Here is a 57,671-nt window from a genome sequence, read left to right as displayed (position 1 = left end):
CCCGCAGGCCTTCGGCGGCACGCCCGGCAAGGGCGAGTGGAAGGCGTTGCAGGACTTCCTGAAGAACCCGAAGGACATCGCGGGCACGCAGCAGCGGCTGGAGGCGGACGCGGCCGCCGCCTACGGAGGCTGACGCGATGGCGTCGGCCACGGCGGCAGGAGCCTCCCGGGGCCCTGCCGCCCCCAAGTCACCCAAGTCGCGCAAGAGCGTGACCGGCACCCGCAGGACCGTGGCGGCCCTGTTCCTGCTGCCCGCCCTGGTGCTGCTCGGCGCGCTCGTGGTCTACCCGATCGGGTACTCGCTGATCCGCAGCTTCTACGACCAGTCCGGCGACTCCTTCGCCGGATTCGACAACTACCAGGCGCTGTTCACCGACGACGGCATCCGCACCGCCCTGAAGAACAACGTCATCTGGGTGGTGTTCGCCCCGACGGTCGCCACCGCGCTCGGCCTGATCTTCGCGGTGCTGACCGAACGGGTGCGCTGGGGAACGGCGTTCAAGCTGGTCGTCTTCATGCCGATGGCCATCTCGATGCTGGCCGCCGGGATCATCTTCCGGCTGGTGTACGACCAGGACCCGGACAAGGGCGTCGCGAACGCGGTGTGGGTCGGGGTGCACGACACGTTCGCCGAGTCGTCCGCGTTCCCGAAGGCGCACCCGGGCCGCGAGTCGCCGCTGGAGCCGGCCGGCGGCGGCGCGTTCATCACCAGGCAGCCGGTGAGCGCGGGCGAGCCGGTCGTCCTCCCCCTCGTCGGCGTCGCCCCGGACCTGATGCCGGACGGCGCGGAGAAGGCCGTACCCGCCGAGCCCGAGGACGGCAGGATCACCGGCACCACCTGGCAGGACTTCACCCGCGGCAAGGGCGTCGGGAAACTCAACGGCGTCGACGCCGCCGAACTGGGCTACGCCGGGATGAAGATCGAGGCGGTGAAGGACGGCAAGGTCGTCGCGGAGACGACAGCGGCCGGCGACGGCACGTTCACGCTGCCCGCGGCGGCCGACGGGGCGCAACTCCGGCTCCCCGCCGACAACTTCAAGGAGCCGTACAACGGCCTGGACTGGCTCGGCCCGTCCCTGGTCACCCCGGCCATCATCGGGTCGTACGTGTGGATGTGGGCGGGCTTCGCGATGGTGCTGATCGCGGCGGGGCTGGCGGGAGTGCCCCGGGAACTCCTCGAAGCGGCCCGGGTCGACGGCGCGAACGAGTGGCAGGTCTTCAGACGGGTCACGGTCCCGCTGCTGGCGCCGGTCCTCGCGGTCGTCGTCGTCACCCTGATGATCAACGTGCTGAAGGTCTTCGACCTGGTCTTCATCATCGCGCCCGGTTCCTCCCAGGACGACGCGAACGTGCTCGCCCTGGAGCTGTACCGCAAGGGCTTCGCCTCGGACCAGCCCGGCATCGCCAGTGCCATCGCGGTGTTCCTGCTGCTCCTGGTCATCCCGGTGATGTGGTTCAACGTACGGCGGCTCAGGCGGGAGGTCAGGCGATGACACCGCGTCCGCCGTATGACGGCTGGGGGTCCGGGGGTCGCCCCCCGGGTGGGTGCAGTGACGTACGGCTGATCGGGCGGGAGGTGCGGCGATGACCACGGACGCGGGCTCCCTCACGAAGACGGCGCCGGCACCGCCCGGGACGGCCCGGAAGGCGAAACGGTCGCTGGGCTCACGGCTCGCCGAGGGCGTCAGCGGCGGGCTGGTCCGGGTGTTCCTGATCGTCGTGGGCCTGTTCTGGCTGGTCCCCACGATCGGCCTGCTGCTGTCGTCGCTGCGCACGCCCCGGGACATGGCGGCGAGCGGCTGGTGGGAGGTCTTCACCAAGCCGTCCCAGCTCACCTTCCAGAGCTACGAGGAACTGCTGAGGAACGGCGACATCACCTCCTCCCTCCTCAACACCGTGATGATCACGGTCCCGGCGACGGTCCTGGTCGTGGTCATCGGGTCGCTGGCGGGCTACGCCTTCGCGTGGATGGAGTTCCCGGGCCGTGACTGGTGGTTCCTGGCCGTGGTCGGGCTGCTCGTCGTACCCGTCCAGGTCGCGCTGATCCCGATCGCCGAACTCTTCGGCAAGATCGGCCTGTTCGGGTCCGTCGTCGGCGTGATCCTGTTCCACGTCGGCTTCGGTCTGCCCTTCGCGGTGTTCCTGCTGCGGAACTTCTTCGCGGAGATCCCGAGAGAGCTGCTGGAGGCGGCACGGCTGGACGGCGCGGGTGAACTGCGGCTGTTCGTCCGGGTCGTGATGCCGCTGGGCGGGCCCGCGATCGCGAGCCTCGGCATCTTCCAGTTCCTGTGGGTGTGGAACGACATGCTGGTCGCGCTGATCTTCTCGGACTCCGGGAGCCAGCCGATCACGGTCGCCCTGCAGACGCAGGTACGGCAGTTCGGCAACAACATCGACGTACTGGCGCCGGGAGCGTTCATCTCCATGGTGATCCCGCTGGCCGTGTTCTTCGCGTTCCAGCGGCAGTTCGTCTCCGGCGTGATGGCGGGCGCCGTCAAGTAACCGACGGGGCGACACTCTTGAGGGGCGGACCGGACACCGGTCCGCCCCTTCACGCGTACCGGGCTTCTCCCCGCGCGCGGGTCCCCCGAATGCCGCAGGGAACGTAACCAAGTCACTCCACCGGCCGTTCCCGGGCCGAACGCCCGCGCCGACTCCGCCGGCCCCGCCGACCCATGGATGCCCCGTGCCCAGGTTCAGTGTCATCGTCCCCGCGTACCGGGTCCAGGCGTATCTGCACGCGTGCCTGGAGTCGGTGCTGTCCCAGTCGTATCCGGACCTCGAACTGATCGTCGTCGACGACTGCTCCCCCGACGCCTGCGGCGCGATCGCCGACGAGTTCGCGGCCCGCGACCCGCGCGTACGCGCCGTGCACCTGCCCGAGAACCAGGGCCTGGGAGCCGCCCGCAACGCCGGGATGGAGCGGGCGAACGGCGACTACCTGGTCTTCCTCGACGGCGACGACACCCTCACCCCCGACGCGCTCAGGGCCGTCGCCGACCGGGTGAAGGAGACCGGCGAGCCGGACGTCCTGGTCTACGACTACGCGCGTACGCACTGGTCGGGCGAGACGGTCCGCAACCAGGCCGCCGCGCACCTCACCGAAGAGGGCCCGGCACCGTTCCGGCTCACCGACCGGCCGGGGCTGCTGAAGCTGCTGATGGTGGCCTGGAACAAGACGGTGCGGCGGGAGTTCGCCGAGCGCGCGGGCTTCACCTTCCCGCCCGGCTACTACGAGGACACCCCGTGGACGTACCCGGTCCTGATGACGGCCCGGTCCATCGCCACCCTGGACCGGGTCTGCGTCCACTACCGGCAGCGCCGGCGGGGCAGCATCCTGGGCACACCGAGCGCACGGCACCTCGACGTCTTCGCGCAGTACGACCGCGTCTTCGCGTTCCTGGAGTCGGCCCCGGAACTGGAGCACTGGCGGCCGGTGCTGTTCCGCCGCATGGCCGACCACCTGACGACGGTGTTCACCCGCCCCGACCGCATCCCCCGCTCCCTGCGCGGCGAGTTCCTGCGCCGGGCCCGCGTCCACTGCCGCCGCTACCGGGTCCCCGGCGCCCCCGCCCCGCTGCCGGTGCGCCTGCGCCACGCCCTGCTCCGGCTCGGCCTGCGCCGCACCTACGAGACCCTGCGGCTGGCGTCGGCCCTGCGCCACCGGACGGTGAAGGGCACCGCCAAGCTGCTGCGCACCGCGCGGGCCGTCGCCCTCCGCCTGCACTACCGCGTCCAGCGCCGCCTCCCCCTGCGCGCCGACCGCGCCGTCTTCGCCGGCGACGGGGACCGGGGGCACGGCTGCAACCCGGGCGCGCTGGAGGAGGCGTTCCGCAGCTTCGCGCCGCACGTGCGCACGGCGTGGGCCGCCGACCCCGCTCACCACCACACGATCCCGCCCGGCACGCGCCGCCTGGCCCCCGGCACGGCCGCCTACTGGACGGCCCTGGCCCGCTCCCGCTACCTGGTGCACCACACCGGCTTCGACGCCGGCCTGGTCAAACGCCGGGGCCAGATCCTGATCCAGACGCAGGCCGGAACGCCCCTCAAGCACATGGGCCTGGACCTCCAGGAACGCCCGGCCGCCGCGGCCGGCACCGACTTCGCCCGGCTGCTGCGCGACGTCGACTCCTGGGACTACGTCGTCTCCGCCAACCGCCACTCCACCCTGACCTGGGAACGCGTCCACCCCGGCGGCTACACCACGCTGGAGTGCGGCCAGCCCCGCACCGACGTCCTCCAGCGGGCGACGGCCGCGGACGTGGCGCGGCTGCGCGAGAGCCTCGGCATCCCCGAGGGCACCGTCGCGATCCTGTACGCGCCCACCCACCGCGACTACCGCCGCACCCAGCGCGTCGCCCTGGACCTGGAGCGCGTCGTCACCCGTCTCGGTCCCCGCTTCATGGTGCTGGCCCGCGCCCACCCCCGGCACGGCGGTCCGCTCGCCGCGTCCGGGGGCCGCGTCCTCGACGTCAGCGGCCATCCGCGGGTGGAATCGCTCTGCCTGGCCTCGGACGCCCTCGTCACCGACTACTCGGCGCTGATGTTCGACTACGCGGGCCTGGACCGGCCGATCGTGATCCACGCCGACGAGCCGGAGGCGTACGAGGCGGCCCGCGGCACCTACTTCGACCTGCGCTCCTTCCCGCCGGGCGCGATCGCGCGGGACGAGGACGAGCTGATCGACGTCTTCGCCGAAGGCCACTGGTGCGGCCCCCGGTCCGACCGGCTCAGGGCCGCCTTCCGCGAGCGGTTCTGCCCGTACGACGACGGCCGCGCCGCGGAGCGCGTCGTACGCCGGGTGGTGCTCGGGGAGACGGACCTGCCGCCCGTCGTGCCGCTCGCCGAACGCCGGCCGGCGCCCTCCTCCCCCACTCTCGGCCTCGCCCGGGCGGGAGGAGCCCCGTCCGCGGCGCTCACCCGCACCCCGCTGGCGACCGTGCCGAAACCCGCCGGGCTCCGCACCGTCACCGACAGCCTCTGACCGCCGTTTGTCCTCTGGGAGTCCGCATGCCCCGCACCTCGTCGCGGCCCACTCCGACCCGGCCGCCCACCTGGCGGCCGACGGGACGGCCGGGCCGCCGGACGGGCAGCTCCCGTCGGACGGACGGCTCCCGTGCGACCAGGCGAACGAGAGAAAGAGCAGCATGCCCCGCTTCAGCATCATCGTCCCGTCCCATGGGGTCGCGGGGCGGCTGTCCCAGGCGCTGGACTCGGTCCTCGCCCAGTCCTTCGGCGACTTCGAGCTGATCCCCGTCCACGACGCCCCGGACCGCGCCGAGGCGGACGTCGTGGCGGAGCGCGCCGAGCGGGACTCCCGGGTGGCGCCCGTGCACTCGCCGCCGTCGGCCGGGCTGGCCGGGGCGCGCAACACCGGGATGCGGGCGGCGACCGGCGCGTACCTGCTGTTCCTCGACGGCGACGACGTCCTCACCCCGGGCGCGCTGGCGGCGCTGGACGCGCGGCTGGCGGACACCGGCGGCGTCGACGTGCTGTACGTCGAACACGAGCGGGTGCCCTGGTGGGAGGGCGAGGCGACCAATCCGGCCGCCCCGCTGCTGGCCAAGGCCCCGGACGGGGTGTTCGCCCCGGGCCGCGCCCCGCACCTCACCGGCGTGCGGCTGCCCGCGTGGAGCGCGGTGTACCGCCGTACCTTCCTCACCGAGCGGCGACTGGCCTTCCCCGACGGGCACTTCACGGACATCGGCTTCGGCGCCCTCGTCGCGGCGCGCGCCGAGCGGGTGGCGGTGCTGCGCTCCGTGGTCGTACGGCATCTGGTGCGGCGGCAGGGCAGCCGGCTGAACCTGCCCGGCGAGCACCACGCCGACCTCCTCGACCAGGCCGAACTGGCGCTCGCGCACGCCACCGAACGGGGGCTGTCGGCCGAGCGGCGCGGTCCGCTGTTCGAGGAGCTCTTCGCCGCGATCCTGAAGACCGCCACGCACCCCCGGCGTCTGACGCGCCGGGGACGCCGCGCCTTCTTCCGCCGGGCGAGCCACCTCTACCGGCGCCACCGCCCCGCCGGTTTCCGGCCCCCGGGCGGCCGGCTCGGCGTGCAGCACCGGCTGCTGGCGTCCGGGTCGTACGCCGGGTTCCGTGCCCTGCGCGCCGCGAACCGGGCGGCGGCCGGCGTCCTGCGTCACCTGCCGCGCCCGCACGGACTGCGCACCCGCCTGCGCTACCGCCGCCGGCTGCGCCGCCCGCTCGACCCCCACCTCGTCGTGTACTGCGCCTACTGGGGCCGCGGCTACGCCTGCAACCCGGCGGCGATCCACGCCAAGGCCCGCGAACTCGCGCCGCACCTGCGGTCGGTGTTCCTGGTCGAGCCGGACCAGGCGCACACGGTCCCCGAGGACGTCGACCACGCCGTCATCGGCAGCCCGCGCTACTGGGACGTGCTCGCCCGCGCCAAGTACCTGGTCAACAACGCCAACTTCGCCGACGACGTCGTCAAGCGGCCCGGCAGCGTGCACCTGCAGACGCAGCACGGCACCCCGCTGAAGACGATGGGCGTCGACCAGTCGACGTACCCCGTGGTGGCCGCGGCCAGCGGCAGCTTCGCCAGACTGCTGGCCCGCGTGGACCGCTGGGACTACAACCTGTCCTCCAACCGCCACTCCACCCAGACGTGGGAGCGCGCCTTCCCCGGCTCCTACGAGCACCTGGAATACGGCTATCCGCGCAACGACGTCTACTGCACGGCGACCGCCGACGACGTCGCCCGCGTCCGGCGCGAGCTGGGCGTCCCCGAGGGGGCGACGGCCGTGCTGTACGCGCCCACGCACCGGGACTACGAGGCCGGTTTCGGCACTGGCGGCCTGGACCTGGAGGCGTTCTGCGAGGCGGCCGGCGAGGACGTGGTGGTGCTGCTGCGCGCCCACTACTTCTACGACCGGGGCGGTGCGCGGAGCACCGGCCGGGTCATCGACGTCACCGCGCACCGCTCCTCCGAGGACGTGTGCCTGGCCGCCGACGCGCTGGTCACCGACTACTCGTCGATCATGTTCGACTACGCCAACCTGGACCGGCCGATCGTCGTGTACGCCGAGGACTGGGACGTCTACCGGGAGACCCGCGGCGTCTACTTCGACCTGATGGCGGCGCCGCCCGGCCCGGTGGTGCGCACGCCCGAGGAACTGGCCCGCGTCTTCCGCGACGGCTCGTACGCGGGGCCGGAGCCGGCGGCGCTGCGGGCGGCGTTCCGGGAGCGGTTCTGCGAGTTCGACGACGGCCGGGCCGCCGAGCGCGTCGTGCGCCGGGTGCTGCTCGGCGAGCCGCCCGAGGCGCTGCCGCCCGTGATCCCGCTCGCGGAGCGCGTCCCCGCCCCCGCCGCCGCCACCTTCGCAAGGAGCTGATTCCGCAGTGCCCCGCTTCAGCGTCATCATCCCCTGCTTCAAGGTGCAGGGCTTCCTGCGCGAGTGCCTCGACTCGGTCCTGGACCAGTCCTACCGGGACATCGAGGTCGTCGCCGTCGACGACTGCTCGCCGGACGGCTCGGGCGCGATCCTCGACGAGTACGCCGCCCGCGACGAGCGGGTGCGCGTGCTGCACCTGGAGGAGAACGCCGGCCTCGGCCGGGCCCGCAACGCCGGGATGCCGCACGCCACCGGCGACTACCTCTTCTTCCTCGACAGCGACGACACGCTCACCCCGGGCGCCCTGCGCGCGATGGCCGACCGCCTCGCGGAGACGGCCGACCCGGACGTCCTGGTCTTCGACTACGCGCGCACCTACTGGTGGGGAGGCACCCGGCGCAACGTGCTGGCCGGGGTGCTGGCGGAGGCCGGCGACGGCACCTTCACCGCGGCCGAGCACCCCGGGATCCTCGACCTGCTGATGGTGGTGTGGAACAAGGTCTACCGGCGCGACTTCGTGGAGCGGGAGGGCTTCACCTTCCCGCCGGGCTACTACGAGGACACGCCCTGGACCTTCCCGGTCATGTTCAGCGCCGGGCGGATCGCCACGCTGGACCGCATCTGCCTGAACTACCGGCAGCGCCGCCAGGGCAACATCCTGTCCACCACCAGCCGCAAGCACTTCGACGTCCACGCGCAGTACGAGCGGGTCTTCGCGTTCCTCGACGCCCGCCCGCAGCTGGCCCGGTGGCGGCCGTTCCTGCACGCCAAGATGGGCGAGCACTGCCTGGACATCCTGTCCAAGCCGGACCGGCTGCCCCCGGGCGACAAGGCCGAGTTCTTCCGCCGCACCGCCGAGATGTTCCGCGCGTACCGGCCGGAGGGCGCCGAGGTCCCGGCCGAACTGCGCGTCCTGGACGGCGGGGCCCTCGGGTACGCGGCCTACCGGCTGCGGCGGCAGTCCGGGAGGGCGGGCCGGGAACTGGCGCGGCGGGCGCGGCAGGCGCAGGGGGCGGTCGGCGGGGGTCTGGGGCGGGTACGCGGCGCGGTGCACACCCGCCGCCCGCTGGACCCCGGCCTCGTCGTCTACTCGGCCTTCTCCCACCGGGGTGTGCTCGGCGACCCCGCGGCGATCCACCGCAAGGCGCGCGAGATCGCCCCGCACCTGCGCGGGGTGTGGGTGGTGCGCGACGAGGAGTGCGCGGCGGACCGGGCCGTGCTGCCGCCGGACACCGAACACGTGGTCCTCGGCAGCGCGGCCTACCGCCGGGTCACCGAGCGGGCCACGTACTTCGTCAACAACGTCAACTGGCCCGGTGCCGTGGCCAAGCGGCCGGGCAGCGTCCACATCCACACCCACCAGGGCACCCCGCTCAAGTACATGGGCGCCGACCTGCTGGGCAGGCCCGGCGCCCGGCACGGCCTGGACGTGCCGCAGATGCTGCGCCGGGCCGACCGCTGGGACTACAGCCTGGTCGCGAGCCGGTACGCGGAGCGGGTGTGGGAGCGGGCGTATTCGTGCCACTTCACGTCGGTGCGCACCGGCAGTCCGCGCAACGACGTGCTGGTGGGCGCCGCCCCGGAGGACGGCCGCGCGGTCCGCGAGCGGCTCGGCGTCCCCGACGGCCACACCGTCGTGCTGTACGCGCCGACCCGCCGTGAGTACCGGCGCGGCGGGCACGTCGACCGGATCGACCTGGCCCGTCTCGCCGCCGACCTCGGGGACGGCCACACCCTGGTGGTCCGGCTCCATCCGTCCCTCGCCACCGGGCCGGCGCGCGGCATGGGCCTCTCGGAGCTGCACCGGCGGGGCGTGCTGGTCGACGCGACCGACGAACCGCACGTCGAGGACCTGATGCTCGCCTCCGACCTGCTGATCACCGACTACTCCGCCCTGATGTTCGACTACGCCCTCCTGGACCGGCCGATCGTGATCCACGCCGACGACTGGGCCGCCTACGCGGCGAGCCGCGGCGCCTACTTCGACATCACCGCCGAGGCGCCGGGCCACGTGTCCCGCTCCTACCGGGAGCTGGCGTGGCTGCTGGACTCCGGTGCGTGGCGGGACGAGGAGGCGGCACGGCTGCGGTCCGCGTTCCGGGCGCGGTTCTGCGAGTACGACGACGGGCGGGCCGCCGAGCGGGTGGTCCGGACGCTGATGCTGGGCGAGGCGATGTCCGCCCCGGAGTCCCGGGGCATCCCCGGCGCCCGCGCCGTGCCGGGCGGCCGCGATGTGCTGACCTCCCCGTGAGGCCGCGTACCTGGGTGCTCGCCCTGGCCGCGGTGTTCGCCCTGCTCCAGCTCGCGAACGTCACCGGCCGGGCCACGCCCGACTCCAAGAACTACCTGTCGTACGCGCTGAGCCTCGGCGGCGGGAGCGAGCGCGAGGTGGCGGCGGCCACCATCGACTACGCGTGCGCGAGCGAGGCGTCGACGGCCCGCCGCGACCAGAGCGTGCACGTGGTCCGTTTCCACCGCCCCGACCCCACCGGACCGGTCATGGCCGAGTGCCGGGAGCGGGAGTGGCGTGCGGTGGAGCCGCGGCTGGCGGCCGGGACGGCCGGCGGGCACACCACGCCGTTCATGCCGGAGCGCTTCATGCGGATCTTCGAGGTGCGGCCCGGATACCCGGTGTTCCTGGTGCCGTTCGTCACGGCCTTCGGGGTGACGTGGGGCCTGTGGGCGGCGGGCGTCGTCATCGCGTGCGCGGGCGGCGTCCTCGCCTTCCTGGTGCTGCGCACGCTGTCCGTGCCGGTACCGCTCGCGCTGACCGGGCAGGCGCTGTACTACGTGCTGCCGTGCGGGACGACGGCCCTACGCCCGATGGCCGAGGGGCTGCTGATGGCACTGACCCTGGCGGCGGTGTGGGGCTGTGCGCTGGTGCTGCGGGCGGGGCGCGCGCGGGCCGGGCTCGCCCTGGTCGCCGGTTCGCTGCTCGCGCTGTTCACGGTCAAGCACTCGCAGGCGCTGTTCCTCGGGCTGTGCCTGGCGGCGGCGGGCGCGCTGACCGCCCTGCGGCGGCACCGGCGGGGCCGGCCGCCGGGCCGGGAGGTGCTGTCGCTCACGGCGATCGGCCTGGCCGGCGTCGTCGTCACGCTGGCCCTGGCGCGGCTGCTGCACTACCCCTCCGAGACCGACAGCCTGCAGGACCTGCTCACCGACCACTTCGCCCGGCCCGACCGGGAGCGGCCGTGGGCGGAGTTCTGGCAGCTGCAGGGCAACTTCTGGGTGGAGTGGCTGCGCCGGCAGGCGCGGGAGCCGCTGTTCGTCGCGGCCCTGGCCGCCGGGGCGTGGGGTGCGCTGCGGCGCGGGGGCGCGGCCGGCGGCTTCCTGGCCGCGGCCGCGTTCACCGGGATCCTCACCCAGGCGGGGCATCCGGACATCAACATCTGGGGTGAGCGGCTGATCGTGCTGGCGTGGCTGCTGCCGGTGGTGGGGGTGCCGCTGCTGCTGGAGCCGGTGGTGCGGGGCCGGGTGGCGCTGCCCGCGCAGGGGCATGCCGACCGGGCTCGCGCGCCCAGGTGATCCGCGCTCCGGGCGTCACTCGGTTCCGCGCTCCGGGTGTCACTCGGTTCCGGGCTCCGGGCGTCACTCGATGAGGTGAACCGGGGTCATTTCACCGACTCCAACGGGAACATACGGCAAATGCCCCGAATGTCCCACTTTTCACCCCTTCCGTGAGTGCCGGCGTCGTCGTCCGGCGGCCCGTGCGCGGCGCGACGGCGCTGCGCGGCGGCCGCGCCTGGCGCCCCACCCCGTACCAGGCCGTCGGCTTCCTGTTCTTCCTGCTGATGTCACTGGCGTACTGGGCGGTGCCGTTGTGCTGCGACGCCGGCCAGCACGCGGCCGTCGTGGAGCGCCTGAAGGCCGATCTCCTGGACCCCCGCCACCCGATGGCCGACCTGCCCGGCGCGGGAAGCGCCTACTACTCGCCGTACGCGGTGGCGCAGGGCCTGTTCGCCCGGCTGACCGGGCTGGGCGGCTGGGAGGTGGTGCGGCTCGCCGGGCCGGTGAACCTGCTGGTGCTGCTGACCGGCCTGGGCCGCTTCGTACGGGTGCTGACCCCGCGGCCGTGGGCGCCGGTGCTGGCGCTGGGCGCGATGACGCTGCTGTGGGGTACCGAGCGGGCCTGGTGGAGCGGCTATCTCGGGCTGATGTCGATGACGGGCAACCTCGGCTACCCGTCGGCGTGCGCGATCGGGCTGACGTTCTGGGCCTGGGCGCTGACCGGGGCGCGGGCACGGGACGCGCGCCAGGTGCGGTACGTGGGGCCGGGCGGGCTGCGCGGCCTGCCCGGGTACGCGGCGCTCGGCCTCCTCTACGGCCTGGTCCTCCTCGTCCACCCGATCACGGCGGTGGCGGCCGCGCTCGGCGCGGTGGCGCTGGTGACCGGATGGCAGCGGGGGTGGCGCGGGGCGGTCGCCGGACGGTGGGCGCTGACGGGCGGCGCGGCGGTGGCGTCGGCGGCGGCGTGGCCGTACTTCGACGTGTTCGCGCTGGCCGGCGACGACAGCGTGGACGGGATGCACCGGATCCTGTACCTGCACCTGCCCGGGGAGTTCTGGCTGGCGCTGCTCGGGCTGCCGGCGCTGTGGCTGCGCGGGCGCCGGTCGCCGCTGGATCCGCTGGTACTGATGTTCGCGCTGGACTGCGCGGTGGTGGCGTACGGCTGGTTCAGCGGCCACTACACCTACGGCCGCATCCTCGGGCTCACGCTGGTGCCGCTCCAGTTCGCCCTGGCGGTGGAGCTGGCGGCGCCCCGGCCGTGGGGGCGGTGGCGCGCGGCGCTGGGCCGGACCGCGGCCGCGGGGGCGCTGCTGGGGTTCCTCACGGTCCACGCCGGGGCGGTCGTGCCGCGCGCGCTGGATCCGGTCGGCTTCGAGCAGCCGCCGCACTGGCCGACGTACGAGTGGGCGGCCCGGCACATCGGCCCCGGCGAGGTCGTGATCACCGACGGCTACTACGCCGGGCACGCCATCGCCGGGTACGGGCCGAACCTCGCGGCGCCCGCCTGGCCGGATCCGTCGCTGGACGAGGCGGAACGCCGGCGGCGGGTGGCCGACGTCGAGGCCTACCTCGCGCCCGGCTCGACCCGCGCCGAGCGCGCCGCCGTCGTCCGCCGCCACCACGTCCGCTGGCTGCTGCTGACCCGCTGGCAGCCGGTGCCCGAGGAGGCGGTGGTGGTGGCGTGGAGCGAGCGGACGGGAGAGGTGCTGGCGCGGGTCGGGGGCCGGGGCTGACTACTCGATGACGAGGTCGACCGGGATGTTGCCGCGGGTGGCGTTGGAGTAGGGGCAGACCTGGTGGGCCTGCTCGACCAGCTTGCGGCCGGTCTCCTCGTCCACGCCCTCGGGCAGCTCGACCCGGAGGGTGACGGCGAGCGCGAAGCCCTCGCCCTGCTTGCCGATGCCGACCTCGGCGGTCACCGCGGCGTCGCTGACGTCGACCTTCGCCTGCCGGCCGACGAGGCCGAGGGCGCTGCCGAAACAGGCGGCGTACCCGGCGGCGAACAGCTGCTCGGGGTTGGTGCCCTGCCCGTTGCCGCCCAGCTCCACGGGGGCAGCGAGCGCGAGGTCGAGCTTGCCGTCGGAGCTGACGGCGCGGCCGTCGCGGCCGTGGGTGGCGGTGGCGGCGGCGGTGTAGAGCGCGTCCATGGGAAAACCGTCCCTCTTGAGGAGTTGCGGAGTTGCGGAGTCGGGAAGAGGTTCCGACGACGCCAAGTAGAGCACACAATTCAGTTGCGCACAATTCAATGACGGGCAAGGACCGTCGGTTACGCTGAAGTCATGACCACGCCCGCCACGGACTGGCTCCGCCTCGACCAGCAGATCTGCTTCTCCCTCAACGCGGCCTCGCGCGCCTTCAACGGCGTCTACCGCGTGGTCCTCAGGGAACTGGGCCTCACCTACCCGCAGTACCTGGTGATGCTGGTGCTGTGGGAGCACGGGGAGCTGCCGGTGAAGAAGCTCGGCGAGCACCTGCGGCTCGACTCCGGCACCCTCTCGCCCCTGCTCAAGCGGCTGGAGACGGCCGGTCTGGTCCGGCGGGAGCGCAGCGCGCGGGACGAACGGTCGGTGGAGGTGCGGCCGACCGCGGAGGGCGTGGCGCTGCGCGAGCGGGCCCTCGAGGTCCCGCGCCGGATCGCCGCGGCGACCGGCCTGGACCTCGCGGAGATCCAGGAACTGCGCTCGCGTCTCGACCGGCTCACGACCTCCCTGGACGCGTACGTCCTGGAGCCCCCCTCCGCCCCGTCCTGACGGGTACGGTGCCCACCGGGCGCCGGATGCCGGATCATGGCTACCGACGACCACTGACGAGGGGACGGCCGCACATGACCTGGCTGATCACCGGCGGCGCCGGTTACATCGGGGCGCACGTCGTACGGGCGATGACCGAGGCGGGCGAGAAGGCGGTCGTGTACGACGACCTGTCCACCGGCATCGCCGAGCGCGTGCCCGACGGCGTCCCCCTGGTGGTGGGCTCGGTCCTCGACGGCGAACGGGTCGCGCGCGCCCTCACCGGCCACTCCGTCACCGGCGTCGTACACCTCGCGGCGAAGAAGCAGGTCGGCGAGTCGGTGGACCTGCCGCTGCACTACTACCGGGAGAACGTCGAGGGCCTGCGCGTCCTGCTGGAGGCGGTCACCGCGGCCGGCGTGCCGTCCTTCGTCCTCTCCTCCTCCGCGGCCGTGTACGGCATGCCCGACGTCGACCTGGTGACGGAGGACACGCCGTGCCTGCCCATGTCGCCGTACGGCGAGACCAAGCTGGCCGGTGAGTGGCTGGTCCGTGCCACCGGCCGGGCGACGGGCCTGTCCACGGCGGCGCTGCGCTACTTCAACGTGGCGGGGGCGGCGAGCCCGGAACTCGCCGACACCGGCGTCTACAACCTCGTCCCGATGGTCTTCGAGAAGCTGACGGAGGGCGCCGCCCCGCGCGTCTTCGGCGACGACTACGCGACGCCGGACGGCACCTGCGTCCGCGACTACATCCACGTGGTCGACGTGGCCGAGGCCCACGTCGCCGCGGCCCGCGCCCTGACGGCCTCCCCCGGGCGCGCCCTCACCCTCAACATCGGCCGGGGCGAGGGCGTCTCCGTCCGCGAGATGATCGACCGCATCAGCACCGTCACCGGCCACGACCACCCGGCGACGGTCACTCCCCGCCGCCCCGGCGACCCGGCCCGCGTGGTCGCCTCGGCCGACCGGGCCGCCGCGGAACTGGGCTGGAAGGCCAAGTACGACGTCGACGACATGATCGCGTCCGCGTGGGCGGGCTGGGTCCGGCTGCATCCGGGGGCGGCGCGGGACTGAGACGTCACGTCGATGAACCCATCCCGCTCCGAACGCGCCCTCGGGGCCGTCATCGGGTCGGCCGTGGGGGACGCCCTGGGCGCGCCCTTCGAGTTCGGACCGGAGGGCGCCTTCTCCGACCGCTTTCCCCTCCCCGGGCAGGGCGGCGAGATGTGCGGGGGCGGCGGCTGGGACCCGGGTGAAGCCACGGACGACACCCAAATGGCGGTCCTGGTCGCCGAGTCCCTGCTGGAGTGCGGCGGTCTCGACCTGCCGGATGTCTTCGGGCGGTTCCGGCGCTGGGCCGCCGCCGACCCGAAGGACATCGGCCTGCAGACCGAGGCCGTACTGAGCTCCGGCGACCCCTGGGACACGGCCGCCGCCCTGCACTTCCAGACCAACGGGCGGGGCGCCGGCAACGGCGCCCTGATGCGGGCCGCACCGTCCGCCGTCCACTTCGCTCCCCGGGGCCGGGACACCACTATGGACGCCGCCCGCCGCCTCGCCGCGCTCACCCACGGGGACCGTGCGGCGTGGGAGGGCACGGCGGTCTTCCACGAGCTGGTGCGGGTCGCCCTGGCAAGCGACGACCCGCTCGCCGCCCTGCCCGCCACCCTGCACGCGGTTCATCCCGGCCACCGCGCCCGCTACGCCACCGTCCTCGCCCCCGACTGGCACCCCGACCTGGCGACCGAGTTCAACGGCGCCGTCTGGCCCTGCCTCGGCTCCGCCGTCTGGGCGCTGCGTACGACCTCCTCCTACGAGAACGCCGTGCGCGCCGCGATCGACCTCGGTGGCGACACCGACACCGTGGCCGCCGTCACCGGCGCACTGGCCGGGGCCGTGCACGGCATCGCGGCCGTCCCCGCCCGCTGGACCGAGGCCCTGCGCGTACCGCTGCCGGGGTTCGGCGGACGGGTGCTGCGCACGGCGGAACTGGCCGCCCTCACTCGGGGGTTGGGCGGCTGACCCATGACAGTGGGGCCCGTTCACCCGCAGGCCACCAACGTTCTACGGGCCGGGCTGGTCCGCCTCGACGCCAAACCGGCGTAACGAGAAGCCCCCGGCTTCAGCCGGCGGAGGAGTTCCCGGAAGGCTTCGGACTGATCGACGATGCGTCCTGAGCAGTGGAGCCGCCGACGACCAACTCCGACACTCACACCGACCGATCCACTCTGCCGGGGGACGGGATTCGCCGGTGCCCCGCGCAGCCGACCGCGGGTACTGTTCTGGTGTCGAAGCAGAACAGGAGCCAGTATGCACGCTCTGCCTCAAGACCACACCGGCGTCCGAATCGCACGCCTTCGCCGGGAGCGCCACCTCACCCAGAGAGCCCTTTCCGACCTCGCAGGGGTCCCCTACAGCACCCTGACGAAGACGGAACAGGGAGTCCTGCCCGCCACTCCGCACATCGTCGCCGCGTGCGCGCGAGCCATGCGGGTAGAAGTCTCGACGATCATGGGCCAGCCCTACGTGAGTGAGCTGCGTGCGGACGAACTCGACGTCCTGATAAGGCCGATCCGGGAAGCCCTGGACGTCTACGACCTCGGCCCCGATCCGGACATTCGCCCCCGTCGTCCCGAGGAGTTGCTGGACGATGCGGAGGCGCTGTGCGCCGCCGTCCGCGCCGGTGAGATCAAGCGGGCCGCGAGCGACGTTGCCGGGCTCATCGAGGAGGCAACGACCGCGGCTCACGCCAACGGCACCACAGAGGGCTGGCTCACCCTCGCCTCCTTCTACCGGACGGCATACGACGTCGCCGCTAAACTGGGCTTTCCAGACCTGGCGCAGCTGTCCCTGACCCGCGTGGACTGGGCCGCGCAGCGCGGGTCCGATGGTGTCCTCGGCGGCATGTACCAGTACCTTCGCGCCCTCACCTACTTGCGAGAGGGCAAGTACCGCACTGGTCAACGGCTCGTGTCACTGGGCCTGTCCACGCTGCGGCAGGCGGAGGAGTCCCGGGCGCGGCAGGTCGTCACGGGGCAGTTGCACCTCGGCGCGGCGGTCATGGCCGGCCGGGCGCACAACGAGCACCAGGCTCTCGAGCACCTGGGCGAAGCCGAACGCATCGCCGCCGGGACGGGAGAGTCGGTGCAGGTGCACTGGCTCGCCTTCGGACCGACGAACGTGAAGGTCCACCGCGTCTCGGTCCTGACCGAACTGGACAAGTACGGCGAAGCCGTCGAGGCAACGGATGGTCTGTCCATCCCTGGCGACTGGCCCAAGTCTCGGACCAGCCACCACTTCGCCGAAGTCGCCCGCGCCCAGATGTGGACGGGCAAGCTCGACGCATCGTTCAAGAGTCTGCTCATGGCCAGGAAAACGGCTCCGCAACAGGCCAAGTACCACCCGACTGTGCGAGAGACCTACGCAGGCCTGGAAGCCGCTCACCGTCGGCTCCCCGAGAGCTTCCTCTCGTACGGTGCTTGGCTCGGATCTCCGACGTCACACTGAGCAGTCTCACAACTTACCGTCAGCCTTTGGCCCCGACTATCACCAACTTGTGATAGTTGGAGCCTAGTTGTGTCAGCACTATGTCGTCACTGCCCACTTCGACATGGAGCCGACCATGACGACGACACCTGGGGTGACCCAGGAGCGCACCTGCCGACGCGCTCTTGTGGACGCCACCCCCAAGCAGCGATTCATCACGAACTACCGCCCGGGCGAGGAGGTGATGAACGAGCGATTCGAGGTGGCCCCCCGTCGCGGTGCCGAACCACCCCGTCGTGAGGACGCGTGCCGGGTGGGTGCCATGCGCCGAATCGCCGCCGCCCGGCTGAGGTACTGCGGGCTCCAGGCCATGACGAACGACGTCGTGGTCATCGTCTCGGAGCTGCTGACCAACGCACTACTGCACAGCGGTGCCTCGGAGATCAGGCTGACCGTCACTACCGCCAACGACTCACTGCGCATCGCAGTGCACGACGGCGTACCCGGACAGGCCACACCGAAAGCCGTGAACCACAACACCGACGTGTCCGGGCGTGGCCTGGTTCTCGTCGACGCTCTGGCGAGGGAAAGCGGCGGCGAGTGGGGGACCAGCGACGCCGGCGCGGAGACCTGGTGCCGCCTCCCCGTGTCCACCGAGGAGCAGTCGTGACCACTGTGGCCACCCTGCTCCGGACCCGGTTCGCCCTGCCCTGGACCTTCGTCAATGCATGAAGGAGCCAGCGTGATCGTACCGCTGCTCCCGTACAGCCCGTTCGGAGGACGAGAGAGAAGCATCCGTCCCTCCACACCTCGTCCGAATACGGCCTGGTCCCCTTCATCACGCAGCGGAAAGGCGAGGAAGAGGCACCGGACGGAGTCTGTCGACCTTCCTCGCGTCGCAGGTGCTCCGTCGCCTCGGAACGTTCCAAGTCGTCGACCTGCGACAACTGCTCCGCAATCTGAGATCGGTCGGCTAGTCACCGTCCGAGGGGCGGAGCGTCGCACGTCTCGAAGCTCCGCCCGAACCAGCAGCTCGGCACCTGCCTGGCCGAGCTGTGCCACTCACCTCACACACAACCCACCCCAGGAGTCATTGTGACGACCGCTGCTGCGCAACTCACTCCCGTTCGCCCATGGGGAACCGGCCGTCTGACGCCGTACCCGACCACCGTCCGCCGCCCGCACGCCACAGTCGTCATCGACCCGGCCACGCAGCTCGGGGTCTTCCGCGACCGCTGTGGACATGTGGTCGAGATGGGCAAGCACGGCACCAGCTCCGGCACCGAGACCTCCACGACCACGAACTCGGACTCGGCGAACGACCAGGGCCACGACCAGGACAGCCAGCAGGACTGATGAACCTGACCGAGAAGGGACCCGTTCTGGTGGCCACCGAAGCGGACGACATCACCGCTGACATGGTGATCACCGAGCTCAACCGGCGGAACGTCCCAGTGGTCAGGTTGAACCCCGCCGACATCGGCGTGGACCTGACGGTCTCGGCCCGGTTCGGCACCTGCCCGGCCCCCGTGGTCGGGCAGGTGCGCACCCGGTCGCGAACCGCCGACCTGACCCAGGTGCGAGCGGTGTACTGGCGCCGCCCCACGTGGCCCGTTTTCACCTATTACGGCGACGACGACGCGCGGTACGCGGCTGCCCAGGTCCGATACGGGCTGGGCGGCACGCTCTACTCCCTTGAGGGGCCGCTGTGGGTCAACCACCCACTTCGCAACACCGCCGCCGACTACAAGCCCGCTCAACTCGCCGCCGCGCAACGGTTTGGTCTCCGCGTGCCGCCAACGATCGTCACCAACGATCCGGGCGAGGCCCGACAGTTCATCACCAGCCACGGCGAGGTGATCCACAAGACGCTGCGGTGGACCCCGTACCAGCGAGACGGCGTGCCCGTGACCACGTGGGCGGAACCGGTCACCGCTGCCGAGATCGACGACAGTGTGAGCGTGACACCGCATCTGTTCCAGGCCCGTGTGAACAAGGTCGCCGACATACGGGTGTTGGTCGTCGGCTCGCGGGTGTTCGCCGTACGGATCGACTCCGGCCTGCTGGACTGGCGCAAGGACTACTCCGCTCTCTCCTACACCGTGGTAGACCTGCCCGACCACGTGGACAAGGCGCTGCGCGCATACCTGGACCACTTCGGGTTGGTGTCCGGGAGTTTCGACCTGGCGGTGGACCGGACGGGTGACCACTGGTGGCTGGAACTGAACCCGAACGGCCAATGGGCCTGGCTGGAGGAGAAGACCGGCCTGGGCATGTCCGCCGCATTCGCCGACCTGCTGACACGAGGAGAAGCTCCATGACCGACACCGCGCCCGAGCGTCGTGCCCTCGCCGACCGGCTGGTGAAGACCGGCATCCTCAGAACCCCCCAGTGGCGGGACGCGGTGGAGGCCGTGCCGCGAGAGCTATTCCTCCACCCCGGCGTGTTCCTGCCTGTGGACGGTGGCCGATGGCGGCCGGTCAGCGCGGTCGGAGCCGATCCGACGGAATGGACACGCATCGCCTGTCGCGACGAGTCCCTGGCCACACAGCTCGACGGACACCTGACCGCTGACCAGGCCAGTGGTCCGGTGTCGGGCGTGCCCACCTCGTCTTCCACCACCCCGGTCACCGTGGTCGGCATGCTCGAGGAGCTGGACGTGGAGGAGGGGCATCACGTGCTGGAGATCGGCACGGGCACCGGGTACTCCTCGGCGCTGATGTGCCACCGCCTCGGCGAGGACAACGTGACGACCGTCGAGGTGGATCCGGGCGTGGCCGCCCGTGCGGACGCCGCGCTGGAGACGGCTGGATACTCGACGTGGACCGTGACGGGGGACGGGCTCCTCGGTCACCCACGCCGTGCCCCGTACGACCGCGTCATCGCCACCTGTGCCGTCCGTCGCATCCCCCACACCTGGATCAGGCAGACCAGGCCGGGCGGGACCATCCTGGCCACCCTCGGCTCCTGGCCCTACGGCACCGGCCTGGCCAAGGTCACCGTGGGCGAGGGCGGCATCGCCGAGGGACGGATTGTCTGCCGCTCTTCGTTCATGCAGGCGCGCTCGCAGTTCACCGCACCGGTGTCCGGCGATCTGTCCGCGCGGACGGCCTACGCCGACAGCGAGCGGGAGACGAAACTACCGCCCACGATGCTGGAGGAGTGGATGCCCGCTTTCCTCACCCAGCTCGCCGCTCCCGGGGCACAGCTCACCCGCGCGACGACGAACGACGGCAGACCGCTCCTGTACCTCTTCGACCCGGCCCGCGAGTCCTTCGCCGAGTTCGTCGAGAACAACACCAGGTGGGCTGTCCGCCAAGGCGGTCCCGTGACCCTGTGGGACGACATCGAGCAGACGATCATCGCGTGGCAGGACGCGGGGAGCCCCGACATCAGCGCCGTGCGGCTTCATATCACCGACAGGTCCCACACGTACTGGATCGGCGACCAGCCGACGCTGCGCTGGCAGCACCGCATCGCCTGACAGCCGTTCGTCTGCGAGCTTGGCGACCCGGACTCGTCCGCATTCCCTGTGGCGGGCGGTCCGGGCTCTTTCCTTTGGTGTGGTCAACCTTGCCTACGGCGGCACCGACGGCCGCCGGGGGCCGCCGTACTACAGTGCGACGCCCGGTCGTCTCGGCCGCACCATCGTCCGAGCACCACGCCGGGGAAGCTGTCGGGCCTGCAGAGTTCCGCTGTCAGCCCCCGGCCCGCCTCACAACGCCTTGAGCCCCTCCGCCGTGGCCCGCGCCAGCGCCCCCAGGTAGCCCTTCGGCGGCTTCGGGCCGCGGACGACCACCGAGCGCCAGTACAGCGGGCCCGAGATCAGGTCCAGGGCCAGGTCGGTGTCGAGGCCGGCGGCGATCTCCCCGCGCTGTTCGGCCGCCGCCAGGATCCTGCTGGCGACGCCGTCCTGCCCCTCCCGCAACGTCTTCCGCAGGGCTTCCGCGATGTCGGGATTGCGGGCCGCCTCCGCCTGGAGGTCGGGGATGACCTGCGAGGCCACCGGGTGGCGCAGGGCGCGGGACGTCACCTCGTACAGCAGCCTCAGGTCGCCCTCCAGGGACCCGGTGTCGGGCGCGGGCAGGCCCTGCACGGCGAGTGCGGAGACGATGTCGAGCACCAGGTGCAGCTTGGAGCGCCAGCGCCGGTAGACGGCCGTCTTGCCGACGCCCGCACGGCGGGCGATCCCCTCGATGGACATCCGCGCGTAACCGACCGCCACGAGCTCCTCGAAGACCGCCGCCCGGATGGCCTCCGTCACGTCCTCGCGGAGCACGGCCGCCCCGGCGGGGGCCCGGCGGCGCGGGCGCGGCTGCGGCTCGTCGGCGTTGGTCGTCATGCGAGCCAAGCATAGGGGCGTGACGACGAAACGGTTGCGTTCCGACGTCGTCACGCCCTACGCTCACGTGACGACGATACGGTCCCGTCCCGACGTAAGTGAACACACGAGGTCACCCAGGTGAACAGCACGCGAGTCACCCGGGTGGACGACGGGCGCCTACCCCTCCCCCCTCCCCCCGAGCTGAAAGCAGCGGATGTGAGTCAGGCCCTCCACACACCGCCCCCGACAGCGGCCCCGGCCGCCCCCGCCGCCGACCACGACCTCGCGGCCCTCGCCGCCCGCCACGGTCTGTCGGTCAGCGGCGCCCGCCCCTCCCTGCCCGCGTACGTCCGCCAGCTGTGGGCGCGCCGGCACTTCATCACCGCCTTCGCCACCGCCAAGCTCACCGCCCAGTACAGCCAGGCCAAACTGGGCCAGGTCTGGCAGGTGATGACGCCCCTGCTCAACGCGGCGGTGTACTACTTCATCTTCGGCATGCTGATGAACACCAGCCGGGGAGTGGAGGACTTCGTCCCGTTCCTGGTCACCGGCGTGTTCGTGTGGACGTTCACGCAGAGCTCGATCATGGCGGGCACCAAGGCCATCTCCGGCAACCTCGGCCTCGTGCGCGCCCTGCACTTCCCGCGCGCCGCGCTGCCGGTCTCCTTCTGCCTCCAGCAGCTCCAGCAGCTGCTGTTCTCGATGGCCGCGCTGCTCGTGATCCTGCTCGCCTTCGGCGTGCCGCCCGCCGCCTCCTGGGTGCTGGCGGTCCCGGCCCTGGTCCTGCAGTTCACGTTCAACACCGGCGTGTCGCTGCTCATGGCCCGGGTCGGCTCCAAGATCCCCGACGCCGCCCAGCTGATGCCGTTCCTGCTGCGCACCTGGATGTACGCCTCCGGCGTCATGTTCAGCATCGACCACATGACCGGCCCCGACAGCGGCCTGCCGTCCTGGGTCGGCACCGCGCTCCAGCTCAACCCCGCCGTCGTCTACATCGACCTGATGCGCTTCGCCCTGATCGACACCTTCGACGGGAGCCACCTGCCGCCCCACGTGTGGGCGCTCGCGGTGGGCTGGGCGCTGGCCGCCGGGATCGGCGGCTTCATCTACTTCTGGAAGGCCGAGGAGACGTACGGTCGTGGCTGACAACACCCACAGCAACCAGGCGGACGAACGCGTCCCCACCGTCGTCGCCGACGGCGTCGACATCGTCTACCGGGTCAACGGCACCGGCGCCGGCCGCGGCTCCGCGACCGCCGCCCTCCACCGCATCCTGCGCCGCGGGAAGGCCGAGAAGGCGGCGGGCGTACGCCGGGTGCACGCCGTGAAGAACGTGTCCTTCGTGGCGTACCGGGGCGAGGCCATCGGCCTGATCGGCACCAACGGCTCCGGCAAGTCGACCCTCCTCAAGGCGGTCGCCGGCCTCCTCCCGGTGGAGAACGGCCGCATCTACACCGACGGCCAGCCCTCCCTCCTCGGCGTCAACGCGGCCCTGATGAACGACCTCACCGGCGAGCGCAACGTGCACCTCGGCGGCCTGGCGATGGGCATGTCCCGGTCGCAGATCAAGGAGCGCTACCAGGAGATCGTCGACTTCTCCGGGATCAACGACAAGGGCGACTTCATCACCCTGCCGATGCGCACGTACTCCTCCGGCATGGCGGCCCGGCTGCGCTTCTCCATCGCCGCCGCCAAGGACCACGACGTCCTCCTCGTCGACGAGGCGCTGGCCACCGGCGACCGCTCCTTCCAGAAGCGCTCCGAGGAACGCATCCGGGAGCTGCGCAAGCACGCCGGCACGGTGTTCCTGGTCAGCCACAGCAACAAGTCCATCCGCGACACCTGCGACCGGGTGCTGTGGCTGGAGCGCGGCGAGCTGCGCATGGACGGACCCACGGAGGAGGTCCTGAGGGAGTACGAGAAGTTCACCAACACCCCGGACAAGGGGGCGAAGCCCAGGCCCGCCCCCGCACCCGGGGCGAAGACGGCCGCTTGAACACGGCGGCCCCGGCCGCCGTCCCCCGTCCGGACACCCCTCCGTCGGCCGCCGCCCCCGTCCGGACACCCCCGCGCCGGACTCCTTCGCCCGGACGACGTACTCACGGTTAACCCTTTTGCCCGTTTGATGCCATTATGGCCGGACGGACCGAGCAGGAGCACCGGGAGCGACGACGGCGAAGGAGTCCCCGCGATGTCCGAGACCTTGCCCGAGCCCCCCGAGCTCAGCGTCATCGTCCACGGCCCCAACGTCCAGGACCACCTGCCCGCGCTCCTCGACTCCCTGGCCGCCCGCCCCCTCCCCGGCGTGGAGGTGATCGTCGCCGCCGTCGGGGACTGGGCCCGGGAGACCGCCGAGCGGCACACCCCCGCGTTCACCGTGCTGCCCCTGCCGGACGGGGCCCGCGACTCGGCGGCCCGCTCGGCCGGGGCGGCGCGGGCGTCGGGCCGGTGGCTGCACTTCGTCCACGCCAAGGACGGGCTGCCCGCCGGCGCTCCGCGCACGGTCGCCGAGCACGCCGCGGGCCTGGCCGACACCGTGGACGTCCTGCTCTTCGACCACGTCCGCAGCACCTGGCGCGCCTGCGGCCTGCCCTCCCCCGACGGCCCCCGCCTCGCCCGCGCGGGCCGTGCCGTCCTCGCCCCCGACGACCACACGGCACTGCTCGGACTGACCCCGCTGCTCGGCAACCGGGCCGTGCGCGCCGGCTTCTGGCGGGCCCACGAACGCCTCCTCACCACCGACGACGAGCCCTTCGCCGCGTACGCCGCCCTGCTGCTCGCCGACCGCGTCGCCTGCCTGCCCCACCCGGCGTACGAGGACCGCCGGCTGCGCCCCGAAAGCCTCCCGCCGCTCACCCCGGAACGGCGGTACGCCCTGGTCGAGCGCTACGAGGCGCTCCTCGGCCTGGCCGCCGGCCGCCCGGCCGCCCACGCCGCCCTGTACGAGCTGATGGTCGGCGACTGCCTCCGCGCCTTCGCCCGCTCCGGGATGCCGGACGACGTCGCGCGGGAGTTCTTCCGCCGCGCCTCCCTGGCCGCCCGGCGCCACCGCCCCGACGGCCACCGGCACCCGGCCGGCCTCGAGGGCGTACGCCGGTCCCTGCTGGAGCGGGACGCCTGCACCGAGTACCGCGCCCTGCGGACCGCCAACCGGACGCGCCGCAGGACGCGGTCGGCGGTGCGCACCGGGAGGCACCGGGCCGGGACGCTGCTGCGCACCCTCCAGTACCGCCGGGCCCTTGCCGGGCCGGTCGATCCCCACCTCGCCGTCTTCTCGGCGTACTGGGCCCGCGGCGTGGCCTGCAACCCCGCCGCGATCGCCGCCAGGCTCGCCGAACTCGCGCCGAGCGTCCACCCGGTGTGGGTGGTCACCGCGGCGGGCGCGGCCCTGCTGCCGCCCGGCACCGACCACGTCGTCCCCGGCACCCGCCGCTACTGGGAGGTGCTGGCCCGCGCCAAGTACCTCGTCAACAACGTCAACTTCCCGGACTCGGTCGTCAAACGCCCCGGCACCGTCCACCTCCAGACCCACCACGGCACCCCGCTCAAGCGGATGGGGCTGGACCAGATGCCGTACCCCGCGGCAGCCCGGGGCCTCGACTTCCAGGCGCTGCTGGAGCGGGTGGACCGGTGGGACTTCAGCGTCAGCGCCAACAGCCACTCCACGCGCATGTGGCAGCGGGCGTACCCGTCCCGCCACGTCTCCCTCGACCACGGCTATCCGCGCAACGACGTCTTCTACACGGCCGGCGCCGCCGACGTCCGCGCGGTCCGCGAGCGCCTCGGCATCGCGCCCGGCCACCGCGCGGTCCTGTACGCGCCGACCCACCGCGACTACGAGGCCGGCTGGACCCCGCGCCTGGACCTCGCCGCCCTCGCCGACGCCCTCGGCGAGGAAACGATTCTCCTGGTGCGCGCCCACTACTTCTACGAGGGCACGGCCGCCCCGCACGCCTCCCCGCCGGCCGGGCTGCGCCGCACCGGCCGGATCATCGACGTCTCCTCCTACGACCCGGTCGAGGAGCTGTGCCTGGCCGCCGACGCGCTGGTCACCGACTACTCGTCGATCATGTTCGACTACGCCAACCTCGACCGCCCGATCGTGATCCACGCCGACGACTGGGAGACGTACCGCACCACCCGCGGCGTCTACTTCGACCTGATGGCCGAGGCGCCGGGCCCGGTCGCCCGCGAGCAGGCGGAGCTGACGGAGATCCTCACCACGGACGCCTGGCGCGACGAACGAGCGGCGAAGGCGCGGGCCGCCTTCCGGCGCCGGTTCTGCGAGTACGACGACGGCCGCGCCGCCGAACGCGTCGTACGCCGGGTCTTCCTCGGCGAGGACGAACGGACGCTGCCCCCCGTACTGCCGATCGAGGAGCGCACTCCCTCGCCGAGCCCCGAGGAGGCGACCAGGTCATGAGCACGTCCACGGACTCCCCGGCGGACGCCCCCGACGTCACCGTCACGGTCATCGTCCACAACGACGCCGGACGCCTCCCCCGCGCGGTCGCCTCCGTCCTGCGCCAGACCCACGCGAACCTCGAGATCGTCATCAGCGACGACCACTCGACGGACGCGACCGAGGACGTGGCCCGCCGGCTCGCGGCCCGCGACCCCCGCGTCGTGTACCTCCGCCTGCCCGAGAACAGCGGCGGCTGCAGCGCACCGCGCAACCGCGCCCTGGAGATCGCGCGGGCGCCGTACCTGATGTTCCTGGACAGCGACGACGAACTGCCCGAGCGCGCCGTGGAGGTCCTGCTCGCCGCCCACCGCGCACGCGACCTCGACTTCGCGATGGGCGCGGTGCACCGGATACGCGTGGACGGCGGACGCCGCACCACCTGGATGCCGCACCTGGTCGCCGGACACCGCACGCTCGACGGCATCGAGGCCGACCCGCGGCTGTTCTTCGAGCACCTGGCGACCAGCAAGATGTACGCCCGCGCCTTCCTCGACCGGCACGGCCTGCGCTTCCCCGAGGGCATCCACTACGAGGACCAGCTCTTCTCGGCGCAGGCGTACTGCCTGGCCAAGACGTTCACCGTCGTCCCGGAGCCCGTCTACCGCTGGTACGTCGCCCCGTACGCCGCCTCCGACGCGGCCTCCATCTCCAACCAGCGGTACAAGCTGACCAACGTCCGCGACCGCGTCCACGTCCAGCGCCTCATCGACGCGTTCCTGGCCGAGAGCGGGCACGAGTCGCTGCGCGAGGACAAGGACTTCAAGTTCCTCAAGCACGACTTCCGGATGTACGCGGGCGACCTGCCGTACCGGGACGACGCGTGGCTCGCGTCCTTCGCGGACCTCGTGAACCCGTACCTCGACACGCTGACCCCGGGTGCCTTCGCCCGCCTCCCCCGCCCCGAACGGGTCGTGCTCCAGCTGGTCCGCGACCGCCGGCTGTCCGACGTACGGGAGGCGGCCCGCGGCCTCGGGCACGACGTGGCGCCCCGCCGGACCACGACGGACCCGGCGGACGGCCGCACGTACTGGGGCGAGGAGCTCCCGCACTCCGCACAGGCCCGCCGCGAACTGGACCTGACGGACCTGGACCTGGACACCCGCCCGTTCTCCAGCGCCGGGCTCCGCCACGAGATCACGGGGATCGCGCGGGGTCCCGGCGCCTGTGTCGAGCTGACCGTGCGCACCTACGACCCGGCCCTGCGCCTCCCGGTCGGCCCCCGGCGCGCCACCCTCCTCCTCTCCCCCGGCCGTCGTCGCCTGTCCGTCCCCTTCCGCCTCTCCCCCGTCCGCCCCGGCACCTTCGAGGGCCACGTGCGCCTGGACCTGGCCTCGGCCCCCCTGCCCTTCCACGGCTTCGAGGGCGTCCGCCACCCCGTGCTCCGCCTCCACCACCAGGGCCAGACCCACACGGGCATCGTCCTGGCCCCGCTGTCCTTCCCGGCGCTGGCCGCCCGCGTCCCCTACCGCGCCGGCGCGACCCCGCACCGGGTCACCGTGGAACCGGAGGGCCACAACCCGGGGCGCCTCCAGCTCCGCTGGCAGCCGGTGGGCACCACGGCGACGCTGATCCGCCCCGCCGTACGCCGCCTGGCCACGCCCCGGGTGAAGCGAGCGGCCCGCCTGGCGGCCGGCCTCCTCCACTGACGCCGCCGGCGCGTCCCGCGGGCAGCGGCGGCGGCATCGGTAGCGCCGGCACCCGTTCCCCCCGCCACCCACGTTCACCCCACCACCCCGTTCACCCCACCACCGCGTACAGCACCTCCCCGCCCGGTCCCCGAGCCACCTCCCGCAAGCCCTCGGCCCCCCGGAGCGCCGCGCCCCGGTCCACCACCCACCGCACCCCGTACTCCCGCACGATCCCCCGCCGCACACTCCCCGCCGCTCCCTGCGCGAAGTACGTCCGCGACGCCGCGACCCGCGCCCCCTCGTCGGGCAGGAAGAAGTCGGGATATCCGGGAGCCACGGTGTACGCCCCGTACGCCGGGATCTGCCGCGAGGGGAACTCCCGCGCCATGACCACGTCCCCGTACCCCACCCACGGCGTGATCCAGTGGTACCCCGCCCACGGCTCCCGGTACTTCGCCTCGACCACCCCCGGCAGCACCCCCCGCCCGACCACGTACCCGAGCACCCCCGCCTGCCCCCACGCCCCCGCCACCAGCGCCGCGCCCAGCACGCACGCCCACCCGGCCCGCACCACCCGGCGCCCGGACTCCGCCGCCTCCAGCGCCACCGCGAGCTGGGCCGGAATCAGCGCGGCCGGCAGCACCCGCCCCCACGACCAGTGCCCGCTCAGCCCACCCGCCACGAACACCACCGCCCCCAGCACGAAGAACAGCACCAGCGCGTCCCGCTCCTCCCGCCACCAGCGCACCCCCAGTGCCACCACCCCCACCAGCACCAGCCAGTACCGTCCGAGCAGGTCCCGGTAGAGCGAGCGGTGCACCGCGTCCATCCCGTCCCCGGCACCGAGCAGCGCGAAGAAGTCGTAGTACGGCCAGGCCCACAGCACCACCGTCCCCAGCACCAGCCCCGCCCCGAACCGCGCCCACCCGCGCCGCCCGGGCCGCGCCGCGATCACGACGGCGAGCGCGCCCAGCGAGGCGACGACCCCGGAGAACTGGTGGACGAGCAGGATCACCGCCCACAGCACTCCGCACCCGAGCCAGGTCGCCCATCCGGCCGGCCGCGCCAGCCACGCCCACAGGTGAAACGCGAGACCGAGCGCGAGCACGCTGGGATAGGCCACCGTCAGCGCCAGCGAGTGGAGCCCGAGGAAGCCGCTCCAGCCGAACTCCGCCGTGCCCCACAGCAGCACCAGGCACAGCAACGCGAGCGGGGGCGCCGCCGGACGCGCACTCAGCACCCGTACGTACCGCCACACGCCCGTCACCAGCAGTCCGAGCGCCACCAGTGCCCCGATCCGCAGCACGACGAAGACGGAGAGCCCGGTCACCCTGGCCACGCAGCCGAGCAGCACCGTCCACGGCGAGTAGTAGGGGCTGGGCGTGTCCGCGTCGACCAGCGGATTGCCGGGGTCGAGCAGGCTGTGCCGCAGACGTTCGACGGTGGCCGCGTGGATGCCCAGGTCACCGGCCCAGGGCAGCCGGACGACCACCAGGAACAGCAGCAGGAAGAGGAGGGGGAGGAGCAGGAGGGGGACGAGCGCGGCGACGCGTGCCGTCCGGAGGCGCCCGGTCACGCGGCCACCTTATACGGCACATTCGGGCAACTCGGACATGAAGGCGCCCCGGGCCCGCACAGGCCCGGGGCGCCTCATCCGGCTACGCCGCTACGGCGTCACGCCGTCAGCCGTCACGCATGCGTGCGCAGCAGCGTCCGCATCGTCCGCATCGCCACCGACAGGTTGGCCAGGTCGAAGGCGTCCGAACCGCGGATCTCCTCCAGCGTGGTGCGGGCCCGGCCGAGGATCGCCGCGTTCTTCTGCTCCCACGCCTTGAACCGCTGCTCGGGCGTCGACGTGCCGTTGCCCGCCGCCAGGACGTCGGCGGTGAGCGACGCGTGCGCCGCGTACAGGTCCTCGCGGATCGCCGCGCGGGCCATGGACTGCCAGCGGTCGGTGCGGGGCAGGTCGCTGATCCGGTCCATCAGCTGGGTGACGCTGAGGCGGTAGGCGAGGTCGTAGTACACCTCGGCGACGTCCAGCGGCTCCTTGCCCATGCGGTCGGCCACCGACACGATGTCCAGCGTCGGGAAGGCCGACGAGAACCCGGCCACCCGCGTGGCCGGCTCGTCCGGGACTCCGGCGGCGGTCAGCTCGTCGTAGATGTGCTGGTACCACTCCGCGTCCGCGCCGCGCAGCAGCTTGGGCAGCTGCGACCAGACCTGCTCGACGCGCTCGGCGAAGAAGTCGACGGTCTCGGCGAGCTCCAGCGGCTGCGGCCGGTTGTTGAGCAGCCAGCGCGTGCCGCGCTCGACCAGGCGCCGCGAGTGCAGCCGGATGCGGGTCTGCACGGCGGCCTCGACCTTGGTGTCCAGGGCCTCCACCGCGTCCCACACCGGTGCGGCACGGAAGATCGCCCGGGCCGCGGTCTGCGCCCGCACGATCTCCTCCAGCGACGCGCCGGTCTCCTCGCGCATCCGGTGCAGATACGTCGTACCGCCCGTGTTGACCGTGTCGTTGACCAGGACGGTCGTCGTGATCTCGCGGCGCAGCGGGTGGCCGTCGATCCGGTCCAGGAACTGCTCGCGCAGCGCCGTCGGGAAGTAGGCGTGCAGCAGGCCCTTGAGGTACGGGTCGTCGGGCAGCGAGGTGTGCAGCAGCTCCTCGGCGACCGTGATCTTCGTGTACGCCAGCAGCACGGCGGTCTCCGGGCCGGTCAGGCCCTGCCCGGTGCCGAGGCGCTCGCGGATCTGGCGGTCGGTGGGCAGGAACTCCAGGGCCCGGTTGAGGTGCCCCTCCCTGACCAGGTGGCGCATGAAGCGCTGCTGGGCGTGGAGCATGTCCTTGGACTGGGCCAGCGCGTTGGCGATCGCGGTGTTCTGCGCGTAGTTGTTGCGCAGGACGAGCGCGCCGACCTCGTCGGTCATCTCGGCGAGCAGCTTGTTGCGCTGCTTGACGGTCATGTCGCCGTCCTTGACGAGACCGTTGAGCAGGATCTTGATGTTCACCTCGTGGTCGGAGGTGTCCACGCCCGCGCTGTTGTCGATGGCGTCGGTGTTGACCCGGCCGCCGTGCGTGGCGATCTCGATCCGGCCGAGCTGGGTCAGGCCCAGGTTGCCGCCCTCGCCGACGACCCGGGCCCGCAGGTCCTTGCCGTCGACGCGGATGGCGTCGTTGGCCTTGTCGCCGACGTCGCCGTTGGACTCGGTGGACGCCTTGACGTACGTACCGATGCCGCCGTTCCACAGCAGGTCCACCGGGGAGGTGAGGATCGCCTTCATCAGCTCGGCCGGGGTCATCTTGGTGACGCCGGGCTCGATGCCGAGGGCCTCGCGCATGTGGGCGTTGACGGGGATCGACTTGGCCGAGCGCGAGAAGACGCCGCCGCCGGCCGAGAGCAGCGCGGTGTCGTAGTCCGCCCAGGACGAGCGCGGCAGCTCGAACAGGCGGCGGCGCTCGGCGTACGAGGTGGCCGCGTCCGGGTTCGGGTCGACGACGATGTGCCGGTGGTCGAAGGCGGCGACCAGGCGGATGTGCTCGCTGAGCAGCATGCCGTTGCCGAACACGTCACCGGACATGTCGCCGATGCCGACGACGGTGAAGTCCTGGGTCTGGGTGTCCACGCCCAGCTCCCGGAAGTGCCGCTTGACGGACTCCCAGGCGCCGCGGGCGGTGATGCCCATGCCCTTGTGGTCGTAGCCCGCCGAGCCGCCGGAGGCGAAGGCGTCGCCGAGCCAGAAGTTGTAGGACTCGGCGACCTCGTTGGCGATGTCCGAGAACTTCGCGGTGCCCTTGTCGGCGGCGACGACGAGGTAGGTGTCGTCCTCGTCGTGGCGGACGACGTCCGCGGGGTGCACGACCTCGCCGGCCACCATGTTGTCGGTGATGTCGAGCAGCGCCGAGATGAAGGTGCGGTAGCTGGCGATGCCCTCGGCCATCCAGGCGTCGCGGTCGGTGTTCGGGTCGGGCAGCTGCTTGGCGACGAAACCGCCCTTGGCGCCGACCGGCACGATGACGGTGTTCTTCACCATCTGCGCCTTGACCAGGCCGAGGATCTCGGTACGGAAGTCCTCCCGCCGGTCCGACCAGCGCAGACCACCGCGGGCGACCTTGCCGAAGCGCAGGTGCACGCCCTCGACGCGCGGCGAGTACACCCAGATCTCGAACGCCGGGCGCGGCGCGGGCAGGTCGGGGATGGCCTGCGGGTCGAACTTCATGGAGACGTAGGCGTGCGGCTCGCCGTCGCTCGTCTTCTGGAAGAAGTTGGTCCGCAGCGTCGCCTTGATGACGGTGAGGAAGGACCGCAGGATCCGGTCCTCGTCGAGGCTCGCGACCTGGTCGAGGGCCGCGTCGACCTCTTCGAGCAGGGCGTCGACGATCTCGCGCCCGGCGCGCTGCCGCTCCGGCGCCATCCGCGCCTCGAAGAGGGAGACGAGCAGCCGCGTGGTGTGGACGTTGTTGCGGAGGGTGTCCTCCATGTAGTCCTGGCTGAACGTCGAGCCGGCCTGCCGCAGGTACTTGGCGTACGCGCGCAGCACCATCGCCTGCCGCCAGGTCAGCCCGGCGCTGAGGACGAGGGCGTTGAAGCCGTCGTTCTCCGCCTGGCCGGTCCAGGTGGCGGCGAAGGCGTCCTGCACGCGCTCGCGCGCGTCGTCGCCGAGGTAGTCGGCGCCGCCCGCCACCGACTTGGGCATGCGCAGCCCGAAGTCGTAGATCCAGGCGGTCGTGCGGTCCGAGCAGCGCAGCTCGTACGGCCGCTCGTCGGTGACCTCGACGCCGAGCCGGCTGAGCACCGGGAGGACGGCCGACAGGGAGACCTGGCCGCCCTTCTGGTAGATCTTGAAACGCCGCTCCTCGGGCGCGGCACCGACCGGCTCGTACAGGCTCAGCGCGAACTTCCGGTCCTCGTCGAGCCGCTCCAGGTGACCGAGGTCGGCGACCGCGGAGCGCGGGCCGTGGTCGGCCTTGTAGCCCTCGGGGAAGGCACTTCCGTACTGGCGCAGCAGCTCGGCGGACCGCTCCTCGCCGACCTCGGCGGTCAGCGCCTCGGCGAACCCGTCGGCCCAGGAGCGGGCGGCCTCGACGAGGCGGGCCTCGATGCGCTCCTTGTCGGCGTCGGACAGCTGCGGCAGCTCGGTGCCCTGCGGGACGCGGACCACGAAGTGCAGCCGGGACAGGATCGACTCGGTGTTCCAGGCGGTGAAGTCGACGCTGGTGCCGCCGAGCTCCTCCTTGAGGATGTCGATGATCCGCAGCCGGACCCCGGTGGTGTAGCGGTCGCGGGGAAGGTAGACGAGGGCCGAGTAGTAGCGCCCGTACTCGTCCTGGCGCAGGTAGAGGCGCAGGCGGCGCCGCTCCTGGAGGTAGAGCACGGAGGTGACGATGGCCTGCAGCTCGTCCGGCGGGGTCTGGAACAGCTCGTCGCGCGGGTACGTCTCCAGGATCTGCAGCAGGTCCCGCCCGTCGTGGCTGTGCGGCGAGAAACCGGCCCGCTCCAGCACTTCCTCCACCTTGCGCCGGATCACCGGGACCCGGCGGACGGACTCCGTGTAGGCGGCGGAGGAGAACAGGCCGAGGAAGCGGCGCTCGCCGACCACGTTGCCCTGCTCGTCGAACTTCTTGACGCCGATGTAGTCCAGGTACGAGGGCCGGTGCACGGTGGCCCGGCTGTTGGCCTTGGTCAGCACCAGCAGCCGGTGCTCGCGGGCCTTGGCCCGGGCGTCGGCGGGCAGCCGCTCGAAGGACGGGCTGACCGGGTGGCTCTCGTCGGCCGCGTGGTGCGGGTCGGAGCGCAGGATGCCGAGGCCGGTGCCGGCGACGGCGGCGAGGGAGTCGTCACCGCGCAGCTGGTACTCGCGGTAGCCGAGGAACGTGAAGTGGTCGTCGGCCAGCCAGCGCAGCAGCTCACGGGCCTCCTCCAGCTCCCGCGGGGGAAGGTCGCCGGGGGCGGGCTCCGTCGGCAGCTGCTCCGCGATGCGGACGGCCGCGTCGCGCATCTTGCCCCAGTCCTCGACGGTCTCGCGGACGTCGTTCAGGACGCGGAGCAGGTCGGCGGTGATCTGCTTGAGGTCGCCGCGGTCGGTCTCGCGGTCGAACTCCACGTGGATCCAGGACTCGACGTGCGCGTCGTGCGGCAGGTCGTCGGTGGGCGGACCGGCGAGCACCTCGACCAGCTTGCCGGTGACGTCGCGCCGCACCACGATCTGCGGGTGGACGACGACGTGGATGCCGCGGCCCTGCCGGGTCAGTTCGTTGGTCACGGAGTCGACGAGGAAGGGCATGTCGTCGGTGACCACCTCGACGACGGAGTGGCTGCACGTCCAGCCGTTCTCCTCGACCGTCGGGGTGTGCACCCGCACGTTCGCCGTGCCCTGCGGACGGTTCTCGGCCAGCCGGTAGTGCGAGAAGGCGGCTCCGAAGACGTCGACCGGGTCGCGGTCGGCCAGGTCCTCCGGGGCGGTATGCCGGTAGTAGCGCTGGAGGAACGCGAACACCGATGCGTGGTCCGGGGTGCCCGGGGTGCTCCCGTCCGTCGTCCCGGTCGGTAGGTGCCCCCCGACCGGGCTGTTCTCAGCTACCCGCGCAGCCCTTTCGAGCAGCTCGGCCTTGGCTTCGTCCAGCTTGGTCTGCATTGTCCTCTGACTCCTGTCGCGCGCCGTTGCGTGACGTAGAAGGAAGTACGGTCTCCTGCCTTCCGGCATGACGTCGAGACGCGGGGTGTCCGGTCTGTTCCGACGCTATGCCGCAAGGCGCGAAGAGCGGGGGCATATCAGCCAATGTCGCCGCGTCCGCCGGGTGTGACGTCGCTCTCGTCGCCACCGCCCGGGGGATGCGCGGCGCCGTACCGGGGGCCTTCGATGCCCCGTCCCGCCCGCGAAGACCAGCGACCGCCGCCCGGACACGGATGTCGTCCGTGCGCACCGGGCGCGGGGCGGGGGCACCAGTGCCCCCGCGAGCTATCGCGCTGATCACGCCACAAGGCTATCGCTCCTCGCGGGGCCCCCGTCACGAGCCGCATGTGTACAAAACCAGGGCCGAGACTTTGACGTTTTGCACAGAACCACTCCCCCGGCAGCGGCCGGTCTCGCCTCCCCCGGTGCGGTGCCTGAACGGCCTGGTGGGTACCCGCGGGCCGGCGTGGAGCCGACACGGGGGTCCGGCGGGCGGGGCGGGCGGGGCGGGCGGGGCGGGCGGGGCGGGCGGGGCGGGCGGCGACACCTCACCACGCCGGACTGCCCGCCCAAACGGGCGGCGCAGGACCACCATCGCTCCCACACCGCCACAGAGGCACCACACGCGCCCACTCCGACGCAGAGGCACCGTCGCTCACACTCCGACGCAGAGGCACCACACGCGCCCACTCCGGCACAGGGCCACCATTCACTCCCACACGGCCGCAGAGCCGCCACGTGAGCCCACTCCGCCGCACAGCCACCACGCGAGCCCACGGCGCCTGCACAGCCGGCGGCAGCCTTACGCCGGCGGCAGCCTTACGCCGCCAGCCGCTCGGCCTCCGCCACCGCCTCCCCCAAGGTGTCCACCACGGGCACTCCGACCCCCTCAAGGCTGGCGCGGCTGTGCGACCCCCCGGTGTACAGCACCGCCTCCGCTCCCACGTGCCGCGCGGCCACCGCGTCATCCGCGGCGTCCCCGATCACCACGGTGCGGGCAGGCTCCACCCCGGCCTGCGCCAGCTCCGCGAGATGCCTGACCATGTGCTCGGCCTTGCTGCCCCCGGACGGCCCGGTCCGCCCGTCGACCCGTATGAAGTGCGCCTCGATCCCGAACCCCTTGACCAGCGGCACCAGCTCGTCATGGCCGTACATGCTGAGGATCGACTGGCTGCGCCCCGCCGACCGCCAGCCCGCGAGCAGCTCCGCCACGCCCTCGGCGAGCCCGCACCGCACCCGGTGCTCGGTGTAGTGACGGTGGAAGGTCGCGTCCATGACCTCCCACTCGGCGTCGGTGGGCAGCCGCCCCATCAGCCGCTCGTAGAACTTGGGCACCGGCACGCAGTACAGCGCCCGGTACTGCTCCAGTGTGATCGACGCCAGCCCCAGCTCGGCGAAGGCGGCGTTCGTCGCCCCGATGATCGCGTCATTGTCGTGGAACAGCGTCCCGTTCCAGTCCCAGACGATGTGCGCGCCTGTCTGCATCCCCATGCCCAAGAACGTACCCGCCGCCACTGACAGCCAAGACGGGGACCGCGACGGCGGTACGTCAGTGACCGGCCCCCACCAGGCTCGGGATCTCCTGCGTCGCGTACCACAGCAGCTCGTGGTCCTCCGCCCCGTCCACGACGAACCGGGCGTCGTCGTCCCCGCCGTCCGCCGCGGCGAGGGCCTCGGCCGCCGCGGTCACGTCCGCCTCCGCGTCGGCGGAGTCGACGTGCACGGAGGCCACCTCGGCCAGCCGCAGGGGCTCGGCGAGCAGCACCTCGCCCAGCGCCGCCGGGTCCTCGCGCCCACGGTCCGGGGCGGCCGAGGCCGCGCCGTCGGCCACGTCGGCGGCGACCACGACCCGGCGCCGCTCCGCGTCCGCGTCGGCCGCCAACCGTCGCAGCGAGGCCAGCGCGGCCCGGTTCAGGGCGGCGTACTCCAGCTCCTCGACATCGTCCGAGCGGTACCACTCACGCAGCGCCGGGGTGACGGCGTAGGCGACGAGCGGACCGGACCCCAGCTTTCCCGTCCTGTGCGCCTCGGCGAGGCCGGCGAGGGTCAGGGGGACGTAGACGCGCATGAGACTTCCGCTTTCGTGTCGGGAGGTGTCGGGAGCTCCACCGAAGACCTCGGGTGGCCTGGGGTGATGTGGGGCGATGTGGGGTGCCGGGTCGGCCTGGACGAGCCTTCAGGATACGTGCGGGTGTCCCCTTTCGGGTCCCCGCCCGGGGCGTCCGACGCGTCCACCCCGGGTCCGGAATTCACCCGGTGCAGCCGCTCCGTCCCGGGCTCGCCGACCGCCCTGGTCACTCTGATAGGTGAACCTCCCGACCCCCTCGGCCCGGCCGCCCTCCTCCTTGCCGTCCTCCCGCACCAACCCGTACAAGATCCCCGATCACGAAGTTACTGCCCGGTATCACCCGGGCCGCCGAACGGGGAGCCCCCATGCGCAAGGTCATGACCCGGACCCAGCTCCGCCCGAGCAGCACGCCCCTCCGCACCCCGGACGGCTCGCTCGTCCCCACCCCTGCCCGCACGCCCGGCGACGCTCCCACGTCCCGTCCGCCGGCCGCAGCACCACCGGCCACCCCGGCCGGCACCCCACCCCGCACACCCGCAGGCGTCCCGCCCCACACACCCGCAGGCGTCCCACCCCGCACAGCCGGCGACACCCAGCCCCGCGCAGCCGGCGGCATGCCGCCCCGCAGGCCCGGTGGAAGCGTCGTGCGGGCCGCGGCGCCCGGTGGCCGGCCGCCCGGCTCGCCGGGCAGGGCCTCGCGGGCCCGTACGAGGCCGACGGACACCCGTCCGCCCACGAGCGGCCCTGGCAGGCCCACCAGGACGGCTTCCCGCACGGCGACGGATGCCTCCCTGACCGGCTCCGCCGGACCCGCCGTACCCGCCGGACCCGCCGGACCCGCCGTGCCCGCCGTGCGCAGGACCGCGCCGGCTCCCACAACGCCTCCCGTCCCCGCCCGGCCCCCTCGCCTGCCCGTCCCGCAGCTCCGCCCCACCGACCGTTTCGCCGAGCTCCTCCTCAACGTCCTGAGCGGCCGGCGCCCCGTCCACTCGATGCTCCGGCACACCGCCGGGCGTGCCTACGACGAACTGGCCCACCTCGCCGAACGCGGCCCCCTGCGCACCCGCGGCACCCTGCCCGTCGTCCGCGACATCGGCTACTTCGAGCCCCGGCCGGGCGCCCTGGAGGTCTTCGCCCGCATCGGCGCGGGTGACCAGCTGCGCGCCATGGCCTTCCGACTGGAGCGCGGCGGGGACCTGCGCTGGCGTTGCACGGCGGTGGAGCTGGGCGGCCCCCGCCGCCCGCAGACGAACGACGACTGATCCCCGCGCCGGCCGACACCGCCGAAGACCGGTGCCGGCCGCCGGACAGGCCGAAGGGCCGGGCACCCGCGGGTGCCCGGCCCTTCCCACCGCTACGGCGCCCACCGGCACCGCACCGTCACTCCTGTGCTGTCACTCCTGTGCTGTCACTCCAGGGCCGTCACTTCTTGCGGCGTCGTCCGCCCTTGGCCTGCTTGCGGCGCTCCGCGCGCGTGAGCCCGTCGGACTGGGCCTGCGCGGGCTCGCCGTCGGTGGTGAACTCGCCCTCGACGACACCGCCCTCGCCGTCCACGGTCGGCGCGGAGAAGTGCAGGTCCCTGCGCTGCGGGGCGTCGAGCCCCTTGGCGCGGATCTCCGGACGGGTACCCGCCTGGGCCGGAACCGTGTCCTGCGGGCCCTTCTCCAGCGACGGCGCCTTGTCCTCGACCGGGACCTCCTCGACCTGCTGCTCGACCTGGACCTCCAGGTTGAACAGGTAGCCGACGGACTCCTCCTTGATGCCGTCCATCATGGCCTGGAACATGTCGAAGCCCTCGCGCTGGTACTCGACCAGCGGGTCCTTCTGCGCCATCGCGCGCAGGCCGATGCCCTCCTGGAGGTAGTCCATCTCGTAGAGGTGCTCGCGCCACTTGCGGTCCAGGACCGAGAGCACGACCCGGCGCTCCAGCTCACGCATGATCTCCGAGCCGAGCTGCGCCTCACGGGCCTCGTACTGCTCCCGGACGTCGTCCTTGATGGACTCCGCGATGAAGTCGGCGGTCAGCCCGGCCCGGTCGCCGGCCGCCTCCTCCAGCTCCTCGACGGTGACCTTCACCGGGTAGAGCTGCTTGAAGGCGCCCCACAGGCGGTCGAGGTCCCAGTCCTCCGGGAAGCCCTCGGCGGTCTCGGCCTGCACGTACGCGTCGATCGTGTCGTTCGTGAAGTGCTGGATCTGCTCCTGCAGGTCCTCGCCCTCCAGTACGCGGCGCCGCTCGCCGTAGATGACCTCGCGCTGCCGGTTGAGGACCTCGTCGTACTTCAGGACGTTCTTACGGGTCTCGAAGTTCTGCGTCTCGACCTGCGACTGGGCGGACGCGATCGCGCGCGTGACCATCTTGTTCTCGATCGGCACGTCGTCCGGGACGTTCGCCATCGACATCACGCGCTCGACCATCTGGGCCTTGAACAGCCGCATCAGGTCGTCGCCCAGGGAGAGGTAGAAGCGGGACTCGCCGGGGTCGCCCTGACGGCCGCTGCGGCCGCGCAGCTGGTTGTCGATACGCCGCGACTCGTGCCGCTCGGTGCCCAGCACGTAGAGACCGCCGAGGTTCTTGACCTCCTCGAACTCCGCCTTGACCGCCTGCTCGGCCCGCTCCAGTGCGGCGGGCAGGGCCGCGGCCCACTCCTCGATGTGCTCCTCGGGGTCGAGGCCGCGCTGGCGCAGCTCCGCCTCGGCGAGGTCCTCGGGGTTGCCGCCGAGCTTGATGTCCGTACCACGGCCGGCCATGTTCGTGGCCACCGTCACGGCGCCCTTGCGGCCCGCCTGGGCGACGATCGTCGCCTCACGGTCGTGCTGCTTGGCGTTCAGCACCTCGTGCTGGACACCGCGCTTGCTGAGCTGCTGCGAGAGGTACTCGGACTTCTCGACCGACGTGGTGCCGACGAGGATCGGCTGGCCCTTGCGGTGCTTCTCCTCGATGTCGTCGACGACCGCCTCGAACTTCGCGACCTCGGTGCGGTAGATCAGGTCCGACTGGTCCTTGCGGACCATCGGCCGGTTGGTCGGGATGGGCACCACACCGAGCTTGTAGATCTGGTGGAACTCGGCGGCCTCGGTCATCGCCGTACCCGTCATGCCGGACAGGCCGGGCTGCTCCTTGCCGTTGTGGTCGTGGCGCTTGTAGAGGCGGAAGAAGTTCTGGAGGGTGATCGTGGCGAGCGTCTGGTTCTCGTCCTTGATGTCCACCCCTTCCTTCGCCTCGATCGCCTGGTGCATGCCCTCGTTGTAGCGGCGGCCGGCGAGGATACGGCCGGTGTGCTCGTCGACGATCATGACTTCGCCGTCGAGGACGACGTAGTCCTTGTCCTTCTTGAAGAGTTCCTTGGCCTTGATGGCGTTGTTCAGGTAGCCGACCAGGGGGGTGTTCACCGACTCGTAGAGGTTGTCGATGCCCAGCCAGTCCTCGACCTTGGCGACACCGGACTCGTGGATGGCGACGGTGCGCTTCTTCTCGTCGACCTCGTAGTCGCCGGTCTCCTCGATGCCCTTGAGGGTGTTGCCCGCCTCGCCCTTCTTCAGGCGGGTGACCAGCTTGGCGAAGTCGCCGTACCACTTGGTGGCCTGGTCGGCCGGGCCGGAGATGATCAGCGGCGTACGGGCCTCGTCGACGAGGATGGAGTCGACCTCGTCGACGATGGCGAAGTTGTGGCCGCGCTGGACGAGTTCGTCCTTGGACCATGCCATGTTGTCGCGCAGGTAGTCGAAGCCGAACTCGTTGTTCGTGCCGTAGGTGATGTCGCAGCCGTACATCTCGCGGCGCTGGGCCGGCGTCTGGTTGGCGAGGATGCAGCCGACGGTCAGACCGAGGAACTTGTGGACGCGGCCCATCAGCTCGGAGTCGCGCTCGGCCAGGTAGTCGTTGACCGTGACGATGTGCACGCCCTCGCCGGACAGGGCGTTGAGGTAGGCGGGCAGCGTGCCGACGAGGGTCTTGCCCTCACCGGTCTTCATCTCGGCCACGTAGCCCATGTGCAGGGCCGCGCCACCCATCATCTGCACGTCGTAGTGCCGCTGCCCGAGGACGCGCTTGGCGGCCTCCCGGACGGTGGCGAAGGCTTCGGGAAGCAGGTCGTCCAGGCTCTCACCATCGGCGTAGCGCTGCTTGTACTCATCGGTGAGGGCCCGCAGCTCGGCGTCGGAGAGGTCGACGAAGTCCTCTTCGATGGAGTTGACCTGGTCCGCGATGCGGTGCAGCTTGCGCAGGATCTTGCCTTCGCCTGCACGCATGATCTTCGAGAGGACGGACACGGGGGTTGGTCTCCTTGCCGGTCGGGCCTGGGACGGTCGTTTTCCTGTGACGGACTGAGCAACGGCCATCGTATGCGAGGACCCCGTCGCCCCGGGAGGCTGCCGTAACGGGGACCGCGTACTCCTTCATCCAGCTTCCGGTCTGCTGTCATCGGGTTCAACGTCCGGGCACCGCGGATGGTGCCGCGCCCGCCGACGAATTGCGCGAACAGTGACCGCCTGTTCACACACGGCTAAAAGATGGCGTCCGTCGCGGACCACCGCGCAGAATCGGTCGATGGAACCCCTCACGCTCACCACCGACCGCCTCGTCCTGCGCACGGTCGGCCCCCGGGACACCGATTCCGTGTACGCCGCGTGCCAGGATCCGGACATCCAGCGCTGGACCACGATCCCGTCGCCCTACCTCCCCGAGCACGCGCGCGGCTTCACGGAGCAGATGGTCCCCGACGGCTGGGCGAACGCGTCGATGTTCACCTTCGGCCTCTTCCTTCCCACGGGGGACCTCGCGGGGATGCTCGGCGTCACGATGATCTCCCTGGGCGTCGGCGAGATCGGTTTCTGGGGCGCCAAGGAGCACCGCGGGCACGGCTACGTCACCGAGGCCGCCGTCACCGTCGCCCGCTGGGCCTTCACCGACCGGGCGATCGACCGCCTGGAGTGGCGCGCCGAGGTCGGCAACACGGCCTCCCGCGCGGTGGCCCAACGGGCGGGCTTCACCATGGAGGGCACATTGCGCTCCGCGATCAACAACAAGGGCGTACGCCGTGACTGCTGGATCGGCTCCCTCCTCCCCTCGGACCTCGCCCTCCCGTCGACGGCTCCGTACCTGCCGGCGCCCTAGCCGGCCGCGGGCAGCCGCGCACACCACCGAAGCCGCAGCAGGGCGGCGAAGGCCCCCTGGCCCCCATGTCCCATGCCCCCATGCCCCCATGCCCCCAGTCGATGCGTCCCCCCTTCCCGCGCCCGCACCCCACCCCGCATTCCCAACCCCGTTGTCAGACCCACCCCTTATCGTGCGGACGTATGACGACCCTCCCGCACCCCGTCACGGAACTGTCCGCAGACGAGGCCCGCCGCCTCGCCCTCCGCGCACAGGGCTTCCTCGGCGCGCCCGACCGCCGCGCGGGCGTCCGGGGCGTCCTCCGTCACCTGGGCGCGGTGCAGCTCGACACCATCTCGGTCCTCGCCCGCTCCCACGAACTCATCCCGTACGCCCGCCTGGGCGCCGTGGGCCGCAGGACGGTCGAGAACGCCTACTGGCACCCTGTTTCCACCGGCGCGCCTCCGGCACGACCGCACGCCTTCGAGTACTGGTCCCACGCCGCCTGCATCCTCCCCATCGAGGAATGGCCCCACTTCGCCTTCCGCCGCCGCGCCTACCGCAACCGCCCGCACTGGCACCACCACCTCCCCGACGGCACCTACGACCAGGTCGTCAAGCAGCTCCGCTCCGAGGGCCCCCTCACCGCGACGGACCTGGGCGGCGCGAAGAAGACCAGCGAGTGGTGGGACTGGTCGGGCACGAAGGTCGCCGTCGAGCGCGCCCTCATGTACGGCGAGGTGGTGTGCGTCGAGCGCCGCGGCTGGAAACGGGTGTACGACCTGGCCGAGCGCGCGATCCCGGCCGAGCTGCTCCACGACGAGCTGGACGACGCCGAATGCCTGCGCCGCCTGGTCCGCCTGGCCGGTCAGTCCCTGGGCGTCGGCACGCGCGCGGACATCGCGGACTACCACCGCCTCAAGGGCGAGCAGGTCGACGCCGTGATCGCCGACTCCGGCCTGGTCCCGGTCACGGTGGCGGGCTGGGGAAGGCCGGCCTGGGCGGACCCCGCGGCCCTGGAGACGCCTCCGCGCGGCCGTCACCGCACGACGCTCCTCTCCCCCTTCGACTCCCTGGTCTGGGAGCGTGCGCGTACGGAACGGATCTTCGGCTTCACCCACCGCCTGGAGGCCTACGTGCCCAAGCAGAAGCGGGTGCACGGTTACTTCGCGATGCCGGTCCTGGCCGGCGGCCGGCTCGTCGGCCGCGTGGACCCGGCGCGCGAGGGGCGCACACTGGTCGCCAAGCAGGTCACGCTGGACGGCCCCAAAGCGGCCCCGGCGGTGGCCCAGGCACTGGTCGAGGCGGCCGGCTGGGTGGACTGCACGGACGTACGCGTGGAACGCGTCGACGCGCCGGACCTGCGCGAGCCCCTCACGCGGGAGCTGGCCCGCCTGCTCGCCTGACCCTAGGCGGCGACGACCGCCGGCCGTAGGCCGTGGATGTCGATGTCGATGTCCGGTGTCGGTGTCGGTGTCGGCGGTCGGGCGTCGGCCGTCGGCCGTCACCGGATCTCGAGGATCTTCTCCCGCATCGCGTACACCACGGCCTCCATCCTGGAGTGCAGCTGCAGTTTCTCCAGGATGTTGCGCACGTGGTTCTTCACGGTGTTCTCGGAAATGAACAGTTCCTTGGCGATGTCGCGGTTGTTCATTCCCGTGGCGACGAGCTTGAGGACCTCCAGCTCGCGATCCGTGAGCCGTGGTGCGGGCACCAGCCGGCGTTCGTCGGTCCGCTGGATCATCGACTTGAACTCGGTGAGCAGTTTCGACGCCATGGACGGACTGATCTGGGACTGCCCGTCGGCCACCGCGCGAATGGCGGTGGCGACCTCGTCCGTCGAGATCTCCTTGAGGAGATAGCCCGTCGCCCCCGCCTTGATCGCGTCGTAGAGGTCGGCCTCCTCGTCGCTGATCGTCAACATGATGATCTTCGCGCTGGGGGCCACCTCCTTGATGGAGGTGCAGGCCTCGATCCCGCCCCGCTTGGGCATCCGCACATCCATCAGGATGATGTCCGGCAGCAGGTCGGCGGCCTTCTCCACGGCCTCCGCGCCGTCACCGGCCTCCCCGACGACCTGGATGTCCTCCTCGGCCGCGAGCACGATCTCCAGACCGCGGCGGAACAGGGCGTGGTCGTCCACGACCAGGACCCTGATCGGCTCCTTGCGCGCAGAGCCCGCGTCCGGGCCCATGCCGGCAGCGCCGTCGTCGACCCCCTGGTCGACGCCCTCGCCCCGCATCGGTCCGAAACTGTCCGCCATCGTTCCTCCCCCTGAAGGCTGTGGCCTGTGGTCCTGAGCCATCGCCAACCCAGAGCAACGACCCACCGGTTGGGCCGTTGCCGCCATGATTCCATGCCCGGCCGACACCGGGGTGACGAGCGGGCCACGAAGGGGTCGCACACCCTCGCGCACCGTCGCACAGCGGTGCCCCGGGGGGCGCACACGCGCTCCAGGGGCACCGCTTCCGCTGTCACCCGGCGTCGTCAGCCACCGAGCTCAGCCACCGAGCGCATCGCCCGCCTCGGGAGAGTGCGCCTGGGTGACCATCGTGTCCGTGGTGAGGTGGATCACGCCGTAGTCGTAGGCGTGCCGCCGGTACACGACGCTGGGCTCCTTGGTCTCGGAGTCGACGAACAGGTAGAAGTCGTGCCCGACCAGCTCCATCTCGTAGAGCGCCTGGTCGAGGCTCATCGGTGCGGCCACGTGGGTCTTCTCGCGGACGACGAGGGGGCCGTCGCCCTGGACCTCGAGCGAGCCGATCTTCTTGGTGGGGACGCCGTCCTGCTTCTCCTGCGGGACGACCTCGCCGCTCCCGTTGAGCGTCGCCGCGCCGGGGACGTGGTCGGCGACCTCGGCTGCCGAGATCCGGCGCGCACCGCGGCGCGAGAAGCGCTTGTCGTGCTGCTTGCGCAGCCGGGCACCGAGCTTCTCCGCCGCCAGGTCGAGCGCCGCGTAGGGGTCGCTCGCCGCTGCCTCCGCCCTGATCACCGGACCGCGGGAGCGGAGCGTGATCTCCACTCGGTCACAGCGGTCGGCCTGCCGGGGGTTCGGCTCCTTGGACACCTCGACGTCGAGGCTGATCACCTTGCCATCGAGCTTCTGGATCTTCTCCAGCTTCAGCTTCTCGGCCACGTGCTTCCGGAACCGCTCGGGCACCTCGGTCTTGCGGCCCTTGACGACGATGTCCACGCAGAACTCCGTTCCCGGATCACTCCGCTCCGACGGCGGAGCATCTCCCTTTTGCACCAGGCTCCGGTCTGTCCCAGAACCTCGGACTCGGTGACTTCCACCTCCTCCCCCGCGGGCGGGATCTCCACTCCACCAGTGCGGGTGATGGCGGTAAAACCCGCAGCACGGCATTCGGATTCAAGAGGTGTGGCCTGCGGCTTTGCCTCTCAACCGAACATATCTCGCCCGGACGGATGTCGTCACCCTCTACCGCGACGTACCTCCGTTCCGGCGAATTGAACCTCTCAATACCTGCAACGAAGCAAGTTCTCAGTCAGTTCCGGTTTATTTCGAAAGAATCTGGTGATGCCGCGACTACTGCCGCGCGGATCGCTTCACGGATCACGCCACCGCCTCCGTTCGGACCCGCCATTCGGGGCCCGGTCTTCCGTTCCTCTCTGCCTTCCCCTGCCATCGACGGATACACAGCCGATTTCGCCGTCCGGTACGTGACCGGCTCCGTCCCCCACTCGGACGCGCCGGGCCTCTCCGCGATCACCCCGGCCCTGCACGCCCCGGCCGTCGCCGCGCGCACGGCACGCGCCGCCTCCGCCAGGGAGGCCCCCGTCGTCATCAGGTCGTCGACGAGGACCACCGGCCCGCCGCCGCACAGCAGCCGTCCGCCGCCGGGGGCCACCGCCAGCGCGCCGGCGAGATTGTCCAGCCGCTGCCGGGCGCCGAGTCCCGACTGGTCGGCCACGGGGTGCCGCTGCCGCAGCACGGCCAGCACCCGGGCGGACGTCCCGGCCCGCCGCAGTTCCCCGGCGGCCGCGAGGGCGATCCGCCGCGCCGGGTCGTGCCCGCGTGTGCGCACCGCCCGTCGCGCGGAGGGCACGGGCACGAGCAGCACCGGCCCCCGCGCACGTACGGCCCTCGCCGCACCGGCGCTCGACCGCGCGTCCTGGAGCCCCGCCCGCACCGCGCCCGCCAGAGCGGCGCCGAGCGGTGCCGTGAGGGCCAGTACGCCCCGCTCCTTGTGGGCCAGCAGGACGGCCCGCGCCTCGTCCGCGTACCGGGCGGCCGCGTGCACCACCGGCAGCCCGGGCGGCTCCGGCACGGGCCGCACCCGACGCGGCGCGGCTCCGCTCAGAGCCGCACGGCACCGAGGGCACAGCACCGTGCGAGGCCTGCCGCAGCCTCCGCACTCGGCCGGCAGCACCAGGTCCGTGAGGTCCTGCAACCATCCCCGCATGGCCACCACTGTGCCAACGCCCGCACGACTCGACCAGGCCTGTGGAAAACGCTGGAGTGCTCACGGTGGAAAACTCCGGAGACCGAAAGCCACACATCACCCACACGAGTGAACGCCCACGTCGGAACAGCCGGACACCTCACCCCGTCCGGACGCTCCCCCCGTCCGGACGCTCCCCCCCCGTCCGGACGCCTCACCCCGGATAAACCGGCGCCGTCCCCTCCGCCACCTTCTGCCACTGCAGCCCGGACGGCAGCCGCACGATCAGGTTCTCCGAGTGCGCCACCAGCGGCAGCCGCTCGTCCTCGGTCGCGGCGATCTCCTTCACCCCGGTCAGGGCCGCGGGCACCGACGCCTCCGGCGTGGAGCCGTCGACCTGGACGTATCCGATCTGCTGGACGCCCCCGCGCTCGCGCCCGACCACCACGAGCCGGCTGTCACCGGCCCAGGACATGGCCGTGACCTCCTCCAGTTCCGGAGTCGCGGAGCGCGGTTCGACGACGGTGACCGCGGACGGTTCACGGGCGTTCCCGTCCCGTTCGATCCGTCCGATGATCAGCGACCGCTTGCCGTCCTTCTCCACGATGAGCGCGATCCGCACGCCGTCGGCCGCCACCCGCACGGCCTGCACCCGTCCGTCCAGCCCCGGGGTCCGCACCTCCAGCGGCTCGCCCGCGCCCTCCTTCAGGAGGAGCAACCGGGAGTCGGCCGGGTCTCGGTCGGCGATCCACAGGTCGCCCTGCGCGTCCCAGCTGGGCGGCGTCAGCCGGGTCTCCTCCGTCTTGCCCTTGCTGACCAGCACGGGGTCGCCGAGCGAACCACCCGACACCAGCGAGCCGACGTACAGCGCCTTGTTGTCGAGACCGATCGCGGCCGCGCTGTGCTCGTCCCGCGACACCGCCACCGACCGCAGGCCCACCGCGCCCTCGCCCAGCGCTCCGGGGACGGGTTCCGGCCGCGTCCCGTTGCTGCCGGCGGCGATGCGCACCAGGCGGTTCTCGTCGCGTATGAAGTACAGGTAGTCGGCCCGCTGGGCGGAGCCGCGCGTGGCGACCGCCTCGGCCCGGTCCTCGGTGAGCGAGCACAGTCGCGTGTCGCCCGAGCGCAGCTCGACCTCGTCCACCACCGGGGTCAGGTGCTGCAGCGAGAAGAGGAGCTGGGCCGCCATCTCGTCGCACCTGTCCGCGCCGACCCGGGCAGCCCTGTCGTTCAGCGGCACCGTCAGCTTGTTGTGCTCGTCGGGTGTCAGCGGGTCGGCCTTCTCCGCCAGCGCGGTACCCGCCGGAAAGCCCGACCTGACCCCGGGGGCGAGCAGCCTCGTCGGCCCGCTGATCAGGGAACGCACCACCTGGGTCATGGGGTCCACGAGCCGGCGCACGTAGACGGGGTCGGCGACGGCCGTCGGCTGCGCGCTCGTACCGGCCCGTGTGGTGGCAGCGGTGTTCGACGCGAAGTAGTACTTGTTGACGGACATGTAGGTGCGCTGGAAGTCCGACTTGCCCATGATGACGCCCTGCGGCAGCGCGTCGATGCGCCATTGCCCGCTCTTGTCGTCCCGGGTGAGGTGCACCGGTTCGCGGTACTGGCCGTCCGTCGGCGCGTACGATTGCTGCGCGTCCACCGTGGCGACCCTGGTGCCGGTCAGCATGACCGAGTAGTCGTCGGCGTCCTCGCGGCTTCCCGAGTGGTCGGACTCGGTGCCCGGCCCGCCCGTGAGCACCGTCGTGGACCGCTCCGGCCGCCAGGTCTTCGCGGCCTCGCCCGTCAGGTACTTGCGCGCCGTCTCGTACTGCGGCTCGTTGCTGGTCAGGGCCTCCAGGAAGCCCTGCACGATCTCCGTGGGCGAGTCGTCCTCCCGCGGCGGCATGGCGAACACCCGCACCTGCGGGTCCTGCCGGGGCGTGGACTCCACGCCCCGCAGGTCCCCGCTGTCGGGCATGGACGCACACCCCGCCAGCAGTACGACGCCACAGACGGCGTACGTCACCGCGCGTGCCGGTGTCCGCCGACCACTCCCCTCGCGGTCAGCGCCCACGAGATGCCTCCCCTTGCCTGTTCGAGTCCTCCGGCGCGGCGCCCGGACGGCTCGCCGCCGCTGTGTCCGGCGCGGCGTCCGGACGGCTCGCCGTCACCGCCTCCGGCGCGGGCCCGCCGTCCTGCCTCCGGGCGCCCGACACGGGCCGCGGCACCACCCGCGCGCCGTTGCCGGGCAGTGCCGTCGGATCGGCCGTGGGGGCCTCCGACCGCGGCGGGATCGGGCCCCGCGCGGACACCGCGGGTGCCTGTCCGGCCGACGCCTGCGCGGGAACGGTGGCCACCCTGTCCGCGCCGTGCCGCGGTCCGGCGTCGTGGGGGCCGTCGTCGCCCAGCCCGCGATTGCGCCGCGAGTCCGTCGGTTCCAGCGGTATCGGTGAGCCCCGCAGCGGCTCGTCCGCGGTCCTGGGCAGCGTCAGCCGGAACTGCGACCCGCCGCCCGGCTCGCCCCAGGCCTGCAGCCAGCCTCCGTGCAGCCGCGCGTCCTCCAGGGCGATCGACAGCCCCAGTCCCGTGCCGCCGGTGGTACGCGCGCGTGCCGGGTCGGCCCGCCAGAAGCGGCTGAAGACGCGAGTGGCCTCCCCCGGTTTGAGGCCGACGCCGTAGTCGCGCACCGCGACGGCGACCGCGCCACCGGCCGCGGCGAGCTTGACGACGACGTCGTTGCCCTCGCCGTGCTCGACGGCGTTGACGACGAGGTTGCGCAGTACCCGCTCCACGCGCCGGGCGTCCGCCTCGGCGACGACGGGCTGCTGGTCGCCGACGACGCGTATCCGCGTGCCCTTGCGCTCGGCGAGCGGCTCGGCCCCGCCGACTACCCGCCGTACGACCTCCCTGAGGTCTATCGGCTCCGCCTCCAGTGCCGCCGCGCCCGCGTCGAAACGGCTGATCTCCAGCAGGTCCGCGAGCAGGGTCTCGAACCGGTCCAGCTGGTCGGCGAGCAGTTCGGCCGACCGCGCGGTCACCGGATCGAAGTCCACGCGCGCGTCGTGGATGACGTCGGCGGCCATCCGCACGGTCGTCAGCGGCGTCCGCAGCTCGTGCGACACGTCGGAGACGAACCGCCGCTGCATCCGCGACAGGTCCTCCAGCTGGCTGATCTTCAGCTGGAGGTTCTGCGCCATCTTGTTGAAGGCCTCGCCGAGCCGTGCGATGTCGTCCTCGCCGGTGACCTTCATCCGTTCCTGCAGCCGCCCGGCGGACAGCCGCTCCGCGATGCTCGCCGCCATCCGTACGGGCGTGACGACCTGACGCACCACGAGCCAGGCGATGGCCCCGAGCAGCACCACGACGAAGAGTCCGGCCGTCGCCAGCGTGCCCGTGACCAGGCTGAGCGACTTCTCCTCCTGCGTGAGCGGGAAGAGGTAGTACAGCTGGTACGGCTCACCGTTCGGGTCGTTGACCTGCTTGCCGATGACCAGACCGGGCTGCGAGGCCTCGTCGGAGTCGTAGACGATCCGGGTGTAGCTCTGCGCCGCCGCCGTGCTGCCGTCGATCCGCTCCCGCAGGTCCTCGGGCACGCTGGCCGACCAGTTGACGAAGCCGGAGGCGCGCGGTCCGCGCCCGCTGCCGCTCTCCCCGCCCATGGGGAGCGTGACCACGTCGAAGGCACCCTGACCGCCGCTGGAGAGCGACTTCACCAGTTCACTCATCCACTGGATGACGTTCTGCGGGGGACGGCCGTCCACGGGCACGCCGTCGTCACCCGTCACGCTGGCCGCCTCTTCGGCCTTCTGCTTGGCGACCGCGAATCCACCGGTGGCCTGGCTCTGGGAGGCCTTCACCTTCGCGTCCAGCAGCCCGTTGCGGACCTGCCCTATCACCACGAAACCGAGCAGCAGCACCACGCCCAGCGACATCAGCAGCGTGGTGACGACGACCTTGAGCTGGATGTTGCGCCGCCACAGCCGCATGACGGGCAGCAGCGGACGGCGCACCCAGCGCATGAACAGACGGAGCACCGGGCTGCCCTGTACCCCGCCGTGCAGCAGCCCGCCCTCCAGCAGGCGGCTCCAGCGGGAGCCGGCGGGCGTGTGGCCGACAGGCCGTCCGGCGCGGGCCCCGGAGCGGCCGGGCGCCGAAGCGGCACTGTCCCTGCTCATGTCAGCTCGGTCCGGCCTTGTAACCGACGCCGCGGACGGTCACCACGATCTCCGGCTTCTCCGGGTCCTTCTCGACCTTGGAGCGCAGCCGCTGCACGTGCACGTTGACCAGCCGGGTGTCGGCCGCGTGCCGGTAGCCCCAGACCTGCTCGAGGAGCACCTCACGCGTGAACACCTGCCACGGCTTGCGGGCCAGCGCCACCAGCAGGTCGAACTCCAGCGGCGTCAGCGCGATCGACTGGCCCTCCCGCTTCACGGAGTGACCGGCCACGTCGATGACCAGGTCGCCTATGGCGAGCTGCTCCGGTGCCGGCTCCTCGGACCTCCTCAGACGCGCCCTGATACGGGCCACCAGCTCCTTCGGCTTGAACGGCTTCACGATGTAGTCGTCGGCACCCGACTCCAGACCCACCACGACGTCGACGGTGTCACTCTTCGCCGTCAGCATCACGATCGGCACACCCGACTCCGCCCTGATCAGGCGGCACACCTCGATGCCGTCCCGACCGGGCAGCATCAGGTCGAGCAGCACCAGGTCCGGCTTGGTCTCCCGGAAGGCGGCCAGCGCCTTGTCGCCGTCGGCTACGAACGATGGCTCAAAACCCTCACCACGCAGCACAATGCCGAGCATCTCGGCCAGTGCGGTGTCGTCGTCGACGACAAGGACTCGTCCCTTCATAAACGACATCATCCCATTAGCTAATCGTTACCTGGCGTGACCTGGCACACAGCTCCGCGAGAGCCCCGGCCGTCACGGGCGAAACCGCGCCCTCCTCGGTGACGATCGCCGTCACCAGCTCGGGCGGAGTCACGTCGAACGCCGGGTTGTACGCCTGGGTCCCCAGGGGTGCCACCGGAATCCCGCCTCCCGCTCCTGCCACCGGCACCTGCGGTGCTGTGACCTCGGTCACCTCATATCCGGGACGCTGTTCCACCTCGACGGACGCCCCGTCCGGCGTGTCCGGGTCCACCGTCGTGACCGGTGCCACCACGATGAACGGCACGTGGTGGTACCGCGCGAGCACGGCGAGCGGATAGCTCCCCACCTTGTTCGCCACCGAACCGTCGGCAGCGATGCGGTCCGCGCCGATGAGCACCGCGTCCACCTCTCCCGCCGCGAACAGCGAACCGGCCGCGTTGTCGGTGAGCAAGGTGTACGCCATGCCGTGGCGGGCCGCCTCGTATGCCGTCAGGCGAGCACCTTGCAGCAAGGGACGCGTTTCGTCCACCCACAGGCGTCGCAGCCGCCCCGAACGGTGCGCCGCGAGCGCCACCGCGAAGGCCGTTCCCTCACCGCCCGACACCAGCGAACCGGTGTTGCAGTGCGTCAGGACACGGTGCCCGCCGGCGGGCAGCAGCTCGTCCAGCAGCGCCAGCCCGTGCGCGGCCATCCGGGCGCTGGCCTCGGCGTCCTCCCGGTGCAGCGCCCTCGCCGCGGCCAGCGCGGCCGCGGCGGCCTGCCGGGTGTCGCCGGTCCTGGCGAGGGCCTCCTGGTGGGCGGCCTGTGCCCGGCGCACCCCGACGGCGAGGTTCACCGCGGTGGGGCGGGCGCCCGCCAGCGCGGTCGCGGCCTCCCGCACCTCGAAGCCGCGGACGGCGGCGAGCGCGACGCCGTAGGCGCCCGCGATGCCGAGCAGCGGTGCCCCGCGCACGGCGAGCGAGCGGATCGCCTCCACGAGCGCTGACGCGTCCGTGCAGACCAGTTCCACCTCCTCGGCCGGCAGCCTGGTCTGGTCCAGCAGGACCAGCACCGGGCCCTCGGGGGGTTCCTCCCAGCGAAGAGCCGGTATCCCGGTCGGCCGCTTGTCCTCGCCGCTTTGCGCGTACTGATCAGCCATGCGGTCAGTCTGCCCCCTGTCCGGCGGACAATTGAAGGTGCGCAGCCCGTACCGCGCCCGGTCCGCACTCGGCCACCCCATGGCACGATGGCTGCCAACCTGCCGCCGCGACCGCGGACGGGCACCGTGAAGGAGCGACGATGAACGACACTCCGGGCTGGGCCTCGCCCGGATCCGCCCCGTCCGACGGGCGGGAGCCCGGCGCGTCCGGCCCCGCCGAGCCCGCCGACCGCCCCGGCGGCCCCGCGCAGCCCGCGGACCGGCCGGGCGCGGAACCGACGGGCCCCGGCACGAAGTGGTCCAAGGAGCAGCCGCCCCCCGGCCAGTGGTCCGCACCCACCGGCCCCGGCCAGGCCCCGCCTCCCGCGCCGCCCCACCAGGGCTGGGGCAACCCGCCCCCCGGCCACCCGGGCGGCGGATACGGAGCTCCCGGCGGTCCCGGCGGCTACGGCGGCCAGGGCGGAGGGTACGGCGGCTACGGGCCGCCCGGTGGGCCCGGAGGCTGGGGAAGCGGTTGGGGAGGCGGCTGGGGAGGCCCCCCGCCCGCGGCCAAGCCCGGCGTGATCCCGCTCCGCCCGCTCGGCGTCGGCGAGATCCTCGACGGCGCGGTCTCCACCATGCGCGCCTACTGGCGCACGGTCCTCGGCATCTCGCTGACCGTCGCGGTCTTCACGGAGATCATCGTCGTACTGCTCCAGGGCCTCGTCCTGGACAACACCAGCACCGAGGCCCTCAACGACCCCGACGCCACCCTGAGTGAACTGGGCGACGCGCTGGCCGACACCACGATCAACTCGGGTGTCATCTTCGTGATCTCCCTGGTCGGCACCGTCCTGGCCACCGCCCTGCTGACGACCGTCACCAGCCGCGCCGTGCTCGGCAGGCCGGTGACCATCGGCGAGGCCTGGCGGGACGCCCGCCCGCAGGTCGTGAAACTCTTCGGCCTGATCGTCCTCCTGCTGCTCATCGTCTTCGGCATCGTCATGGTCGGCATGGCGCCCGGTCTCCTCGTCACGGCCGCGGGGGGCGGCGACGCCGCCGTGGCCCTGACGGTCCTGGGCTTCCTGGCCGCAGGCGTCGTCGCGGTCTGGCTCATGGTCCGCTTCTCGCTGGCGTCGCCCACGCTGATGCTGGAGAAGCAGGGCATCAAGAAGGCGCTGAGCCGCTCCGTGAAGCTCGTGCGCGGTTCCTGGTGGCGGGTCTTCGGCATCCAGCTGCTCGCGACGATCATCGCGAACGTCGTCGCCTCGATCATCGTCATCCCCTTCGCCCTCCTCGCCTCGGCCGTCGGCGGCGGCGGTGTCGGCGGACTCCTGGAGGGCACCGGGGACCTCGGCTGGACGTTCCTCGTGGTCAGCGGTATCGGCTCGGTGATCGGCTCCACGATCACCTTCCCGATCACGGCGGGCGTCGCGGTGCTGCTGTACATCGACCAGCGCATCCGCCGCGAGGCCCTCGACCTCGAACTGGCCCGTGCCGCCGGCCTCCAGGGCTCCGGCGCTCCCGGCACCACCCCGGGGAGCTGATGCGGTGAGTCCCGCGGGGGGAGTGCTCACGGAGGTGCTGTCACGCACCGCGGTACGGACGGTGTCGCGCGCGGGCGACGCCTCCGTGCTGTCGCTGTCGCGCTCCGGCGACGAACCGCCGGTGACGATCCCGCGCGACCCCGCGCGGGAGGCCGCGCGCCGCGAGCTGTCCAAGCGGATGTACCACGAGAACGACCCCAGCTGGTTCCAGCGGGCCCTGAACGCCTTCTGGGACTGGATCGACGAACTGTTCAGCAGCGCGTCCACCGCGACCCCCGGCGGGACGGTCGGCCTGATCGTCATCATCGTGGCCGCCGTGGCGGTGCTGGGCGCCCTCTGGTGGCGCCTGGGCACCCCGCGCCGGGGGCCGGCCTCCGCCCCCGCCCTGTTCGACGACCGCCCCCGCACCGCCGCCGACCACCGCGCCGCCGCCGAGGCACACGCCGCCCAGGGCCACTGGAACCAGGCCGTCCAGGAACGGATGCGGGCCGTCGTCCGTGCCCTGGAGGAACGCGCCCTCCTCGACATCCGTCCCGGCCGCACCGCCGACGAGGCGGCCACCGAAGCGGGCCGCGCCCTGCCCGCCCACGGTGCCGGGCTGCGCGCCGCCGCCCGGGACTTCGACGACGTCACGTACGGCGGCCGTCCCGGTTCCGAGCAGTCGTACCGTCGCCTCACCGAACTCGACCGCGACCTGGAGCGCAGCAGGCCACAGCCGGTGAGCAGCGCGACCGCCGGCACGGCCGGCAGCGCGGGCCCCGACACCCGCCCGGGAGCCGCCGGATGACCACCGAGGCCACGCTCCCCACCACCTCGGCCTCGCCCACCGCACGCCAGGTCTGGTCGCGCGCGCGGGGCATCGTGCTCGCGCTCGTCGTGCTCCTCGTCGGTGCCGTCGCGATCGCCGTCGTCCGCTCCGGCGCGAAGCACGGCGAACTCGACCCGCGCTCCGCCGACCCGTACGGCAGCCGGGCCGTCGCCGAGCTCCTCGCCGACCGGGGCGTGTCCACGCGCGTGGTCACCACCCTGGACGCCGCACGCGCCGCGGCCGGCCCGGACACCACCTTGCTGGTCGCCGTCCCCGACCTCCTGACCGAACGCCAGCAGACGCAGCTGCACGCCGCGACCGAGGGCTCCGGCGGCCGTACCCTCCTCGTGGCCCCCGGCGGCCCCGCCGTCGAACGGCTCGCCCCCGGGGTCACCGCCGACCCCGCGCTCAGCTTCGACTCGACACTGGCGCCCGGCTGCGACCTGCCCGCCGCCCGGCGCGCGGGCACCGCCGACACGGGCGGCATCCGCTACAGCAGCACCCACGTCGAAGCCGACGCCTGCTACCCCAGCCGTCGCCTGGCCACCCTCCTCCGCATCCCCGAGGCATCCGCCGGGGCGCCCCAGGGCGCCTCGGGCGACACGGTGGTCCTCGGCGCCCCCGACATCTTCTACAACAACCACCTCGACGAGCACGGCAACGCCTCGCTCGCCCTCCAACTCCTCGGCTCCCGCGACCACCTGGTCTGGTACCTCCCCTCGGTCTCCGACACCACCGCCCCGGACGACGAGCGCAGCTTGTTCGACCTGCTCCCCTCCGGCTGGCTCTGGGGGACCCTCCAGCTCTTCGTCGCCGCGGCCCTCGCGGCCCTGTGGCGGGCACGCCGGCTCGGCCCCCTGGTGCCCGAGAAACTCCCCGTCGCGATCCGCGCCTCCGAAACCGCCGAAGGCCGTGCCCGTCTCTACCGGAAGGCGAACGCCCGCGACCGCGCGGCCACCGCTCTTCGCTCCGCCACCCGCACCCGCCTCGCCCCCCTCACCGGCGTTCCCGTCGCCCAGGCCCACTCGCCCGAAGCCCTGCTCCCCGCCCTGTCCGCCCATCTCCATGGCGAACACGGCGACGGACAGTCCCTGCACACCCTCCTCTTCGGCCCGCCGCCCGCCGACGACGCGGCCCTCGTCGCACTCGCCGACCAACTCGACACCCTCGAAAGAGAGGCACGCCGTCCATGATGGACCCGACCACTGACAACGCCGGGCAGACCGGGGACCCGGGCAACGCCCGCGCCGCCCTGGAGGCCCTGCGCGCCGAGATCGCCAAGGCCGTGGTCGGCCAGGACGCAGCCGTCACCGGTCTCGTCGTGGCGCTCCTCTGCCGCGGCCACGTCCTCCTCGAAGGCGTCCCCGGGGTCGCGAAGACCCTGCTGGTCCGCGCCCTGGCCGCGGCCACCGAGCTCGACACGAAGCGCGTCCAGTTCACCCCCGACCTGATGCCGAGCGACGTCACCGGCTCCCTGGTCTACGACGCCCGCACCGCCGAGTTCTCCTTCCAGCCCGGCCCGGCCTTCACCAACCTGCTCCTCGCCGACGAGATCAACCGCACGCCCCCGAAGACCCAGTCGTCCCTCCTCGAAGCCATGGAGGAACGCCAGGTCACGGTCGACGGCACTCCCCGCCCGCTCCCCGAGCCGTTCCTGGTCGCGGCGACGCAGAACCCGGTCGAGTACGAGGGCACCTACCCCCTCCCGGAAGCCCAGCTGGACCGCTTCCTCCTCAAGCTCACCGTCCCCCTCCCCTCCCGCCAGGACGAGATCGACGTCCTCACCCGGCACGCCTCGGGCTTCAACCCGCGCGACCTGCGCGCCGCCGGCGTACGCCCCGTGGCGAACGCCGCCGATCTGGAAGCGGCCCGCACGGAAGTGGCCAGGACGACGGTCTCCCCCGAGATCACGGCCTACGTCGTCGACATCTGCCGTGCCACCCGCGAGTCACCGTCCCTCACCCTCGGCGTCTCCCCGCGCGGTGCCACGGCACTGCTCTCGGCCTCCCGAGCGTGGGCCTGGCTCACGGGCCGCGACTACGTCACCCCCGACGACGTGAAGGCCCTCGCCCTTCCCACCCTCCGGCACCGCGTCCAGCTCCGCCCGGAGGCCGAGATGGAGGGCGTGACCACGGACTCCGTGATCAACGCGATCCTCGCCCACGTCCCCGTCCCCCGCTGATGGCACTCACCGGACGCGCCGCCCTGCTCGCGGCCATCGGCTCCGTCCCCATCGGCATCTGGGACCCCAGCTGGGCGGGCGTCCTCGCGGTCAACGCGCCGCTGGCCGCGGCCTGCGCCTGCGACTTCGCCCTGGCCGCTCCCGTACGACGCCTGCGCCTGGTCCGCTCCGGCGACACCTCCACACGCCTGGGCGACAGCGCCGACGTCGTGCTGACGGTCACCAACCCGTCCAACCGGCCGCTCCGCGCCCTTCTCCGCGACGCCTGGCCGCCCAGCAGCTGGCAGCCCGGCACGGAGACGGCGGCCTCCCGCCACCGGGTGACGGTGCCCGCCGGTGAACGCCGGCGCGTCACCACCCGTCTGCGCCCCACCCGCCGTGGTGACCGCCGGTCGGACCGCGTCACGATCCGCTCGTACGGGCCCCTGGGCCTCTTCACCCGCCAGGGCTCCCACCGGGTCCCCTGGACGGTACGCGTCCTTCCCCCGTTCACCAGCCGCAAGCACCTCCCTTCCAAGCTGTCCCGTCTCCGCGAACTCGACGGCCGCACCAGTGTGCTCACCCGTGGGGAGGGCACGGAGTTCGACAGCCTGCGCGAGTACGTTCCCGGCGACGACACCCGTTCCATCGACTGGCGCGCGACAGCCCGCCAGTCCGCTGTCGCGGTACGCACCTGGCGCCCCGAACGTGACCGCCACATCCTGCTCGTCCTCGACACCGGTCGCACGTCGGCCGGCCGGGTGGGCGACGCGCCCCGTCTCGACGCGTCCATGGACGCCGCCCTGCTCCTGGCCGCCCTGGCCTCCCGCGCCGGCGACCGCGTCGACCTCCTCGCCTACGACCGTCGAGTGCGTGCTCTCGTCCAGGGCCGCACGGCGGGCGACGTACTCCCGTCCCTGGTCAATGCGATGGCGACGCTGGAACCGGAGCTCGTCGAGACCGATGCCCGCGGCCTCACCGCCACCGCACTCCGGGTCGCTCCCCGCCGCTCCTTGATCGTGCTGCTCACCACACTCGACGCTGCCCCGGTCGAGGAAGGGCTGCTGCCCGTCCTGGCGCAACTGACGCAGCGACACACCGTCGTCCTGGCGTCGGTCGCCGATCCGCGCATCTCCCGGATGGCCGACGCCCGCGGGGACACGGACGCCGTCTACGAGGCCGCGGCGGCGGCACAGGCCCAGGCGGAACGCCACCGCACCGCGGACCGGCTCCGCCGGCACGGCGTGAAGGTCGTTGACGCGATCCCTGACGAACTGGCCCCGGCACTGGCCGACGCCTACCTGGAACTGAAGGCGGCGGGACGTTTGTGAGAAGCGGGGCTCACTGGCCCCGCCACTCTCCGGACTGCCCCCTTAAACGCAGAAAACCCCGCACCGTTCCCGGTGCGGGGTTTCCTCGCAATAATTGTTCGGCGGCGTCCTACTCTCCCACA

The 57,671-nt window shown here is 72.4% G+C and carries 42 protein-coding genes (1 of these 42 running past the window's edge); 28 read left to right on the top strand and 14 right to left on the bottom strand.

All coding sequences use genetic code 11. The features are described from left to right. The 8 genes from ACP4J0_RS30570 to ACP4J0_RS30535 all read left to right on the top strand — a co-directional run. Positions 1–133, top strand: the 3' end of a protein-coding gene (locus ACP4J0_RS30570) for an ABC transporter substrate-binding protein (RefSeq protein WP_426601965.1). Its footprint begins 1,313 nt before the window's first position; the window shows 133 of its 1,446 coding nt (coding positions 1,314–1,446); its start codon lies off the left edge, out of view; its stop codon occupies positions 131–133. A gap of 4 nt (positions 134–137) precedes the next feature. Further along, on the top strand, positions 138–1,493 hold the full coding sequence (locus tag ACP4J0_RS30565) for a carbohydrate ABC transporter permease (RefSeq protein ID WP_426601964.1): 1,356 nt from the start codon (positions 138–140) through the stop codon (positions 1,491–1,493). Between the two features lie 91 nt (positions 1,494–1,584). Further along, positions 1,585–2,502, top strand: coding sequence for a carbohydrate ABC transporter permease (locus tag ACP4J0_RS30560; RefSeq protein WP_426601963.1), 918 nt, complete (start codon positions 1,585–1,587; stop codon positions 2,500–2,502). A 184-nt stretch (positions 2,503–2,686) separates the two neighbouring features. Next, on the top strand, positions 2,687–4,984 hold the full coding sequence (locus ACP4J0_RS30555; protein ID WP_426601962.1) for a bifunctional glycosyltransferase/CDP-glycerol:glycerophosphate glycerophosphotransferase: 2,298 nt from the start codon (positions 2,687–2,689) through the stop codon (positions 4,982–4,984). Between the two features lie 163 nt (positions 4,985–5,147). Continuing rightward, on the top strand, positions 5,148–7,355 hold the full coding sequence (locus ACP4J0_RS30550; protein ID WP_426601961.1) for a bifunctional glycosyltransferase/CDP-glycerol:glycerophosphate glycerophosphotransferase: 2,208 nt from the start codon (positions 5,148–5,150) through the stop codon (positions 7,353–7,355). 7 nt (positions 7,356–7,362) lie between these two features. Further along, positions 7,363–9,606 carry a bifunctional glycosyltransferase/CDP-glycerol:glycerophosphate glycerophosphotransferase gene (locus tag ACP4J0_RS30545; RefSeq protein ID WP_426601960.1) on the top strand — a complete coding sequence of 748 codons (2,244 nt, stop codon included), beginning with the start codon at positions 7,363–7,365 and terminating at the stop codon, positions 9,604–9,606. Beyond that, positions 9,603–10,880 carry a hypothetical protein gene (locus ACP4J0_RS30540; protein WP_426601959.1) on the top strand — a complete coding sequence of 426 codons (1,278 nt, stop codon included), beginning with the start codon at positions 9,603–9,605 and terminating at the stop codon, positions 10,878–10,880. Before ACP4J0_RS30545 ends, ACP4J0_RS30540 begins: the two co-directional genes overlap by 4 nt. A gap of 152 nt (positions 10,881–11,032) precedes the next feature. After that, a complete protein-coding gene (locus ACP4J0_RS30535; protein ID WP_426601958.1) occupies positions 11,033–12,595 on the top strand; it encodes a hypothetical protein in 1,563 nt (520 codons plus the stop codon). On the opposite strand, the gene ACP4J0_RS30530 is transcribed toward ACP4J0_RS30535, so the two are convergent. Continuing rightward, positions 12,596–13,009 (bottom strand): organic hydroperoxide resistance protein, encoded by a 414-nt coding sequence (locus tag ACP4J0_RS30530; protein WP_426601957.1) that lies wholly within the window; start codon positions 13,007–13,009, stop codon positions 12,596–12,598. It lies immediately after the preceding gene. A 132-nt stretch (positions 13,010–13,141) separates the two neighbouring features. Between ACP4J0_RS30530 and ACP4J0_RS30525 the strand changes: the two genes are divergently transcribed. The 8 genes from ACP4J0_RS30525 to tgmC all read left to right on the top strand — a co-directional run bounded on the left by ACP4J0_RS30525 (position 13,142) and on the right by tgmC (position 20,563). Next, positions 13,142–13,612 carry a MarR family winged helix-turn-helix transcriptional regulator gene (locus ACP4J0_RS30525; protein ID WP_426601956.1) on the top strand — a complete coding sequence of 157 codons (471 nt, stop codon included), beginning with the start codon at positions 13,142–13,144 and terminating at the stop codon, positions 13,610–13,612. A gap of 74 nt (positions 13,613–13,686) precedes the next feature. Further along, positions 13,687–14,667, top strand: coding sequence for a UDP-glucose 4-epimerase GalE (galE, locus tag ACP4J0_RS30520; RefSeq protein WP_426601955.1), 981 nt, complete (start codon positions 13,687–13,689; stop codon positions 14,665–14,667). A gap of 12 nt (positions 14,668–14,679) precedes the next feature. After that, positions 14,680–15,615 (top strand): ADP-ribosylglycohydrolase family protein, encoded by a 936-nt coding sequence (locus ACP4J0_RS30515; protein ID WP_426601954.1) that lies wholly within the window; start codon positions 14,680–14,682, stop codon positions 15,613–15,615. 288 nt (positions 15,616–15,903) lie between these two features. Next, entirely contained in the window at positions 15,904–17,100 is a 1,197-nt protein-coding gene (locus ACP4J0_RS30510) for a helix-turn-helix domain-containing protein (protein ID WP_426601953.1), read from the top strand. Between the two features lie 115 nt (positions 17,101–17,215). Beyond that, positions 17,216–17,749 (top strand): ATP-binding protein, encoded by a 534-nt coding sequence (locus ACP4J0_RS30505; RefSeq protein WP_426601952.1) that lies wholly within the window; start codon positions 17,216–17,218, stop codon positions 17,747–17,749. Positions 17,750–18,174: 425 nt separating this feature from the next. Then, positions 18,175–18,435, top strand: coding sequence for a putative ATP-grasp-modified RiPP (gene tgmA / locus ACP4J0_RS30500; RefSeq protein WP_426601951.1), 261 nt, complete (start codon positions 18,175–18,177; stop codon positions 18,433–18,435). Between the two features lie 5 nt (positions 18,436–18,440). Next, positions 18,441–19,400, top strand: coding sequence for an ATP-grasp ribosomal peptide maturase (gene tgmB, locus ACP4J0_RS30495; RefSeq protein ID WP_426601971.1), 960 nt, complete (start codon positions 18,441–18,443; stop codon positions 19,398–19,400). Continuing rightward, on the top strand, positions 19,397–20,563 hold the full coding sequence (gene tgmC / locus ACP4J0_RS30490) for an ATP-grasp peptide maturase system methyltransferase (RefSeq protein ID WP_426601950.1): 1,167 nt from the start codon (positions 19,397–19,399) through the stop codon (positions 20,561–20,563). Before tgmB ends, tgmC begins: the two co-directional genes overlap by 4 nt. A gap of 231 nt (positions 20,564–20,794) precedes the next feature. Here tgmC and ACP4J0_RS30485 read toward each other — a convergent pair whose 3' ends face one another. Then, positions 20,795–21,421: a TetR/AcrR family transcriptional regulator gene (locus ACP4J0_RS30485; protein WP_426601949.1), complete on the bottom strand. Its 627-nt coding sequence runs from the start codon at positions 21,419–21,421 to the stop codon at positions 20,795–20,797. A 198-nt stretch (positions 21,422–21,619) separates the two neighbouring features. Here ACP4J0_RS30485 and ACP4J0_RS30480 point away from each other — a divergent pair, with 198 nt between their 5' ends. From ACP4J0_RS30480 to ACP4J0_RS30465, 4 genes are all read left to right on the top strand, one after another. Continuing rightward, positions 21,620–22,549 carry an ABC transporter permease gene (locus ACP4J0_RS30480; protein WP_426601948.1) on the top strand — a complete coding sequence of 310 codons (930 nt, stop codon included), beginning with the start codon at positions 21,620–21,622 and terminating at the stop codon, positions 22,547–22,549. Further along, positions 22,542–23,399 (top strand): ABC transporter ATP-binding protein, encoded by an 858-nt coding sequence (locus tag ACP4J0_RS30475; protein WP_426601947.1) that lies wholly within the window; start codon positions 22,542–22,544, stop codon positions 23,397–23,399. The genes ACP4J0_RS30480 and ACP4J0_RS30475 overlap by 8 nt, the downstream gene beginning before the upstream one ends. A 195-nt stretch (positions 23,400–23,594) precedes the next feature. Next, positions 23,595–25,826 (top strand): CDP-glycerol glycerophosphotransferase family protein, encoded by a 2,232-nt coding sequence (locus ACP4J0_RS30470; RefSeq protein WP_426601946.1) that lies wholly within the window; start codon positions 23,595–23,597, stop codon positions 25,824–25,826. Next, positions 25,823–27,514, top strand: coding sequence for a glycosyltransferase family 2 protein (locus tag ACP4J0_RS30465; RefSeq protein WP_426601945.1), 1,692 nt, complete (start codon positions 25,823–25,825; stop codon positions 27,512–27,514). Before ACP4J0_RS30470 ends, ACP4J0_RS30465 begins: the two co-directional genes overlap by 4 nt. Positions 27,515–27,605: 91 nt before the next feature. Here ACP4J0_RS30465 and ACP4J0_RS30460 read toward each other — a convergent pair whose 3' ends face one another. The 4 genes from ACP4J0_RS30460 to ACP4J0_RS30445 all read right to left on the bottom strand — a co-directional run bounded on the left by ACP4J0_RS30460 (position 27,606) and on the right by ACP4J0_RS30445 (position 36,233). Next, positions 27,606–29,072, bottom strand: coding sequence for a hypothetical protein (locus ACP4J0_RS30460; RefSeq protein ID WP_426601944.1), 1,467 nt, complete (start codon positions 29,070–29,072; stop codon positions 27,606–27,608). Positions 29,073–29,185: 113 nt separating this feature from the next. Beyond that, a complete protein-coding gene (locus tag ACP4J0_RS30455) occupies positions 29,186–34,126 on the bottom strand; it encodes an NAD-glutamate dehydrogenase (protein ID WP_426601943.1) in 4,941 nt (1,646 codons plus the stop codon). Positions 34,127–34,984: 858 nt separating this feature from the next. Continuing rightward, complete coding sequence (locus tag ACP4J0_RS30450) at positions 34,985–35,656, bottom strand: HAD family hydrolase (RefSeq protein WP_426601942.1); 672 nt, start codon at positions 35,654–35,656, stop codon at positions 34,985–34,987. A gap of 58 nt (positions 35,657–35,714) precedes the next feature. Beyond that, positions 35,715–36,233, bottom strand: a complete 519-nt coding sequence (locus ACP4J0_RS30445; RefSeq protein WP_426601941.1) for a DUF6912 family protein — start codon at positions 36,231–36,233, stop codon at positions 35,715–35,717. 851 nt (positions 36,234–37,084) lie between these two features. On the opposite strand from ACP4J0_RS30445, the gene ACP4J0_RS30440 reads away from it, so the two are divergent. Beyond that, positions 37,085–37,495, top strand: a complete 411-nt coding sequence (locus ACP4J0_RS30440) for an Rv3235 family protein (RefSeq protein WP_426601940.1) — start codon at positions 37,085–37,087, stop codon at positions 37,493–37,495. Between the two features lie 160 nt (positions 37,496–37,655). Here ACP4J0_RS30440 and secA read toward each other — a convergent pair whose 3' ends face one another. Continuing rightward, the gene (secA, locus tag ACP4J0_RS30435; RefSeq protein ID WP_426601939.1) at positions 37,656–40,502 is read right to left on the bottom strand and encodes a preprotein translocase subunit SecA; all 2,847 of its coding nucleotides are present in this window, start codon (positions 40,500–40,502) and stop codon (positions 37,656–37,658) included. A 277-nt stretch (positions 40,503–40,779) separates the two neighbouring features. Between secA and ACP4J0_RS30430 the strand changes: the two genes are divergently transcribed. Together ACP4J0_RS30430 and ACP4J0_RS30425 are read left to right on the top strand one after the other, a co-directional pair. Beyond that, positions 40,780–41,346 (top strand): GNAT family N-acetyltransferase, encoded by a 567-nt coding sequence (locus tag ACP4J0_RS30430; protein WP_426601938.1) that lies wholly within the window; start codon positions 40,780–40,782, stop codon positions 41,344–41,346. A gap of 182 nt (positions 41,347–41,528) precedes the next feature. Further along, complete coding sequence (locus ACP4J0_RS30425; protein ID WP_426601937.1) at positions 41,529–42,731, top strand: winged helix-turn-helix domain-containing protein; 1,203 nt, start codon at positions 41,529–41,531, stop codon at positions 42,729–42,731. A 98-nt stretch (positions 42,732–42,829) separates the two neighbouring features. Here ACP4J0_RS30425 and ACP4J0_RS30420 read toward each other — a convergent pair whose 3' ends face one another. The 7 genes from ACP4J0_RS30420 to mtnA form a co-directional block, all read right to left on the bottom strand. Continuing rightward, positions 42,830–43,588, bottom strand: coding sequence for a response regulator (locus ACP4J0_RS30420; RefSeq protein WP_426516556.1), 759 nt, complete (start codon positions 43,586–43,588; stop codon positions 42,830–42,832). Between the two features lie 237 nt (positions 43,589–43,825). Then, positions 43,826–44,518, bottom strand: a complete 693-nt coding sequence (gene hpf / locus ACP4J0_RS30415; protein WP_426601936.1) for a ribosome hibernation-promoting factor, HPF/YfiA family — start codon at positions 44,516–44,518, stop codon at positions 43,826–43,828. Between the two features lie 313 nt (positions 44,519–44,831). Beyond that, entirely contained in the window at positions 44,832–45,749 is a 918-nt protein-coding gene (locus ACP4J0_RS30410; protein WP_426601935.1) for a ComF family protein, read from the bottom strand. Positions 45,750–45,942: 193 nt separating this feature from the next. After that, the gene (locus tag ACP4J0_RS30405; RefSeq protein WP_426601934.1) at positions 45,943–47,784 is read right to left on the bottom strand and encodes an LpqB family beta-propeller domain-containing protein; all 1,842 of its coding nucleotides are present in this window, start codon (positions 47,782–47,784) and stop codon (positions 45,943–45,945) included. Beyond that, the gene (gene mtrB, locus ACP4J0_RS30400) at positions 47,774–49,885 is read right to left on the bottom strand and encodes an MtrAB system histidine kinase MtrB (protein WP_426601933.1); all 2,112 of its coding nucleotides are present in this window, start codon (positions 49,883–49,885) and stop codon (positions 47,774–47,776) included. The genes ACP4J0_RS30405 and mtrB overlap by 11 nt, the downstream gene beginning before the upstream one ends. 1 nt (position 49,886) lies before the next feature. Then, positions 49,887–50,576, bottom strand: a complete 690-nt coding sequence (mtrA, locus tag ACP4J0_RS30395; protein WP_193776289.1) for a two-component system response regulator MtrA — start codon at positions 50,574–50,576, stop codon at positions 49,887–49,889. A gap of 4 nt (positions 50,577–50,580) precedes the next feature. Next, positions 50,581–51,723, bottom strand: coding sequence for an S-methyl-5-thioribose-1-phosphate isomerase (mtnA, locus tag ACP4J0_RS30390; protein WP_426601932.1), 1,143 nt, complete (start codon positions 51,721–51,723; stop codon positions 50,581–50,583). A 140-nt stretch (positions 51,724–51,863) separates the two neighbouring features. Here mtnA and ACP4J0_RS30385 point away from each other — a divergent pair, with 140 nt between their 5' ends. From ACP4J0_RS30385 to ACP4J0_RS30365, 5 genes are read left to right on the top strand one after another with little or no spacing between them, the layout of a single operon-like run. Beyond that, positions 51,864–53,249 (top strand): glycerophosphoryl diester phosphodiesterase membrane domain-containing protein, encoded by a 1,386-nt coding sequence (locus tag ACP4J0_RS30385; protein WP_426601931.1) that lies wholly within the window; start codon positions 51,864–51,866, stop codon positions 53,247–53,249. A 4-nt stretch (positions 53,250–53,253) separates the two neighbouring features. Then, positions 53,254–54,036, top strand: a complete 783-nt coding sequence (locus ACP4J0_RS30380) for a DUF4129 domain-containing protein (protein WP_426601930.1) — start codon at positions 53,254–53,256, stop codon at positions 54,034–54,036. Then, on the top strand, positions 54,033–55,250 hold the full coding sequence (locus ACP4J0_RS30375; RefSeq protein WP_426601929.1) for a DUF4350 domain-containing protein: 1,218 nt from the start codon (positions 54,033–54,035) through the stop codon (positions 55,248–55,250). Before ACP4J0_RS30380 ends, ACP4J0_RS30375 begins: the two co-directional genes overlap by 4 nt. Beyond that, on the top strand, positions 55,250–56,239 hold the full coding sequence (locus ACP4J0_RS30370; protein ID WP_426601970.1) for an AAA family ATPase: 990 nt from the start codon (positions 55,250–55,252) through the stop codon (positions 56,237–56,239). Before ACP4J0_RS30375 ends, ACP4J0_RS30370 begins: the two co-directional genes overlap by 1 nt. Continuing rightward, complete coding sequence (locus ACP4J0_RS30365; RefSeq protein WP_426601928.1) at positions 56,239–57,549, top strand: DUF58 domain-containing protein; 1,311 nt, start codon at positions 56,239–56,241, stop codon at positions 57,547–57,549. Before ACP4J0_RS30370 ends, ACP4J0_RS30365 begins: the two co-directional genes overlap by 1 nt. Positions 57,550–57,671: the final 122 nt, after the last annotated feature.

It is taken from the genome of Streptomyces sp. WG7, from assembly GCF_049975785.1.
Lineage (GTDB): Bacteria > Actinomycetota > Actinomycetes > Streptomycetales > Streptomycetaceae > Streptomyces.
The sequence above is the reverse complement of the archived record's forward strand: the minus strand, read 5'-3'. Positions and strand labels throughout refer to the sequence as shown.

Excerpts from the sequence above, each read along its gene's own strand:
- ACP4J0_RS30450 (WP_426601942.1), bottom strand. The coding sequence starts at position 35,656 with ATGGGGATGCAGACAGGCGCGCACATCGTCTGGGACTGGAACGGGACG.
- ACP4J0_RS30560 (WP_426601963.1), top strand. The coding sequence starts at position 1,585 with ATGACCACGGACGCGGGCTCCCTCACGAAGACGGCGCCGGCACCGCCC.
- ACP4J0_RS30565 (WP_426601964.1), top strand. The coding sequence starts at position 138 with ATGGCGTCGGCCACGGCGGCAGGAGCCTCCCGGGGCCCTGCCGCCCCC.
- ACP4J0_RS30365 (WP_426601928.1), top strand. The coding sequence starts at position 56,239 with ATGGCACTCACCGGACGCGCCGCCCTGCTCGCGGCCATCGGCTCCGTC.
- ACP4J0_RS30370 (WP_426601970.1), top strand. The coding sequence starts at position 55,250 with ATGGACCCGACCACTGACAACGCCGGGCAGACCGGGGACCCGGGCAAC.
- mtnA (WP_426601932.1), bottom strand. The coding sequence starts at position 51,723 with ATGGCTGATCAGTACGCGCAAAGCGGCGAGGACAAGCGGCCGACCGGG.
- ACP4J0_RS30425 (WP_426601937.1), top strand. The coding sequence starts at position 41,529 with ATGACGACCCTCCCGCACCCCGTCACGGAACTGTCCGCAGACGAGGCC.
- ACP4J0_RS30485 (WP_426601949.1), bottom strand. The coding sequence starts at position 21,421 with ATGACGACCAACGCCGACGAGCCGCAGCCGCGCCCGCGCCGCCGGGCC.
- mtrA (WP_193776289.1), bottom strand. The coding sequence starts at position 50,576 with ATGATGTCGTTTATGAAGGGACGAGTCCTTGTCGTCGACGACGACACC.
- tgmC (WP_426601950.1), top strand. The coding sequence starts at position 19,397 with ATGACCGACACCGCGCCCGAGCGTCGTGCCCTCGCCGACCGGCTGGTG.
- ACP4J0_RS30525 (WP_426601956.1), top strand. The coding sequence starts at position 13,142 with ATGACCACGCCCGCCACGGACTGGCTCCGCCTCGACCAGCAGATCTGC.
- ACP4J0_RS30465 (WP_426601945.1), top strand. The coding sequence starts at position 25,823 with ATGAGCACGTCCACGGACTCCCCGGCGGACGCCCCCGACGTCACCGTC.
- ACP4J0_RS30550 (WP_426601961.1), top strand. The coding sequence starts at position 5,148 with ATGCCCCGCTTCAGCATCATCGTCCCGTCCCATGGGGTCGCGGGGCGG.
- ACP4J0_RS30375 (WP_426601929.1), top strand. The coding sequence starts at position 54,033 with ATGACCACCGAGGCCACGCTCCCCACCACCTCGGCCTCGCCCACCGCA.
- ACP4J0_RS30420 (WP_426516556.1), bottom strand. The coding sequence starts at position 43,588 with ATGGCGGACAGTTTCGGACCGATGCGGGGCGAGGGCGTCGACCAGGGG.
- galE (WP_426601955.1), top strand. The coding sequence starts at position 13,687 with ATGACCTGGCTGATCACCGGCGGCGCCGGTTACATCGGGGCGCACGTC.
- mtrB (WP_426601933.1), bottom strand. The coding sequence starts at position 49,885 with ATGAGCAGGGACAGTGCCGCTTCGGCGCCCGGCCGCTCCGGGGCCCGC.
- ACP4J0_RS30445 (WP_426601941.1), bottom strand. The coding sequence starts at position 36,233 with ATGCGCGTCTACGTCCCCCTGACCCTCGCCGGCCTCGCCGAGGCGCAC.
- ACP4J0_RS30455 (WP_426601943.1), bottom strand. The coding sequence starts at position 34,126 with ATGCAGACCAAGCTGGACGAAGCCAAGGCCGAGCTGCTCGAAAGGGCT.
- ACP4J0_RS30410 (WP_426601935.1), bottom strand. The coding sequence starts at position 45,749 with ATGCGGGGATGGTTGCAGGACCTCACGGACCTGGTGCTGCCGGCCGAG.
- ACP4J0_RS30430 (WP_426601938.1), top strand. The coding sequence starts at position 40,780 with ATGGAACCCCTCACGCTCACCACCGACCGCCTCGTCCTGCGCACGGTC.
- ACP4J0_RS30530 (WP_426601957.1), bottom strand. The coding sequence starts at position 13,009 with ATGGACGCGCTCTACACCGCCGCCGCCACCGCCACCCACGGCCGCGAC.
- ACP4J0_RS30515 (WP_426601954.1), top strand. The coding sequence starts at position 14,680 with ATGAACCCATCCCGCTCCGAACGCGCCCTCGGGGCCGTCATCGGGTCG.
- ACP4J0_RS30470 (WP_426601946.1), top strand. The coding sequence starts at position 23,595 with ATGTCCGAGACCTTGCCCGAGCCCCCCGAGCTCAGCGTCATCGTCCAC.
- ACP4J0_RS30510 (WP_426601953.1), top strand. The coding sequence starts at position 15,904 with ATGCACGCTCTGCCTCAAGACCACACCGGCGTCCGAATCGCACGCCTT.
- ACP4J0_RS30385 (WP_426601931.1), top strand. The coding sequence starts at position 51,864 with ATGAACGACACTCCGGGCTGGGCCTCGCCCGGATCCGCCCCGTCCGAC.
- ACP4J0_RS30505 (WP_426601952.1), top strand. The coding sequence starts at position 17,216 with ATGACGACGACACCTGGGGTGACCCAGGAGCGCACCTGCCGACGCGCT.